The 57,671-nt window shown below is 33.5% G+C and carries 55 protein-coding genes, 1 tRNA gene and 1 riboswitch (2 of these 57 only partly in view); of the genes, 22 read left to right on the top strand and 34 right to left on the bottom strand.

The features are described 5' to 3' along the window. Nucleotides 1-130, top strand: partial view of a hypothetical protein gene (locus CA2559_RS12590; RefSeq protein ID WP_013188291.1) — the final stretch only. Its footprint begins 515 nt before the window's first position; 130 of the gene's 645 nt are visible here — the last part of the coding sequence; its start codon lies beyond the left edge, outside the window; its stop codon occupies nucleotides 128-130. On the opposite strand, the gene CA2559_RS12585 is transcribed toward CA2559_RS12590, so the two are convergent. Genes CA2559_RS12585 through dnaA form a run of 4 tightly spaced genes read right to left on the bottom strand, consistent with a single transcriptional unit; the run spans nucleotide 127 to nucleotide 4,192 of the window. Further along, complete coding sequence (locus tag CA2559_RS12585) at nucleotides 127-864, bottom strand: SAM-dependent methyltransferase (RefSeq protein ID WP_013188290.1); 738 nt, start codon at nucleotides 862-864, stop codon at nucleotides 127-129. The two genes, CA2559_RS12590 and CA2559_RS12585, sit on opposite strands and share 4 nt — an antisense overlap. An 11-nt stretch (nucleotides 865-875) precedes the next feature. Then, entirely contained in the window at nucleotides 876-2,261 is a 1,386-nt protein-coding gene (locus CA2559_RS12580) for a PQQ-dependent sugar dehydrogenase (protein ID WP_013188289.1), read from the bottom strand. A 44-nt stretch (nucleotides 2,262-2,305) separates the two neighbouring features. After that, nucleotides 2,306-2,758 carry a low molecular weight protein-tyrosine-phosphatase gene (locus tag CA2559_RS12575; protein WP_013188288.1) on the bottom strand — a complete coding sequence of 151 codons (453 nt, stop codon included), beginning with the start codon at nucleotides 2,756-2,758 and terminating at the stop codon, nucleotides 2,306-2,308. A gap of 6 nt (nucleotides 2,759-2,764) precedes the next feature. Beyond that, complete coding sequence (gene dnaA / locus CA2559_RS12570; RefSeq protein ID WP_013188287.1) at nucleotides 2,765-4,192, bottom strand: chromosomal replication initiator protein DnaA; 1,428 nt, start codon at nucleotides 4,190-4,192, stop codon at nucleotides 2,765-2,767. Nucleotides 4,193-4,401: 209 nt separating this feature from the next. Here dnaA and CA2559_RS12565 point away from each other — a divergent pair, with 209 nt between their 5' ends. After that, nucleotides 4,402-4,803, top strand: coding sequence for an acyl-CoA thioesterase (locus CA2559_RS12565; protein WP_013188286.1), 402 nt, complete (start codon nucleotides 4,402-4,404; stop codon nucleotides 4,801-4,803). On the opposite strand, the gene CA2559_RS12560 is transcribed toward CA2559_RS12565, so the two are convergent. From CA2559_RS12560 to ribD, 4 genes are read right to left on the bottom strand one after another with little or no spacing between them, the layout of a single operon-like run. Then, a complete protein-coding gene (locus tag CA2559_RS12560; protein WP_013188285.1) occupies nucleotides 4,800-5,411 on the bottom strand; it encodes an IMPACT family protein in 612 nt (203 codons plus the stop codon). The two genes, CA2559_RS12565 and CA2559_RS12560, sit on opposite strands and share 4 nt — an antisense overlap. Nucleotides 5,412-5,415: 4 nt before the next feature. After that, nucleotides 5,416-6,285 (bottom strand): DMT family transporter, encoded by an 870-nt coding sequence (locus CA2559_RS12555; RefSeq protein ID WP_041241027.1) that lies wholly within the window; start codon nucleotides 6,283-6,285, stop codon nucleotides 5,416-5,418. Next, nucleotides 6,282-6,893, bottom strand: a complete 612-nt coding sequence (locus tag CA2559_RS12550; RefSeq protein WP_013188283.1) for an HAD family hydrolase — start codon at nucleotides 6,891-6,893, stop codon at nucleotides 6,282-6,284. The genes CA2559_RS12555 and CA2559_RS12550 overlap by 4 nt, the downstream gene beginning before the upstream one ends. Beyond that, nucleotides 6,890-7,891, bottom strand: coding sequence for a bifunctional diaminohydroxyphosphoribosylaminopyrimidine deaminase/5-amino-6-(5-phosphoribosylamino)uracil reductase RibD (gene ribD, locus CA2559_RS12545; RefSeq protein WP_013188282.1), 1,002 nt, complete (start codon nucleotides 7,889-7,891; stop codon nucleotides 6,890-6,892). Before ribD ends, CA2559_RS12550 begins: the two co-directional genes overlap by 4 nt. Nucleotides 7,892-7,941: 50 nt before the next feature. On the opposite strand from ribD, the gene CA2559_RS12540 reads away from it, so the two are divergent. After that, nucleotides 7,942-8,433, top strand: coding sequence for a GNAT family N-acetyltransferase (locus tag CA2559_RS12540; protein WP_013188281.1), 492 nt, complete (start codon nucleotides 7,942-7,944; stop codon nucleotides 8,431-8,433). Here CA2559_RS12540 and trmD read toward each other — a convergent pair. From trmD to CA2559_RS12505, 7 genes are all read right to left on the bottom strand, one after another. Beyond that, nucleotides 8,430-9,107: a tRNA (guanosine(37)-N1)-methyltransferase TrmD gene (gene trmD / locus CA2559_RS12535; protein ID WP_013188280.1), complete on the bottom strand. Its 678-nt coding sequence runs from the start codon at nucleotides 9,105-9,107 to the stop codon at nucleotides 8,430-8,432. The two genes, CA2559_RS12540 and trmD, sit on opposite strands and share 4 nt — an antisense overlap. Nucleotides 9,108-9,148: 41 nt before the next feature. Further along, nucleotides 9,149-10,366, bottom strand: a complete 1,218-nt coding sequence (locus CA2559_RS12530; RefSeq protein WP_013188279.1) for a bifunctional alpha/beta hydrolase/OsmC family protein — start codon at nucleotides 10,364-10,366, stop codon at nucleotides 9,149-9,151. 94 nt (nucleotides 10,367-10,460) lie between these two features. After that, nucleotides 10,461-11,078: a hypothetical protein gene (locus CA2559_RS12525; protein ID WP_013188278.1), complete on the bottom strand. Its 618-nt coding sequence runs from the start codon at nucleotides 11,076-11,078 to the stop codon at nucleotides 10,461-10,463. Then, nucleotides 11,078-14,305: a VPS10 domain-containing protein gene (locus CA2559_RS12520; protein WP_013188277.1), complete on the bottom strand. Its 3,228-nt coding sequence runs from the start codon at nucleotides 14,303-14,305 to the stop codon at nucleotides 11,078-11,080. The genes CA2559_RS12525 and CA2559_RS12520 overlap by 1 nt, the downstream gene beginning before the upstream one ends. Before the next feature lie 27 nt (nucleotides 14,306-14,332). Beyond that, nucleotides 14,333-15,640 (bottom strand): amidohydrolase family protein, encoded by a 1,308-nt coding sequence (locus CA2559_RS12515; protein WP_041241234.1) that lies wholly within the window; start codon nucleotides 15,638-15,640, stop codon nucleotides 14,333-14,335. Nucleotides 15,641-15,685: 45 nt separating this feature from the next. Further along, nucleotides 15,686-18,679: an amidohydrolase family protein gene (locus CA2559_RS12510; RefSeq protein ID WP_041241025.1), complete on the bottom strand. Its 2,994-nt coding sequence runs from the start codon at nucleotides 18,677-18,679 to the stop codon at nucleotides 15,686-15,688. 94 nt (nucleotides 18,680-18,773) lie between these two features. Continuing rightward, a complete protein-coding gene (locus CA2559_RS12505; protein ID WP_013188274.1) occupies nucleotides 18,774-19,847 on the bottom strand; it encodes a DUF3810 domain-containing protein in 1,074 nt (357 codons plus the stop codon). Nucleotides 19,848-19,991: 144 nt separating this feature from the next. Here CA2559_RS12505 and CA2559_RS12500 point away from each other — a divergent pair, with 144 nt between their 5' ends. The 6 genes from CA2559_RS12500 (at nucleotide 19,992) to CA2559_RS12475 (ending at nucleotide 29,073) form a co-directional block, all read left to right on the top strand. Beyond that, nucleotides 19,992-21,455: an aminoacyl-histidine dipeptidase gene (locus CA2559_RS12500; RefSeq protein WP_013188273.1), complete on the top strand. Its 1,464-nt coding sequence runs from the start codon at nucleotides 19,992-19,994 to the stop codon at nucleotides 21,453-21,455. Nucleotides 21,456-21,730: 275 nt separating this feature from the next. Further along, on the top strand, nucleotides 21,731-22,531 hold the full coding sequence (proC, locus tag CA2559_RS12495; RefSeq protein ID WP_013188272.1) for a pyrroline-5-carboxylate reductase: 801 nt from the start codon (nucleotides 21,731-21,733) through the stop codon (nucleotides 22,529-22,531). A 2-nt stretch (nucleotides 22,532-22,533) separates the two neighbouring features. After that, nucleotides 22,534-23,325, top strand: a complete 792-nt coding sequence (proB, locus tag CA2559_RS12490; protein ID WP_013188271.1) for a glutamate 5-kinase — start codon at nucleotides 22,534-22,536, stop codon at nucleotides 23,323-23,325. A 30-nt stretch (nucleotides 23,326-23,355) separates the two neighbouring features. After that, complete coding sequence (locus tag CA2559_RS12485; protein WP_013188270.1) at nucleotides 23,356-24,555, top strand: glutamate-5-semialdehyde dehydrogenase; 1,200 nt, start codon at nucleotides 23,356-23,358, stop codon at nucleotides 24,553-24,555. A gap of 231 nt (nucleotides 24,556-24,786) precedes the next feature. After that, a complete protein-coding gene (locus tag CA2559_RS12480; RefSeq protein WP_013188269.1) occupies nucleotides 24,787-28,389 on the top strand; it encodes a chemotaxis protein CheB in 3,603 nt (1,200 codons plus the stop codon). A gap of 33 nt (nucleotides 28,390-28,422) precedes the next feature. Beyond that, nucleotides 28,423-29,073: an HAD family hydrolase gene (locus CA2559_RS12475; RefSeq protein ID WP_013188268.1), complete on the top strand. Its 651-nt coding sequence runs from the start codon at nucleotides 28,423-28,425 to the stop codon at nucleotides 29,071-29,073. Here CA2559_RS12475 and CA2559_RS12470 read toward each other — a convergent pair. The 5 genes from CA2559_RS12470 to CA2559_RS12450 all read right to left on the bottom strand — a co-directional run bounded on the left by CA2559_RS12470 (nucleotide 29,062) and on the right by CA2559_RS12450 (nucleotide 32,964). Then, a complete protein-coding gene (locus CA2559_RS12470) occupies nucleotides 29,062-29,475 on the bottom strand; it encodes a DUF6691 family protein (RefSeq protein WP_013188267.1) in 414 nt (137 codons plus the stop codon). The genes CA2559_RS12475 and CA2559_RS12470 overlap by 12 nt on opposite strands. 3 nt (nucleotides 29,476-29,478) lie before the next feature. Further along, complete coding sequence (locus CA2559_RS12465) at nucleotides 29,479-30,036, bottom strand: YeeE/YedE family protein (RefSeq protein WP_013188266.1); 558 nt, start codon at nucleotides 30,034-30,036, stop codon at nucleotides 29,479-29,481. A gap of 1 nt (nucleotide 30,037) precedes the next feature. Beyond that, a complete protein-coding gene (locus tag CA2559_RS12460; RefSeq protein WP_013188265.1) occupies nucleotides 30,038-31,384 on the bottom strand; it encodes an MBL fold metallo-hydrolase in 1,347 nt (448 codons plus the stop codon). 72 nt (nucleotides 31,385-31,456) lie between these two features. Continuing rightward, entirely contained in the window at nucleotides 31,457-32,260 is an 804-nt protein-coding gene (locus CA2559_RS12455) for a sulfite exporter TauE/SafE family protein (protein WP_013188264.1), read from the bottom strand. A 71-nt stretch (nucleotides 32,261-32,331) separates the two neighbouring features. Beyond that, entirely contained in the window at nucleotides 32,332-32,964 is a 633-nt protein-coding gene (locus CA2559_RS12450) for a Crp/Fnr family transcriptional regulator (RefSeq protein WP_013188263.1), read from the bottom strand. Nucleotides 32,965-33,100: 136 nt separating this feature from the next. Here CA2559_RS12450 and CA2559_RS12445 point away from each other — a divergent pair, with 136 nt between their 5' ends. The 5 genes from CA2559_RS12445 to CA2559_RS12425 all read left to right on the top strand — a co-directional run bounded on the left by CA2559_RS12445 (nucleotide 33,101) and on the right by CA2559_RS12425 (nucleotide 36,010). Further along, entirely contained in the window at nucleotides 33,101-34,657 is a 1,557-nt protein-coding gene (locus CA2559_RS12445) for an NAD(P)/FAD-dependent oxidoreductase (protein WP_013188262.1), read from the top strand. Between the two features lie 61 nt (nucleotides 34,658-34,718). Beyond that, nucleotides 34,719-34,883 carry a Lacal_2735 family protein gene (locus CA2559_RS13780; protein ID WP_013188261.1) on the top strand — a complete coding sequence of 55 codons (165 nt, stop codon included), beginning with the start codon at nucleotides 34,719-34,721 and terminating at the stop codon, nucleotides 34,881-34,883. Between the two features lie 8 nt (nucleotides 34,884-34,891). Beyond that, a complete protein-coding gene (locus CA2559_RS12435) occupies nucleotides 34,892-35,311 on the top strand; it encodes a DUF2452 domain-containing protein (RefSeq protein WP_013188260.1) in 420 nt (139 codons plus the stop codon). Nucleotides 35,312-35,370: 59 nt separating this feature from the next. Continuing rightward, a complete protein-coding gene (locus CA2559_RS12430) occupies nucleotides 35,371-35,817 on the top strand; it encodes a hypothetical protein (protein WP_013188259.1) in 447 nt (148 codons plus the stop codon). Beyond that, on the top strand, nucleotides 35,807-36,010 hold the full coding sequence (locus CA2559_RS12425) for a helix-turn-helix transcriptional regulator (RefSeq protein ID WP_013188258.1): 204 nt from the start codon (nucleotides 35,807-35,809) through the stop codon (nucleotides 36,008-36,010). The genes CA2559_RS12430 and CA2559_RS12425 overlap by 11 nt, the downstream gene beginning before the upstream one ends. Nucleotides 36,011-36,039: 29 nt before the next feature. Here CA2559_RS12425 and CA2559_RS13900 read toward each other — a convergent pair whose 3' ends face one another. From CA2559_RS13900 to mnmE, 3 genes are all read right to left on the bottom strand, one after another. Continuing rightward, nucleotides 36,040-36,186 carry a hypothetical protein gene (locus tag CA2559_RS13900; RefSeq protein WP_013188257.1) on the bottom strand — a complete coding sequence of 49 codons (147 nt, stop codon included), beginning with the start codon at nucleotides 36,184-36,186 and terminating at the stop codon, nucleotides 36,040-36,042. Nucleotides 36,187-36,281: 95 nt separating this feature from the next. Beyond that, the gene (locus tag CA2559_RS12420; RefSeq protein ID WP_013188256.1) at nucleotides 36,282-36,710 is read right to left on the bottom strand and encodes an FKBP-type peptidyl-prolyl cis-trans isomerase; all 429 of its coding nucleotides are present in this window, start codon (nucleotides 36,708-36,710) and stop codon (nucleotides 36,282-36,284) included. 170 nt (nucleotides 36,711-36,880) lie between these two features. Continuing rightward, nucleotides 36,881-38,290 (bottom strand): tRNA uridine-5-carboxymethylaminomethyl(34) synthesis GTPase MnmE, encoded by a 1,410-nt coding sequence (mnmE, locus tag CA2559_RS12415; RefSeq protein ID WP_013188255.1) that lies wholly within the window; start codon nucleotides 38,288-38,290, stop codon nucleotides 36,881-36,883. Between the two features lie 95 nt (nucleotides 38,291-38,385). On the opposite strand from mnmE, the gene CA2559_RS12410 reads away from it, so the two are divergent. Continuing rightward, the gene (locus tag CA2559_RS12410) at nucleotides 38,386-38,724 is read left to right on the top strand and encodes a DUF4870 domain-containing protein (RefSeq protein ID WP_013188254.1); all 339 of its coding nucleotides are present in this window, start codon (nucleotides 38,386-38,388) and stop codon (nucleotides 38,722-38,724) included. Nucleotide 38,725: 1 nt separating this feature from the next. Here CA2559_RS12410 and CA2559_RS12405 read toward each other — a convergent pair whose 3' ends face one another. The 3 genes from CA2559_RS12405 to CA2559_RS12395 all read right to left on the bottom strand — a co-directional run bounded on the left by CA2559_RS12405 (nucleotide 38,726) and on the right by CA2559_RS12395 (nucleotide 42,814). Further along, nucleotides 38,726-41,014 carry a TonB-dependent receptor family protein gene (locus CA2559_RS12405; protein ID WP_013188253.1) on the bottom strand — a complete coding sequence of 763 codons (2,289 nt, stop codon included), beginning with the start codon at nucleotides 41,012-41,014 and terminating at the stop codon, nucleotides 38,726-38,728. 87 nt (nucleotides 41,015-41,101) lie between these two features. Then, a complete protein-coding gene (gene dnaN / locus CA2559_RS12400; protein WP_041241024.1) occupies nucleotides 41,102-42,220 on the bottom strand; it encodes a DNA polymerase III subunit beta in 1,119 nt (372 codons plus the stop codon). A 132-nt stretch (nucleotides 42,221-42,352) separates the two neighbouring features. After that, nucleotides 42,353-42,814 (bottom strand): Lrp/AsnC family transcriptional regulator, encoded by a 462-nt coding sequence (locus CA2559_RS12395; protein WP_013188251.1) that lies wholly within the window; start codon nucleotides 42,812-42,814, stop codon nucleotides 42,353-42,355. Nucleotides 42,815-42,977: 163 nt separating this feature from the next. On the opposite strand from CA2559_RS12395, the gene CA2559_RS12390 reads away from it, so the two are divergent. Together CA2559_RS12390 and nhaC are read left to right on the top strand one after the other, a co-directional pair. Beyond that, nucleotides 42,978-44,177, top strand: a complete 1,200-nt coding sequence (locus tag CA2559_RS12390; protein WP_013188250.1) for an aminotransferase class I/II-fold pyridoxal phosphate-dependent enzyme — start codon at nucleotides 42,978-42,980, stop codon at nucleotides 44,175-44,177. Nucleotides 44,178-44,236: 59 nt separating this feature from the next. Then, a complete protein-coding gene (gene nhaC / locus CA2559_RS12385) occupies nucleotides 44,237-45,742 on the top strand; it encodes a Na+/H+ antiporter NhaC (protein ID WP_013188249.1) in 1,506 nt (501 codons plus the stop codon). A 157-nt stretch (nucleotides 45,743-45,899) separates the two neighbouring features. Here the strand turns inward: nhaC and CA2559_RS12380 are convergent, their stop codons facing one another. From CA2559_RS12380 to CA2559_RS12370, 3 genes are read right to left on the bottom strand one after another with little or no spacing between them, the layout of a single operon-like run. After that, on the bottom strand, nucleotides 45,900-46,523 hold the full coding sequence (locus CA2559_RS12380) for a response regulator transcription factor (RefSeq protein WP_013188248.1): 624 nt from the start codon (nucleotides 46,521-46,523) through the stop codon (nucleotides 45,900-45,902). Beyond that, nucleotides 46,520-48,376, bottom strand: a complete 1,857-nt coding sequence (locus tag CA2559_RS12375; protein WP_148232818.1) for a sensor histidine kinase — start codon at nucleotides 48,374-48,376, stop codon at nucleotides 46,520-46,522. Before CA2559_RS12375 ends, CA2559_RS12380 begins: the two co-directional genes overlap by 4 nt. Before the next feature lie 5 nt (nucleotides 48,377-48,381). Beyond that, complete coding sequence (locus tag CA2559_RS12370; protein WP_013188246.1) at nucleotides 48,382-48,909, bottom strand: hypothetical protein; 528 nt, start codon at nucleotides 48,907-48,909, stop codon at nucleotides 48,382-48,384. 251 nt (nucleotides 48,910-49,160) lie between these two features. On the opposite strand from CA2559_RS12370, the gene bshB1 reads away from it, so the two are divergent. Next, nucleotides 49,161-49,877 (top strand): bacillithiol biosynthesis deacetylase BshB1, encoded by a 717-nt coding sequence (gene bshB1, locus CA2559_RS12365; RefSeq protein ID WP_013188245.1) that lies wholly within the window; start codon nucleotides 49,161-49,163, stop codon nucleotides 49,875-49,877. Nucleotides 49,878-49,932: 55 nt separating this feature from the next. Beyond that, nucleotides 49,933-50,008: transfer RNA gene (locus tag CA2559_RS12360), tRNA-His, on the top strand. 140 nt (nucleotides 50,009-50,148) lie between these two features. On the opposite strand, the gene CA2559_RS12355 is transcribed toward CA2559_RS12360, so the two are convergent. The 3 genes from CA2559_RS12355 to CA2559_RS12345 form a co-directional block, all read right to left on the bottom strand. Continuing rightward, entirely contained in the window at nucleotides 50,149-50,895 is a 747-nt protein-coding gene (locus CA2559_RS12355) for a YebC/PmpR family DNA-binding transcriptional regulator (RefSeq protein WP_013188244.1), read from the bottom strand. Between the two features lie 85 nt (nucleotides 50,896-50,980). Then, on the bottom strand, nucleotides 50,981-52,003 hold the full coding sequence (locus CA2559_RS12350; RefSeq protein WP_013188243.1) for a FecCD family ABC transporter permease: 1,023 nt from the start codon (nucleotides 52,001-52,003) through the stop codon (nucleotides 50,981-50,983). After that, a complete protein-coding gene (locus CA2559_RS12345) occupies nucleotides 52,004-53,140 on the bottom strand; it encodes an ABC transporter substrate-binding protein (protein ID WP_013188242.1) in 1,137 nt (378 codons plus the stop codon). Between the two features lie 95 nt (nucleotides 53,141-53,235). Continuing rightward, a riboswitch (cobalamin riboswitch) is annotated at nucleotides 53,236-53,438 on the top strand. A 31-nt stretch (nucleotides 53,439-53,469) separates the two neighbouring features. On the opposite strand from CA2559_RS12345, the gene CA2559_RS12340 reads away from it, so the two are divergent. Together CA2559_RS12340 and CA2559_RS12335 are read left to right on the top strand one after the other, a co-directional pair. Then, complete coding sequence (locus CA2559_RS12340) at nucleotides 53,470-55,335, top strand: TonB-dependent receptor domain-containing protein (protein ID WP_041241022.1); 1,866 nt, start codon at nucleotides 53,470-53,472, stop codon at nucleotides 55,333-55,335. A 10-nt stretch (nucleotides 55,336-55,345) separates the two neighbouring features. After that, nucleotides 55,346-56,743 (top strand): DUF5074 domain-containing protein, encoded by a 1,398-nt coding sequence (locus CA2559_RS12335; protein ID WP_013188240.1) that lies wholly within the window; start codon nucleotides 55,346-55,348, stop codon nucleotides 56,741-56,743. 80 nt (nucleotides 56,744-56,823) lie between these two features. On the opposite strand, the gene CA2559_RS12330 is transcribed toward CA2559_RS12335, so the two are convergent. Next, nucleotides 56,824-57,096, bottom strand: coding sequence for a hypothetical protein (locus tag CA2559_RS12330; RefSeq protein WP_013188239.1), 273 nt, complete (start codon nucleotides 57,094-57,096; stop codon nucleotides 56,824-56,826). 128 nt (nucleotides 57,097-57,224) lie between these two features. Continuing rightward, nucleotides 57,225-57,485 (bottom strand): hypothetical protein, encoded by a 261-nt coding sequence (locus CA2559_RS12325; protein WP_013188238.1) that lies wholly within the window; start codon nucleotides 57,483-57,485, stop codon nucleotides 57,225-57,227. 119 nt (nucleotides 57,486-57,604) lie between these two features. Here CA2559_RS12325 and CA2559_RS12320 point away from each other — a divergent pair, with 119 nt between their 5' ends. After that, on the top strand, nucleotides 57,605-57,671 hold the 5' end (the start) of the coding sequence (locus tag CA2559_RS12320; protein WP_013188237.1) for a zinc-dependent peptidase. The gene runs 740 nt beyond the window's last position; 67 of the gene's 807 nt are visible here — the first part of the coding sequence; the start codon lies at nucleotides 57,605-57,607; its stop codon lies beyond the right edge, outside the window.

Here is a 57,671-nt window from a genome sequence, read left to right as displayed (position 1 = left end):
ATACTTACGTAGTGGTGGTGCAACAGGATTTAGTGATGCATTTGGAACTACGATAGATTATTATATGAAGAAATTTGGTGGTTATGATATGTCTTTTGTCAAGCAAGACAAAATGGCCAAAGTTAACTAGTACATACCATCTTTTTGAACAATAAAAATAGTCGGTCTCTTATGGAGATCGACTTTTGTGTTTTTCCACTCTGCTGCTGTCTTCGTCAATATCATCTCTGTGGTTAATGTAATATCACAAGCCACACAAATTCTTGTATTTGGATGTAATGAATTCACCAAAGTTTCAAGCATTTTATTATTTCTATAAGGTGTTTCAATAAAAATTTGAGCTTGATCTTTTAAGGCACTCATACGTTCCAGAGCTTTTATAGCACTTTGTCGCTCTTTATCATCTATTGGTAAATATCCGTTAAAAGTAAAGTTTTGCCCATTCATACCACTACTCATCATAGCGAGTAGGATAGAAGAAGGTCCTACTAAAGGCACAACTTTTACGCCTATCTGGTGTGCTATTTTTACAACCTCTGCGCCAGGATCTGCTATACCAGGACAACCAGCTTCACTTAAAAGCCCAATGTTATGTCCTTCTTTACACGGATTTAAAAAGCTAGGTATGTCTTCAGCATTTGTAAACTTGTTTATAAGCTCAAACTTTAATGAAGGTTGAGATTTTTTTGGAGCAATAGCCTTTATGAACCTACGAGCAGTTTTCTCATTTTCAGCAATAAAATAATCTAAAGTTCCGACTGTTCTTTTAATTGACATAGGTAAAACTTCTAGATGTGGTTGGTCCATTCCTAAACGCGTAGGAATTAAGTAAATAATACCAGGATATTTATAGGTATGGGACATTAAAATATGTTTTAATATTTGATTAGTTTTTTTACTGAATGTTTACCAGTTGGCGATATAATCCTTACAATATACAAACCTTCTGCTAAGTTTGAAACCTGAATCTCTTCATCTTTATTAACGCGTTTTTGAAAAACCTGTTGTCCACTTATATTGAAAATTTCAACTTGTGCATAATCTTCTAATAGAGAAATATTAAACGAGGATTGCGTTGGGTTAGGAGTAATAGTTATAGCAGGTGTATCATTTTGAGAATGAACACCTAAGGCTATGTTGTCTACAATTTTATATATTGATCCTCCAATGTCTGCCACAAATAACATATTGGTGTCATTTGTGCCAAAACCTACAAAAGAACTACCATTTGTAGGAGTTGTGAAGTTGACATTTTGTGATGAGTCTATACTTGCTAATTCACCACTACAAAAATCTGCAAAAATGTATACACCAGTTAGATTTGAAAAATCTGGACCTCTGTAAACTCTTCCTCCAGTTACAGAACAACGCCCATTTGTTTGTGTATAATCTATTATTGGTGGTGTGTGAGGAGAGAAACTGTTTAAACAGTCTGAAGTATCATCATAAGTTGAGTTACCTTCAAAACAACGCCAACCATAATTCACTGCTGCAGGATTTTGTGTTACTTTATTAATCTCTTCAATTTCATTTTGCCCAACATCACCAATCCAAAAGTCACCGTTTGCACTATCAAACGAAATTCTAAACGGGTTTCTTAAGCCGTAAGCCCAAATTTCACCTAATGTTTGGTTATCGCCATCGTTTACAAAAGGGTTGTTGTTTGGAATATAAGGAGCAGCAATATCTACATTTAATCTTAAAATTTTTCCTAATAGCGTATTTAAACTTTGTGCTCGTTCACCAGGATCACCGCCACTTCCGCCATCACCGCTAGCAATATAGAGCATACCATCTGGACCAAAGGTAAGATCACCTCCGTTATGATTAGCAAATGGCTGATTATAGGTTAGTAGTTGTAATTCTGTATTTTCATCTGCTAAATTTGGATTATCTGCACTTACACTAAATCTAGAAATTACTGTATTGCCAGACGTATTGGTATAGTTTACATAAAAGTAACCATTGGTAGTATAATTAGGATGAAAAGCTAACCCAAGTAAGCCTCTTTCACCATTAGTTGTTACTAAGTTTGTAATGTCTAAAAAAGGTGTGGGTTCTACAGAACCATTTGCATTAACTATAGATATTGTTCCGGGTTTCTCTGGAATAAATAAACGCGAGTCTCCAACATTTTCTATACCTAAAGGTTGGTTTAATCCTGAAGCAAATAATTGTGTGTCGATTTCAAAATTTTGCGCTTGCAGAATAAAGAAAGAATGTAGGATAAATACTAATGTGATAGGTAGGTGTGTTTTCATAGCATATGTATTTACTACTAATATACTATAAATGCACTAAAATTTTAAGTAAGCTTCTTTGCAATTACCTCGCAAGCTTCGTCTAACATATTGTAAACGTGGTCAAAACCTTGGTCACCTCCATAGTAAGGATCTGGAACATCAACATTTTCACCAGGAAAAATTGAATTTAAAATAAGATGAACTTTGTCTTTATCAGCTTCATTTCTAGCCAGTGCTATAATATTATTATAGTTTGAGTTATCCATGGCATAGATATAATCATAGGTGTCAAAGTCTGAAGTTTTAAATTGCCTACCGCGTTGGTCTGTAATGTCTAAACCGTTTTTCTTAGCTACTTCTATAGAGCGTTTATCTGGTAAACTGCCTATATGGTAATCGCTTGTTCCTGCAGATTCAACTGTTACGTCTTTACCTTGAGTTTTATGCTTTAAAATGCCTTCTGCCAATGGTGAACGGCAAATATTACCAAGGCATACCATGATAACTTTAGTCATAATAACTTAAACTGCTAATTTCTTATCTAAATCTTCGACAAATTTTCTAAACTGCTTGTCTGTAGCTGCAAGGTTATTAACAGTTTTGCAAGCGTGTAAGACAGTGGCGTGATCTCTTTTTCCAATTTGTGATCCAATACTGGCTAAAGATGCTTTTGTAAGTTTTTTAGCAAAAAACATGGCCAATTGTCTAGCTTGTACAATATGACGTTTACGTGTCTTAGATCGTAAGGTTTCAACATCCATTTGGAAATAATCACCAACAACTTTTTGTATGTAGTCTATTGAAACTTCTCGCTTGGTATTCTTAACATAATTGTCAACTATACTTTTTGCTAGCTCTAAGGTAATATCTTTCTTGTTAAAAGAAGAATGTGCAATAAGAGAAATAATTGCGCCTTCCAGTTCTCTAATATTAGTTTTAATATTGTTTGCTAAAAACTCAACGATATCTTCTGGCATCTCTACACCATCACGATAAAGTTTACTTTTAATTATAGCAATGCGAGTTTCAAAATCTGGGTGCTGCAACTCTGCAGATAGTCCCCATTTAAAACGAGATAGTAAGCGTTGCTCAATATCTTGCATGTCCACAGGAGCTTTATCACTTGTTAAGATAACCTGCTTACCATTTTGGTGTAGGTGATTAAAGATGTGGAAGAATACATCTTGCGTACCTGCTTTACCAGATAATAATTGGATATCATCAACAATTAATACATCTATGATCTGATAGAAATGGATAAAATCATTTCTATTATTTTTCTTTACAGATTCAATATACTGCTGTGTAAATTTTTCAGCAGAAATATAAAGTACTGTTTTTTCTGGATATTTATCTTTAATCTCAACACCAATGGCGTGTGCCAAGTGTGTTTTTCCTAATCCAACACCACCAAAAATAAGTAATGGGTTAAAAGATGTGCCACCAGGCTTGTTGGCTACAGCCATACCGGCAGAACGTGCCAACCTGTTAGAATCTCCTTCTAGGAAGCTCTCAAAATTATAGTTAGGGTTAAGTTGAGACTCTATCTTTACATTACGAATACCAGGAATTATAAACGGATTTTTTAATTCTGGACTTTTCGATTTTGTAGGAACATCAACTTGTTGGGATTGCATCTGTGCTCTTTGAGAACTAGGAATACTTTCTGTAAACGGTTGTTTATTGCCGTAAGTGTTTTCCATACGTATAACGTACACCAACTTAGCGGTATCACCTAATTCTTTATTAAGTGCAACTTTTAAAAGTTTTACGTAATGTTCTTCAAGCCATTCATAGAAAAATTTTGACGGAACTTGGATGCTCAAAGCATTGTCTGTCAACTTTACTGCCTTAATTGGCTCGAACCATGTCTTGTAAGCTTGAGGTGTAATGTTATCCTTTATGAAGGACAAGCAATTTCCCCAGATGGTTTCGGCAGTTTTCTGCATAGTTAGATTAATCGTTTTTTAACAAAATATTAAGAGGCTATTCTTGAAGAAAAAATAAACTGTGTGGTTCACAGTTTGCTTTTTTCGAGCAACAAATATGTGAACAAAAAAGAGAATAAAAAAATTGAATAAGGGTTGATTGCTAACTATTTTTTTCTCATATTCTGTTACTTTGCAAAGTACAAATTATAATCAAAAAGATTACCCAATTGACTCAAAAAAAACACGTTTCAAAAGTTAAAGTTAGGTATGCAGAAACAGATCAAATGGGAGTTGTTCACCACTCTAACTATCCTATTTACTGTGAATTAGCGCGTACTGAGTGGCTTGAAACCTTTGGTGTATCTTATAGAGAAATGGAAGAAAATGGTATCATGTTACCTTTATCTAATCTCAATGTAGACTATAAGAAACCAGCAAAGTATAATGATGAATTGTTCATTATCACCTCATTAAAAAAATTGGTAGGTGCACGTATAGAATTTGCTTATAGAGTTGAAGATTCTAATAAGCAGTTGGTAGCTCAAGTTTTTACAACTTTAGTATTTGTTGATATGAAATCTGGACGACCAACAAGATGCCCTGAAGATCTTTTTAAATTATTGAGTTAATCTTCTAGCTCTTTAATTTTTACTCCATAAATACCATCGAAAACAGTATGAATGGTTTCTGCTTCTTTTTCTCGAACAGAAATTGTTATAGCACAACGCATTTCCATTACTTGATTGGTAACGTTTAAGTTTCGTTCTTTAATAACCCGCATAACTTTGTTTAGATCTGCATATTCACAACTTACCTCATAATCTATGTTAATAGTTTTGGTCACTATTGTGCATGCTTCTAAAGCCATTTGCGCTCCAGTTCGATATGCATTTATTAAACCGCCTACGCCTAATTTAGTACCTCCAAAATACCTAACTACAACAACTAAACAATTGGTAACTTCAAAAGATTGTAATTGGCCATAAATTGGCATTCCTGCAGAGTTGCTTGGTTCCCCATCATCATTGGCGCGCCAGTGTTTATAAGTTTTCCCTAACTGGTAAGCATAACACCAATGTCTTGCTTTATGATGTTCTTGCTTTAGGTTTTGAATAGCTTCTTGTACTTGCTCTTCAGTTTTTACAGGGATGGCATACCCATAAAACTTACTGTTTCTATCCTTAAATAAAACAGGCTCATTACCTTTTAATATGGTTTTATAAACATCTTCTTCCATAGCATTAAATTGTTGAAGCTACTAAGATGATACTTATTATAGCCAATGCAACACCTAGCCAATTTTTAGGGATAAGTTTTTCTTTAAATATGACTATTCCTAATATGGTTGAAAACATTACAATAGCTACATTATTTATTGTAAATACTGTAGAGCTTTCTAAACCGTTTCCTCTTAAAGCTTGTATGAGAAAATATATAGAAAAATAATTTGGTACGCCAAGTGCAACACCTGCAATGATATTTTTAAAAGTAATTTTAAGCGTTCCTTTTAAGGCTTGAAACCCTAAAACAAAAAGGCCTGTAATAAATGCCATGAAAAATAACACGCTTGAAAATAAAGGCACATCATCTTGTGCAACATATTCGTTTTCTAAGAATTTTATTGATGTATCTATAATACCACTTCCTAAAAAAACTAGCACTGGAAATACTAGGTTTTTTGCTTTAATGGAAATACCATCCTTAGATTTTATAGACGAGAAGTAAACAGCAGAAAGTGCTAGTAAAATACCGAGTATTTTTAAAACACTTGTGCCTTCATTATAATACAGAATGCCAAATATTATTGGCGCAATTACACTCATCTTACTGGCAACAGAGACTACAGAAAGGCCACTTTTTTGAGTGGTAACTGCCATTAAATTAAAGACAATTATAAACAGAACCCCTAATCCTATAGCACCATAAAACCAATCGTATTCTGGGATTTTAGAAATTGAAACCTTACCACTATAGCCAATTAAACCACAAGAGCCAGCAACAATGTAGTTCATAACAATAGCTTGTACGGTATTTACTTTGTAAACATCAAATAGTTTGAAAATGACATACAGTAAGCTGCTTGCCAGGATGCTAAGAAAAAGGTAAATCAAAATAAATTCTCGTTAATGGTAAACAAATCTACAACATCTTCTGTCTTAGGGTTTATGTTCCAAACCTTAAAACCTAAAGCTTTTGCAGCGTCTGTATTTTCCTTGGTATCATCAATAAATAAAGTTTCTTCAGCTATAATATCTTCTTCTTTTAAAATATGCTTAAAACAAGAAGCGTCTGGCTTTCTTAGATGAAGTTCTTGTGAAAGATAAAAAGCATCAAAACACATCTTGAAATCTAAATAATGTGGAACTTTAGCTTTAATCCAATCTATGTGAAGATCATTAGTATTACTAAGTAATATTAATTTGAAGTTTTTTACACTTGCTAGCTCCTTTATGAAGTTTAGCCTATGTTGTGGAAAATCTAACAACATACTATTCCACGCTTGTTTTACGTCTTGAGGCTTAATAGTTGTTGGTGAATTTTCAACATAAAAGCTTGTGAATTCTTTAGTGGTAACAGCACCAATTTCATAGTCTTTATTAAATTGTAGCATTTTTGCTGTAGGCTCACCATACCCCAATTTCTTAAACTTATCATAGGGCTTAAGCTTGTCTAAATTTATAAAGACATCTCCAAAATCGAAGAGTAGGTTTTTAATCATGAATTAGTATAAATTGTTAGCGTGTCGTTTTGTAGTGTTTCTTTATGAATAATACTTCCGGTAATTAAAGGTGCTTTTGTTCCTTCGTAAAACATTACATCTCCTTTAAATACTCTGGCTTCATCCCAAAGATTCGCGTTTATAAAATGCTGTAGCGTTTGTGCGCCTCCTTCAACAATTATACTTTGCAAATTATTAGTATGGCAGTACTCACAGATATGTTGTGGTAGGTTGTTAAAATTACTAGTGTTCTCTGAAAATACTACTGTTTCAGCTTTATCATTAAGTACAGAAAGTGATTTGTCTAGAACATTTTTTCTATCGATAACCAATCGAGTAGGATTAGGGCCATTCCAATCTCTAGTGGTTAAACTAGGGTTATCATCTTTTACAGTTTTTGTTCCCACAAGTATAGCTTGTTCTTCTGCGCGCCATTTATGAACAAGTTGCCTAGATACCAAGTTTGTTATCCATACTGGTTGTTGTTTATGTTTTGTTTTAGGGGCTAAAAATGCATCATTACTTTCTGCCCATTTTAAAATTATATATGGTCTTTTAGAATTGTGAAACGTAAAGAAGCGTTTGTTTAATTCCTGGCATTCATCCTCTAAAACGCCAACAGTAATTTTACAGCCAGCATCTAATAGTTTTTTTATGCCTTGCCCTTTTACTTTTGCAAAGGGATCTACAGTTCCAATTACAACATTAGGAATATTATTGGCAATAATTAAATCTGCACAAGGTGGTGTTTTGCCATAATGAGAGCAAGGTTCTAAACTAACATAAATGGTAGATTTTTTTAAAAGCGATTTGTCTTTTACGGCATTTATTGCATTAACCTCTGCATGCGCAAGGCCAGCTATTTGATGCCATCCTTCTCCAATAATCTTATTATCATATACTATAACACTACCAACCATTGGGTTAGGATAGGTAGTGCCTAATCCTTTTTTTGCAAGTTGTAAACAACGTTTTATATAGGTTTTATGAGAATTCAAAATAGGTATTTAAGTATCTTTGGTCACACAAATTTAAGATTAATAACGCTATGCCAACTCCTACTATAAGAGAAATAAATATTGAAGATAATCCTCATGTTGCTAAGTGTGTAAGAGATGTTCTTATTGAATTTGGAGTTCCAAAAGTTGGTACTGCGTATGAAGATGCTTCTTTAGATTGTATGTATGAAACCTATAATCATCCAAAAATGGTTTACCTGGTTTTAGAGGAAAATTCTCAAATTATTGGAAGCGCAGGTATTGCTAAACTTGATAATCACAATGGAAATATATGCGAATTGCAAAAAATGTATTTTGCTCCAGAAGCTAGAGGAAGAGGTTTAGGTACCAAAATGATCGCAAAGTGCTTAGAGTATGCGAAAGACTTTGGTTTTGAAGCCTGTTATTTAGAAACAATGCCATATATGGATGCTGCCAGAGCTCTCTATGCCAAAAACGGATTTGAGATTATAGACAAACCTTTAGGAAATACAGGTCATTATTCTTGTACGGTATATATGCTTAAAAACCTAAAAAACTAATCTTCTAATAAATCTGGTCTTAATTCTTGAGTGCGTTTTACTGCTTGGTCTTCTCGCCACTCTTCAATTTTTGGTGTATTGCCACTGGTAAGTAATTCTGGGACCTTCCATCCTTTATAGTCTGCTGGTCTTGTGTAAATTGGAGGCGCTAACAATCCATCTTGAAAGCTATCTGTAAGAGCACTGGTTTCATTACCTAATACACCAGGTAAAAGTCTTATTACAGCATCACATAGTATTAGCGCACCAAGCTCTCCACCGCTTAATACATAATCTCCAATAGAAATTTCCCTAGTTATAAAGTGATCTCTAACGCGTTGGTCTACTCCTTTATAGTGACCACAAAGAATGATAATATTTTTTTGAAGTGATATTTGGTTAGCCATACCTTGTTTAAGTGTTTCACCATCTGGAGTCATATAAATAACTTCATCATAATCACGTTCAGATTTTAAATGTGTAATGCATTTATCTATAGGCTCAATCATCATAACCATACCAGCACCACCACCAAATTGGTAATCGTCTATTTGCCTGTAATTATCTGTTACATAATCACGTAAATCGTGAAAATGTATTTCTACATGACCTTTTTCGATAGCGCGTTTTAGGATTGAAGCTTCAAACGGACTTTTTAAAACATCTGGAACAACACTTATAATATCAATTCGCATAACAAGATTCTCTTTGTTTAAAGTGCAAATTTACAGCTTTATTACTCTATTAAGGTTGTTATCACTTGAGTTTTGGAATGCAAAGTTTTATGTACGGGACATTTGTCTGCAATTTGAAGTAGCCTTTTAATTTGTTTGTCGTCTAATTCTCCTTCAAGCTTAATTTCTCTTTTAAAAGTATCTATCTTCATATCGTCCGCTTCACAGGTTTCACAATCTATAGCGTGATCTCTACTGTAACTTGTATGAACCTCTACGTTGCTTACATGCCATTTCTTTCTCTTGGCATACATTTGAATAGTCATAGCTGTGCAAGCAGAAAGTCCGCCAGAAACTAAATCATATGGTGTTGGTCCTAAATCTTTACCGCCTACAGTCTTTGGTTCGTCTGCTTGAGAGTAATGATTGCCTAGTTTTAATTGTGTTGTAAATCCAGACTCTGCATCTAATGAGGCTACTACTTGGTGTGTAGAGTTAACTACAAAGGTTTCCTGTTTAATATCTAAATACCTGCTAGACCAACCTGCAATAACTTTCCCGATGTAAGTAGATTCTTCTTTCTCCATTAACAAATGGTTGGCACCATCTAATGTGATAAAACTTTTTGGGTGTTTGGCAGATTTGTATATTTCTTCAGCATTTATAATACCTACAGTTGTATCTTGAGGAGAATGTAAAACTAATAGTGCCGCGTTTAATTTACTAACTATTTGTGGTAAAGACTTAGTTTCTAAATCATCTAAAAACTGTTTTTTTATTTTAAAATCTCGTCCTGCAAGATTTACTGTTGCTTCACCTTGTTCTTCAATTTCTTCAATATTACTTTTTAAAAGATTTTTTACGTGAGTTGGGTTAGAAGGTGCCGCAATTGTAACAACTGCTTTTACATTTGGCAATTGCTCTTTTGCAAAAATTACAGCTGCGCCACCTAAGCTATGACCAACCAATAGAGTAGGAGCTTGTTTATGGTCTCTTAACCAATTGGCTGCGCATACTAAATCTTCTACATTCCCTGAGAAGTTTGTGTTTTCAAAATCGCCTTCACTATCTCCTAAGCCTGTGAAATCGAATCGTAAAACTCCAAAACCTTCATTAGTTAATGCTCTGGAGATATTCTTGGTTGCAGAAAAATTCTTTGTACACGTAAAACAGTGCGCAAATAAAACGTAGTTATGAGGCTGTTTATTTACAGGCAACTCTAACCTTCCTGATAACTCTTGACCATCTGCGTTTATAAACGTAATCTTTTCGAAATCCATAGTTGGGTAGTTTAAAGATGAGTCGATTTTATGGTGTAGTAATTACACTACCATAGGTATTAGGATATAGTTTCTATTTTTACTTCGTAATGTGTTATTCTATAACAACTAATTCTTTAATTATATAAATGTTTCTGTAAGTTTCTATCCTAGGATCATAAAATTGAGATGTCGTATAAGAAACCTCCACAGTTTTAGATTTTAAACTATTATAGTCTGCCTCTAAATCGTAATTTGAATTTATATAAGACATCCAATAAAAACGATTTGTTTTACCTGAGTCGTCTTTTAAAGAAAATGTGATAAAATCTGAGGTGTTTATTTCAGTAATTTCACCCACAATGTATCTCATTTCTGGCTCATCAGCTTCATCAGACATTAGGTTTGTTAATTTTAAAAGTGCGTCTGGGCATTGAGTTGCCATTCTTAAACCAACAACTTCACCTAATTTTTCGCCAGCCGAATCGAGATTATCAAAATCGATATCAAAATCTCTTTTTAGCTTTTTCATGTAAGGGTTAGATGCCTTAAGCATACACACACCAAGCTCTAGAGTTATTGCGTCTTCGCTCTTATCATCTGTATCTAGAGAGGTCATACAATTACAAGTTTCTAATGCAATGGTATCTAAATAATCTTGAGCTTTACTTTGCATAGAAAAGCAAACTAACAGACTTAGTAAAGCAAAGGTTTTAAATGAGTTCTTGAGCATTAATTTACTGTTTTAAAGGTAGTTGTGGTTTTAAAAGGATTTAGTTCTAAAGTTTCTAATTTAGATTTAAAATCACTCCATTCTTCAGAGAAAAACTTATTAGTCTCTAATAAAGCTTCATTTAACTGTGCTTTTGCTTGAGAAATTAATTGCTCTTCTGTAGCCGTTAATCCTTGTTGGCTACCACTAACATATTGATTGGCTAAGCCTATGCGTTGCATAACTGTAACTTCAGGATTTCTGGTAATTCCTTGTCTTTTATCAACCTTACCTAAATAGAGCGCGACAAGACTGTCTATCTTTTTATTAATATCAGAAATTTCCTTAAGTGTTTCTTTGTACTTGTCCTTATCTAAATCTTTAAGTCGTTTCTGAAAGTCTTTTGCTGTATTCTTACTTTCAACCAATTGTCTTACAGCATTTGCTGCAGTTTCTGTATAACCTTCTAATTTTTTTGAAGCATTGTACACCTCATTTATATTAGCTTCTGAAACTTTTAATCTAGGGTCTGACTTTACTGATATAGTTTGAGTTGATTTAGAATCACCATAAACCATCTCTAAAGTATAATTCCCAGGTTTCACAGTGGTGCCACTAGGTTCTCTTTTGGACTCTCTTATAGAACGAGAAGGTCTATCTACACCTTTTTCATCCATAAACCAGCGCATTTTATGTAAACCAGTTGAGTCTGGAGCTTTTTGCTTTAATGTTCTTATAAGCTTGTCTCCGTTATAAACATTTAAAATGATAGAATCCCAAACTATTTCTGGTTGTTCTTCTATATCTGAAGTTTCTTCTTGTTCTTCATCACCTTCAGAGTCCTTGTCTTTGTCATCTTTTTTAGACGCTTTATCTTCTTCTTTTTTAGTAATGTAATAAGATAAACGTGCTCCAAATGCTCTGTTGTCTCCGCTAAACATAGCATCTGCACCAAAGCGGCTTCCTGTAGCCTGCTGGTAAGCAGATTGGTAAGCAGTAGGTGGCTCAAATAATACCACACGCTCTTTAGTAAGATTGTTGTTTTTTGCCATTGCTCTTAATGGTCTAATATCATCTAAAATCCAGAAAGAACGTCCAAAGGTTCCTAATACCAAATCGTGTTCTCTAGGATGAATAACCATATCTTTTACAGGAACTGTAGGGAAACCATTTGTATATTTTGCCCAGTTGTTTCCAGCATCTATGCTTACATAAAGACCGTCATCTGTTCCTAAAAACAATAGGTTTCTTTCAATAGGATCTTCAACTATACTAAGAGTGTAGCTTTGTACATCTTCTGCATCTACAATACGCTTCCAAGTTTTACCATAGTTTGTTGTTCTAAACGCGTATGGTTCATAATTAAACCTTCTGTAGTCATTAACAACCAATAAAGCTTCTCCTTTATTTTTATTACTTGCTTTAATTTGAACTATCCAAGAGTTTTCTGGAACGCCAGGAAGATTAGAAACTTCTGTCCAGTTATTACCTCCATCTTTGGTATAATGAATCCTGCCATCATCTGTACCAGCCCAAAGCATATCTTTTTCGATAGGCGATGGCTCTATTACTAAAATTGTAGTATGGTTTTCTGCACCAGTGGCATCTAATGTTAAACCACCACTTTCGCTTTGTTTTTGTTTTTCTGGATTGTTAGTAGTTAGGTCTGGTGATATAACTTTCCACGTTTCACCTTTGTCTGTAGATTTGTGTACAAATTGGCTACCAAAATAAACCACATTACTATCAAAAGGATCTATGTTTATTGCAGAATTCCAATTAAAACGAAGTTGTACATCTGGATCTGGATGTGTTGGTCTTACACCATAATTATTTCCTGTTTTCCAGTCGTAACGGCTTACATAACCTTGTTGGCTCATTGTCCAGCCATATTGGCTATTGTCTGGGTCTGGAATAACATCAAAACCATCTCCAAATGAAATTTCTTGCCAGTATGAGTTACGTATACCTTGAGAACGCCACGTGTATGCAGGACCTCTCCAACTGCCATTGTCTTGCATACCTCCATATACGTTGTAAGGAAACTCATTATCTACATTTACGTGATAAAATTGTCCGACAGGAATATTATCTACAAATCGCCAAGTTTTACCGCCATCTTTGGTAATATTTAAGCCACCATCGTTACCATCTATCATAAAATTCCCATCTTCTGGATGAATCCACCAAGCGTGATGATCTGGATGCACACCATTACTCACACCATAAGCAGGCATGAGTTGCTCAAAATTTCTTCCGCCATCTTCAGATACATTTACATAAGTAAATACAGAATAAACACGATTTTCATTTTGAGGATCTACATAAATTTCTGAATAGTAAAATGGACGATTTCCTATGTCACTCTTATCATTAATTTTTCTCCATTTAAAACCACCATCTTCAGATTTATAAAGGGCATTTTTTTTAGCTTCAACTAAAGCATATACAATATTTGGTTTATTAGGTGCAATAGCTACACCAATACGACCTAAGTCGCCTTTTGGAAAGCCATCTTCTTCGGTTACCTTTTTCCAGTTGTCTCCACCATCATATGTTATATAAAGTCCAGAGCCTTCACCGCCAGATTTAAAAAACCAAGGATCGCGTTTGTGTTCCCACATTGCAGCCATAAGTTTATTTGGATTGCTAGGATCCATAATTAAATCTGCAGCTCCAGTTTTATTATTTACAAAAAGAACTTTTTTCCAAGTCTTACCGCCATCTGTAGTTTTAAATACACCACGTTCAGGATGTTCTCCCCAAGGTGAACCTATAGCACCAGCATAAACTATATTAGGATTTGTAGGGTCTATAACCACACGATGAATGTGGCGTGTGTTTTCTAATCCCATAGACTGCCAAGACTTTCCGCCATCTAAAGATTTATAGATGCCATAACCGCCATTTAAACTATTACGTGGATTACCTTCTCCAGTACCAACCCATATAACACTAGGATTAGACTGTTGTATTGCAACTGCACCAATTGATGCTGTTGGCTGGTCTTCGAAAATTGGTTCCCATTTAACGCCTCCAGAAGTTGATTTCCAAAGACCTCCAGATGCAGAACCTGCATACATAATATCTGGATTGCTAGTAACAACATCTATAGCTGTAATACGACCAGACATACCACTCGGGCCAATCTCTCGAGGCTCTAAGTTTTTAACTAGTGATAAGTCTAGTTTTTGGGCGTTAATTTGAATTGTTAGTAATAGTATAAAACTGGTGATAAGGTATTTCATGAGGTAGAAATAGTTTTTTAATTTTAATTACTTCTTCGCTTTGTTAGCATCAACTTTATTTTGATAGCGTTTCCAAAGTTCAGTTTGATGGGTCTCTAAACTAATATCACGACCATTTATAAAAGCTTTAGTAAGAATGTTAGTTCTCATATCTAGAGCGTCACCTTCAGAAATAAATAGGGTAGCGCTTTTGCCAACTTCTAGGGTGCCATAAGTGTCATCTATTCCTAAAATTTTAGCAGCATTTAGCGTAATTAGTTTAAGAGCATCTTCTTTATCTAAGCCAAATTGTGCCACTTGTCCTGCTTGAAACGGTAAATTTCTTGCATTGGCACGCTCCATAGATCCTGCATTCTGTATCGCTACTAATACACCAGCATCCATTAATAATTTAGGTAGTTTGTATGGCATATCATAATCATCATCTGCGGCATCTGGTAGACTATGTGTGCGTCCTGTTAAAACAGCGATATTATTTGTTTTTAACTCTTTAGCAAGGTTATGACTTTGGTAGCCTCCAACCAATACCATTTTTTCGATATTGAATTTATTCTTGAATGAAATTGCATCTATAATTTGTTTTTCATCATTTGCATGAACATATAATGTTTGGCTACCATCAAAAAGACCACGCATAGCTTTAAAAGGTAAATTTACTTGCGTATCCTTACCGTTATAGGCTTTGGCATTTGAAACAAATGTCTCCAACGTTGTAATATCGCTTTCGTAATTTTTATTGGGTTTTGCTGCTGGATCTTCACCTAACCACCAACGGCCAGTAGAAAATGGGTTTGGCCAATTTAAATGAATACCATCATCTGTCTTTACACTGGCATCTTCCCAGTTCCAAGCATCAAATTGTACAATAGACGATGTTCCTGAAATACGACCTCCACGAGGTGTGATTTGTCCTAAAAGTACACCGTTAGGTCTCATACTTTCGACAATTTTACTTTCTGCATTATAAGCTATAAGACTTCTTATGTGAGGCAACATTGTACCAATGTCATCTTCATCATCTGTAGCTCTTACAGCATCTATCTCTACAAGACCTAATGAAGTATTTGGTGCAATAAAACCTGGATAGATATGTTTTCCGGAAGCATCTATAACGGTACCTTCTTGTGCTAGTTTTACAACCTTAGCATCTGCCACAACAGATAGTTTACCATCTTTAATAACAATAGCACTATTTTTAATAACCTCGCCATTTCCTAAATGGGCTGTACCATTCATAATCATTATGGTTTCAGTTTGTTTAGGTGCTGGTGTTTGTTGTGCAAAACTTGCAACACTTATACAGGTGGCAAGTATTAAATTTATATATGTTTTCATGTAATTAGTTTTAACTGTAATAAAAGATTTAGGCATTAGATTACATTAATCTTCAAATACTTCAAGAGTATCACAATGCATATGTTGTTCTTCTTTTTTCTTTACAGGTTGTGTTTTAAGGCCCTTGTTTTTAGCTTGAAGCATTTGTGTGGTAATAACATTACGCAAACGTTGGTTTTCTTTACGTAAGGCTTTATCTTCTTCAATATCAAAGTAAACTTTACCTTCTATAATTGTTTTTTCAGCTTTAGAATAAATAGACATTGGGTGTCCAGACCAAAGAACTACGTCTGCATCTTTACCCACTTTAATACTTCCGACACGATCATCTATATGAAGCATTTTAGCAGGATTTAAAGTCACAAATTTCCACGCTTCTTCTTCACTCATGCCACCATATTTTACAGTTTTGGCAGCCTCTTGATTTAAACGACGGCTCATTTCGCCATCATCACTATTAATAGCTACAAGCACACCAGCATTATGCATAATAGATGCATTGTAAGGAATAGCATCATTTACTTCATATTTATATGCCCACCAATCACTAAATGTAGAACCAGCAACACCATGTTCTGCCATTTTATCTGCTACTTTATAACCTTCTAGAATGTGTGTGAACGTATTAATGTTAAAGTCAAACTGCTCTGCTACTTTCATAAGCATATTTATTTCACTCTGTACATAAGAGTGACAGCTAATAAAACGCTCTCCATTTAAGATCTCTAAAATGGTTTCCATCTCTAAATCTTTTCTGTAATTTCCAGATGCTTTATCTTTTTCGTATTGTTTAGCTCTTGTAAAATAATCTATAAACACTTGCTCAACACCCATACGTGTTTGTGGAAAACGAGAACGGCTACCCCAATTACTTTGCTTAACATTTTCTCCTAAGGCAAATTTTATGAATTTTGGAGAATTGTCATAAATCATTGCATCTGGAGTTTCTCCCCATTTTAATTTTAAAATTGCAGAACGCCCACCAATTGGGTTTGCAGAACCGTGTAGCAACTGTATTGAGGTTACACCACCAGCAAGATTTCTGTAAATATCTATATCGCTTGGGTCTACAACATCTTCCATGTTAACCTCTGCTGTAGAGTTATGTCCAGCTTCATTTATAGCAGTTCCTGCAATATGCGAGTGCTCATCTATAATCCCAGATGTAAGGTGTTTACCAGTACCATCTACCTCAATAGCTCTACCTGCTGATAGGTTATTTCCTATTTTGGCAATTTTTCCATCTTTAATTAAAACATCGGTTTTTTCTAAAATGCCTTGATCTTCATTTGTCCAAACAGTGACATTCTTAAATAAGATATCCTGTTGCTTTGGCTGTTCACTAAACCCATATGCAGTGTTAGGATAGGTAAGTGGCATAACTGCAAACTCTTCATCTTTAGCGTCGTCTTCATCATCTTTGTCATCTTCCTTTTCATCTTGAGATGTAGTAGCTGTTTTAGTAGCTGTAAATCGTGCTTCGCTACCGTTATACAATATTGCTTTACCACTAATTGAATTCGGATTTCTTGGAACAGATGCAATTAGGCGCGTGTATTCTTTTTTGTTTTCATCTGGAGATGTTAATACAAGTGTCATCCAATCATTTGCAAATGTAAGTTTGGCACCTAGTTTTTTGTCTCCTGTTGTTACTTTAGCTTTTGGTTTTTCTGAAGTTCCACTAATAGTAAGTTTATAAGAAGTATTATCAATAGTTAAATTATAATCGCCATTAATATCATTAACCTGCATCTTGTTAACTACGTGTTTTTGTCCTTGCACCCAGTTTTCAAATATTTTTGTGTCTTCTTCAAATAATTCACCAGATGTAATTATAAAATTAGCGTGTGCACCTTGTTTAAGCTCACCTAATTTCCCTGATTGTCCCAACATTTGAGCTGGTATTGTCGTTAAAGCTTCTAGAGCTTTTTCTTTAGAAAGGCCTCTTTTAATAGCCATCATTAAGTTTTTATGAAACTCTTTAGGCGATTTTAAATCGTGCGTTGTGAAGGCAAACATCACGTTATTTTCTGCCAACCATTTTGGATTGCTTGGTTGTTGGTTCCATTCTTTCATAGACTCCAAATCTACCATTCCAGCTAAATAAGGATCTTCTACATCGTAAGCATCTTTAAAGTTAATAGGTAAGATATATTTAGCATTGGTGTTTTTAATAGCTTCAATACTTTTATATTCATCGCCGCCACCAACTATAATGTAGTTAACGCCAGATTCGTCACCAACTTTATCTGCTCTTAAATCATTTAAATAACCTTCTGCCAAGAAAATTTGTGGAAGATTTTTGTTGTTATTTAATGCTTCTAAAGCTAAATCTTTAGTAGTAGCATTTCCATTTTGATACCATTGTGCATCTAAATATACTTGGCGTAGTAGTGCCATAGCTCCCATAATAGATGTTGGGTAAGATTGTCTTGAGGTTACGCTTTTGTCAAAAGATAAGAACTGAGCAGATTTATCTACTAGCAATCTATCGTTTTGAGTACCTTCATCATTTAAAGCTACCAGCATACCTGTACCTCTAATAATTGCATCTGGTACGTGAGTATTTACAACTCCAAATCCTGCATCCTGCAATTCTTTAGCGTCTTTAGTATTATACTTAAAATGCTCTACTGCATTAGTTTCAGGTCTTATATGATCATTCCAATAGTAGCCTTCTCTTGAGGCATCATATTGGGGTTGGCTAGAGTTATTGCTTCCTCTTTTTGGCTTGTCTATACCAAAACTAGAATACGCATCTATAAATGACGCATAGATATGGTTACCTTCTGCATCAACCTGCACAGCATTTTGAGGAATGTTTACAGATTTGCCAACAGAAACAATTTTGCCATCTTTAAGGAGTAGCATTCCGTTTTTAAGTGTTGTTGAAGGATTTGTGTGAATAACTGCATTTTTAATAACAGTATAATTGGTGTTCTTGTCAGATTTTACACCGTCATTTTTTGGGAAATAATCTTGTGCTGAGATGGTTACAGATACTAACAGCATAAGACTACAAAGGAAAGGTAGCTTCATTAGGTAATTTAATTTAGTTGAATTGCAATAAAGATAGAAGATACACTTTCGATTATCGAAACGTTAAGATTTTTTTAACAAGCGTTAAGAAGTTCTATAAAAGATTTTTTTCGTCAGAATAATAGTTCACCAATAATGCAACAACGTAGCTATAGCTAGCCATACCTCTTGGTTGGTTATTTGCTTTTAGATATCCGTCATAAAATAGAGCAAAAAGTGGCTCTAATTGATTTTCGTAGGACAGCCAAAAATTTCTAACCTCATTATAATTAGCCATAATCCCACAATTTACTTTAAACAGCAAGTCTACACCAACAGCAGGATCTCTCCTAAAAATTTCATTTAAACAATATCTTAGAGCAAATGTATACCCAGAATACCGCATATAAATATCATTGTGGTTTAAAGTATTTAGACAGGCAATGAAATTGGCTTCATTTTCTTTAGCATACCCTAATTGGTGTCCTATTTCATGGCTTATTGTAGTAGGTAGTTTATAGGGTAAAACATTGCTGTTTATTTGAGACTCATTTGTAAGTGGATTTAAATATCCATTAAAGCCCATGTAACTTAACGGTACACTAAATAGTGAAGTTTTTACACTTGGCGCATTATACTTAAGCTCTGGATAACTCTCTTTTAAGTCTGAATATCCAGAAATTGCCAAATCGTATATTGTATCTTTTGAATAGTTAAAAGCTACGGCTGTCGAATCGTTTTTAGCAAGTTTTAGCTGAAGCTCATTAGAGCGTTCAATTAAAATATTGGTAAGTGTAATAAGCTGTTCGTCTGTATAATTATCCTCAATACCTAAGCTAATATGTAAGGGTTCTCTGTAGTAATTAAATCCCCAAAACAATTGAAACATAAAGTAAATAACAGAAAGTGTAGCTACAGCATCTATAAACCACACTTTTATATGTTTAAACTTTGTCTTAATTCTCAGAAAAAACCAGCGTAGTAATAGTATTATAAAAAGAGCATAAATAAGATCTCCAAAAGAAAACGGAAGAAGACCAAAAACACTACGCTCTAAATACGACAAGTACTGATAAAGACCTAAACTATACCATTGCTCTACACTGTTAGGAAACTTACTAAGTATAAATATACCTAGTATTTGTATAGGTAAGAATAGGGCTAATATTAATTTGGGATGACGTTTCATAACTTTTCAAAGTAACGTAATATTAACCGAATTCTTATAAAGTAACTTGTACTTTAAAAGACCAAGCTACCCTTAATTTTAAAGTGAGTATGATCTCTTTTATCTTATAACCTATACCTTTGCAAAAAATTAAGACAGAAAACCATGAGTGATATTATAAGAAACTTAGATCCTAAGCCAGTTTGGAAAAACTTTGCAGACCTAAATGCTGTTCCAAGACCTTCTAAAAAGGAGGAACGCGTTATTAAATTTATGAAGGATTTTGGAGAACGCTTAGGCTTAGAAACCTTAGAAGATGAAGTGGGAAATGTAATAATTAGAAAGCCAGCTTCTAAAGGAATGGAAGATCGTAAAATGGTAGTGATGCAAAGCCACTTAGATATGGTGCATCAAAAAAATAATGATACAGACTTCAATTTCGATACTCAAGGTATCGAGATGTATGTAGATGGAGATTGGGTAAGAGCGAAGGGCACAACATTAGGCGCAGATAATGGTTTAGGAGTTGCTACAATTATGGCGATCTTAGAAAGTGAAACAATTGTACATCCACCAATTGAAGCATTGTTTACTATAGATGAAGAAACAGGAATGACAGGTGCACAAGGATTAAAGCCAGGTGTATTGCAAGGTGAAATACTGTTAAACTTAGATACTGAAGAAGATGATGAAATAGGCGTAGGTTGTGCTGGTGGTGTAGATGTTACAGCAACACGCACTTATAATGAAGAACAAACTCCAGAGCATATGTCTGGATTTAAGATTACTGTAAAAGGATTACAAGGTGGCCATAGCGGTATGGACATTATAAAAGGGCTTGGAAATGCTAATAAGTTCATGAACAGACTCCTGTTTGATGCTTATGAAAATGTAGGCTTGAGAATACATAGTATTAATGGCGGTAGTCTTAGAAATGCTATACCAAGAGAAAGCGTTGCAGAAGTAGCTGTTGAGAATATACATAAAGATGCGTTTGAACTTGAACTAAATGTTTTAGCAACCACCATAAAAACTGAGTATAAAACTCTTGAGCCAGAATTAGAAGTTGTTATCGAAGCTATTGAAACTCCTGAGACAATTATGGATCTAGGTGTGCAAGAAGGATTTTTAAGAAGTATCTACACCGCACATAATGGTGTTTATAGAATGAGTCCAGATATTGAAAACCTTGTTGAAACTTCTAATAATATAGCAAGGATAACCTTAGGAAACGGTGAGGTAGAAGTGCTTTGCCTTACAAGATCTTCTGTGGAGTCATCAAAAACTGATTTGGCTAATGCACTAAGAGCATCATTCGAGCTATCAGGATTTGTAGTTGAGTTTTCTGGAGAATATCCAGGATGGCAACCAAATATGGATTCAGATATCTTAAAAGTGCTTGATAAAACATACAAGTCTTTAAATAATGGAGAGCAAGCACATATTGCAGCTTGTCACGCTGGATTAGAATGTGGTATTTTAGGACAGCACTATCCAGAGATGGAAATGATTTCTTTTGGGCCTACCATTAGAGGTGCACACAGTCCAGATGAACGCGCTAGTATTTCTTCAACAAAGAAATATTGGGAATTGGTATTACAAGTTTTAAAAGAAATACCTATAAAATAAGTTCTTGAGACATTATAGGTTAAGCCCGATACTAAGTTTATAAATATAGTATCGGGCTTTTTTCTGCCATAATTTCAGCTAAATATGGCACTTAATTAATTATGTGCCATTATAGCAATTCTGCAATATAATTTAACACTTCTTTATCATTTGTCCTTAGCAGTAGCTATATGTAGTCTAAGCGTGAATCATAATTTGATAACCTCCTATTAATGGTGGTTTTGGCATCCTCGCACAGTCATTGCACCCTATGTACTGAACTTTTAAAAATAGATATGAAAGTATTAGTAATAGGCGCAGGAAATATGGGACTAACCTACGCAGAGGGCATGGCAAAATCGCCATACCTTAACCGAAGAAATTTAATGATTCATGATGTTTCAACAGAAAAAATGTTAGAGCTAAGTGAATTTCCACATTTTGACACCTATAACAACCTAGAAGATTGCCTACCACAAGCAGATGCAGTATTTATTGCCGTAAAGCCTTACCATAGTGAAGAGCTTTTTGAGAAAATGAAAGACAAGGTGAATAATGACCAAATCTTTATCTCTCTAATGGCAGGTATTACTATTGATAGTATACAAGAAAACTTAGGTATAAAGAAAGTAGTAAGAGCTATGCCTAACCTGCCAGCTAAAGTTGGTTTGGGTATGACCTCTTTTACAGAAGCCAAAGAGATAAGTAGAATTGAGTTGCTAATGGTAAGAAACCTTTTAGATACAACTGGTGAAGCTATACATGTAGAAAATGAACGTTTCATAAATGCTTCAACAGGTATTTCTGGTAGTGGTCCAGCATATGTATTTTATTTTATGCAATCTATGATGGAAGCTGCTCTAAAAATGGGCTTTACCACAAACGATTCTAAAGTATTAGTAGCACAAACTTTTGAAGGCGCTGTAAAATTATTTAATGAATCAGATCTTTCTCCAAATTCTTGGATGGAACGCGTAGCATCTAAAGGCGGTACAACACGTGCAGCTTTAGACTCAATGGAAGATAATAACGTAAAAGAATTAATTAAGGAAGCTGCTTATGCAGCATTCGATCGAGCAACAGAACTCGGAAAATAAACATGAAAACTCAAAAAAACACCATGGACAATAAGAGAGTAGTTATAAAAGTAGGAACTAACGTGATGACCAATAAAGACAATCGCATATTAGGTCCTGTATTGAACGAACTCGTAAGACAAATAGCAGAATTATATGAGAATAATATTTCACCAATATTAGTATCATCTGGATCTGCCATTGCAGGAATGGAAGTGTTAGGAGATTGTAAAGCAACAGACCCATCAACAAGAAGACAAATATTTTCTTCTGTTGGTCAACCTCGTATGATGCGCCATTACTATAGTTTATTTCATGATTACGGTATGCGCTGTGCACAAGTATTAGCTACCAAGCGAGATTTTGCACCAGGTAAGCATAGAGAAAATATGATAAACTGTTACGAAGGATTAATTAATGAAGGTATTGTTCCTATAGCAAATGAAGATGACGCAGTATCACTTAAAATGTCAATGTTTAGTGATAATGATGAATTGGCAAGTTTAGTAGCAGAGCTTACAAATGCAGATGCCTTAATCTTATTAACAGATACAGACGGACTTTATACAGGTCATCCAGATGATGATGATTCTGAAAAGTTAGATAAAGTAAATGTGGAAGAAAATGTAGAACAATATGTGCAAGCTTCAGAAAAATCTGAAGGCGAAGGACGTGGTGGAATGAAGTCTAAGCTAAAGATTGCTAAGGCTACTGCTAAGAAAAACATTCCAACATTTATAGCAAACGGAAAGCGTAAAAATGTAATAGTAGAGCTGTTGGAAGGAAAAGATATCGGAACCAAGTTTTACGCATAAACAAGGAAAATTTAATTAGAAAGAACGACTATGAAATTGATAAACACAGAATTAAAGAATAACGTTTTAGGATCTATGATGAGAATCTTAGATGAAAGACGCGAGGATATACTAACTGCAAATAAGAAAGATCTTGATGCTTTTAATAAAGACAATCAAGCCTTATATGACAGGTTAGTTGTTAATGACAAAAAGATTGATGGGATGATACAGGCAATAGCCGAAGTAAAGTCTCAAGATGATCCTGTGAGTAATGAGATCTCTAATACAACGTTAGACAATGGTTTAAACATTGTAAATAAAACAGCACCATTTGGTACCATCATGATTATTTATGAATCTAGGCCAGATGTAACTATAGAGGCTGCAGTACTTGCATTTAAAGCCAATAATAAGATATTACTTAAAGGTGGTAAAGAAGCACATGAAAGTAATGTTGTCTTGGTTGAGTGCTGGCACCAAGCATTACAAGAAAACAAATTACCAAAAGATTGGATTAAAATGTTGGTAATGAACCGCACAGAAACTCAGGAGTTCTTGAAAAATCCAACAGAACCATTAGACCTTATAGTACCACGAGGTGGTGAACGCCTTATTGCATTTGTAAAAGAACATGCTAAATGTGCTGTATTGGTAAGTGGTAGAGGTAACAACTTCTTATATGTAGATAAAGATGCAGACTGGAAAAAAACTCTGGAAGTTATTATTAATGCTAAGACAGATAAAATTTCAGGATGTAATGCTTTAGACAAAGTTTTAGTAGATAAGAATATTGAAGACTACGAGTCTAAATTAAAAGATTTAGATAAAACATTATCTAGCTTAGGTGTTGAGATAATTGTAGATAAAAATGTAAACGCTATCTTATCTGAGCGCGATTTAATCTCTAAAGATGAGGTGTGGTTTGAAGAGTTTTTAGCTATGAAAATTGCTATAGGAGAAGCAGATGGAATTGAAGATGCAATTTCAAAAATAAATACCTATAGTGGTGGACACTCAAGTGCAATACTAACTGAAGATAAAGCCGTTGCTACGCACTTTATGGAAAATATTGATACCGCTGCAGTATACCATAACGCGTCAACCAGATTTACAGATGGCGGCCAAATGGGTGTAGGAGCAGAGCTCGCAATAAGTACAGACAAGTTGCACCACAGAGGACCATTAGGTCTTAAACAATTGGTAGCCAATAAATACTATGTATTTGGAGATGGACAAGTAAGAGTTTAATCTCATTTAAAATTATGTATAAAAAGGCATCAAGATATTCTTGATGCCTTTTATTCTTTACAGTTATATTAAATGCCTTTTTTCTCGAAAAATGAATTAATCATTTACATTTGTTAAAAAAATTGTAAATTGAATTTATTAGTGTTAAAAATTTCACATTAATTATTTTAATGTATTGATTTTTAATTCGTTAAAATTTAAGTTGTTTTAACTATTAACCAAAGTCTTCCATTGAATAGTATTTCAGATAATCATATCCTTGTTGCTTTAGGTGCAAGTGCAGGTGGCTTAGAAGCTTTAAATAGTTTTTTTTATAATGTCCCAGAAGATAGTGACTATACATACTTAATAGTCCAACACTTATCTTCAGACCATAAAAGTCTTATGGCAGAGTTGTTAGCTAAAAAGACTAAAATACCTGTTACAGAAATACAGCAAAATACAGAGATAGAGCGAAATCATATTTATGTTATTCCGCCATCTAAGAATCTTGTAATTGAAAATAAACACCTTAAATTATTAGACAAACCAAAAGGACAACAGCTTAACTTACCTATTGATATACTTTTTGAATCTTTAGCTAAAGAATATAGGCAAAATGCTGTAGGTGTAATATTAAGTGGTACTGGTAGTGATGGCTCTAGAGGAATACGCTATATAAAGGAAGAAGGTGGCTTAGTCTTGGTACAGCATCCAGAAGATTCAAAATTTGGAGGTATGCCTCAAAGCGCAATAAATACTGGCTTTCCAGACTTTGTAGTACCTGTGGAGGATATGAGTAATGAAATTACAAGTTACTTTGACAGTAGTAACATTTTAAGCATTACACAAGATTTTACTAATATAGATGACTCTGCACTAAGAGATATATTAAGCTTACTTAAAAGCAAGACAGAAATAGACTTCAATCTGTATAAAAGACCAACATTATTACGCCGTATTATTAGGCGAATGAGAATTCATCAATTAGAATCATTAAGAGAATACTATAAGCATTTAAAGAACAGTAAAGATGAGGTAGATATTATTTACAAAGAATTTTTAATTGGAGTTACAAAGTTTTTCAGAGATGAAGAAATGTGGCGCCTTCTTGAAAATAATGTGATACCTAAATTAGTAGCAGATAAACAAGAAAATGATATTCTCAAAATTTGGGATGTAGCTTGTAGCACTGGAGAAGAAACTTATTCTTTAGCAATCTTGTTTTTAGAAGAAATAGCTAAACAGAAAAAAAACATAGAGCTTAAAATATTTGCTACAGATATATCTCAATTTCATTTAGATATTGCCAGTAAAGGCGAATACAGCAAAAGCACTTTGGTAAATGTAGATCCAAAATATCTAGCCAGATATTTTAAAAAGGATGATGATACTTTTAAAATTGCAGAAACTGTAAGACGCACCGCAATATTTTCAAATCATAACATTCTAAAAGATCCACCTTTTAATAAGGTAGATATGGTAATGTGCAGAAACCTATTAATTTATTTTCAGAATGATGTACAGCAAAAAGTATTTAATGTCTTGCACTTTAGCTTAAAACTAGAAGGTTATTTAGTTTTAGGATCTAGCGAAAGTCTAGGAGATGAACGTGATAACTTTGATACCATTAGTAGAAAGTGGAAAATTTTCAAAAACATAAAAGCTTCCAGAGGCTTAAGAACAGAAACTTTACATGCTTCTAGTGACAGAAAGTTTAGAAACAAAAGAAGAACAAACCCAGATATCGTTGCTAATTCTAATATGAAGCAACGAAAAATAGAAGAACTATTAAGCTCATCTATCTTAAAACAGTTTAATGCTACGAGTATTTATATAGATGAAGATTATAATATCTTAGAAGCACGTGGTAACTTTAGGAAATTTGCAAATCTACCTAACTCAGGTTTTACAACTAACCTGCTTAAAATGCTACCTGAAGAATTTAAAATACCACTAACAACTAGTATAAAACGATCTAAACGCCTTAAGGATACGCAAGTCATTTCAGAGCGAATCATTTTTGTAAATGATGATGGTCAAACAGCTGTAGATCTAAGAGTGCTTCCAATTTTAGATGATAACTCAAATAAAGTAACAGAGTTTGTGGTATCACTAATGGATCAAAACATTGAGAGTATAAATGAAACTGTTATTGAGCGCACAAGTATTAGTGAAAGTGCCACTTTACGAATAAAAGATCTCGAGGAAGAAATAGACCTTGTTCAAGATGAATTAAATAAAGCTATAGAGGATACGGAAATAAGTAATGATAAGTTACTAGCTACAAATGAAGAGTTGTTGGCAAGTAATGAAGAGTTGCAATGTACAAATGAAGAACTACAAAGTGTAAATGAGGAGCTAAATACTATAAATACAGACCATATTCAAAAACTTGATGAATTGAGTGCTTTAAATGAGGATATTAATAACTTACTTACAAGTACCAATCTAGGTGTGATATTCTTAGACGCTAAGTTAAGAGTGCGAAAGTTTACGCCAGCTATTAAAGAACATTTTGATTTATACCAAGCAGATTTAGGTAGGCATATAGATAATTTTGTTGTTAGTTTTGGAGAAAACAATACCAACAATATTGTCACTAATGCAGAACGTGTTATTAATACAGGAAAAGTTTTTGAAAAGAAAATTATAAGCAAAAACAATCGTCACTTTTTACAACGCATATCTCCGTATATAACAACTGCTGGAGAAATTAATGGTGCTGTAGTTACATTTATAGATATAGAGCGTATTCATAAATCTCAAGAAGAGCTAAGAAGAAACCAGGCTAAGTTTAAAGATTTTTATGAAAATGACCCTGTAATGCATGCTAGCATAAGTCCAGATAGCGGAAACATTGTGGATTGCAATAAAATATTTTATAAAACTTTAGGGTTTAAAAACAAAAAAGAGATTTTAAATAAATCTATTTTTCATTTTTATAATGATCAATCTAAAATAAAGGCAAGCGATTTAATTAATGAAATAAAAAATACAGGTCAGATTCAAAACGAAGACATGACCTTGGTTGCTATAGATGGCAGAGAAATACATGTATTGCTAAACTCCAAGCTTACAAAAAATATACACGGAGAAACAATAACTATGGGAACGCTCATAGATATTACAGCTCTTAAAGAAACAGCAGACAAGTTAGCCAAGAGACAATTAGATTTAGAGATGGCTAACAATGATTTGGAGCAATTTGTGTCTATTTGTTCACACGATTTAAAAGAACCACTAGCAACTATTCGATTTGGAAGTGAAATGCTAGACAAAAACTTTAGCCACCAACTCGAATCAAAAGGTAAAGAATACATAAGGTATATTCATGAAGCTGCCGGACGTTTGGCAAATCAAATAAATGCCCTACTTGAGCATAGTAGAATAGGGCAAAACAGTGAAAAGCAAGATGTAGATTTAAAACAAGTGTTAGATACTGTTGTTATGGATCTTGCTAAAAGTATAAATGATTGCAAAGCAAAAATTTCTATTGCTAAACTGCCAACTATTAAAGGGTATGAGGTAGAGTTGAGGTTACTATTCCAAAACTTACTTTCTAATGCTTTAAAGTATTGTAAAAAAGGTGTTACTCCAGATATTAGAATATCTTATTTTAAAGATAATGATCATTATATCTTTTCTGTGAATGATAATGGTATTGGTATTGAAGAAATAGATCTAGAAAACATATTTAAAATTTTCAATAAAATACATAGAAACGATAATATTGAAGGTACAGGAATAGGCTTAGCCCATTGTGACAAGATTGTAAAACTGCACGATGGTAAAATTTGGGTAGATTCTCAACCTGGCGTAGGAAGTACTTTCCATTTTAAGCTTAAGGCTTAATAAATAATCTTAGTTTTGCGTAAAACTTAAGCAATGATCAAGGCAATTTTATTTGATATGGATGGTGTTATTGTAGATACTGAACCTCTACATAAAAAAGCCTATTACAAGATGTTTGAAGATTTTAGCCTACCCGTTTCTAAACCACTTTATGAGTCGTTTACAGGGCAATCTACCCTAAATATCTGTAAGCGATTGGTAGATGAATTTAAAGTAGATCACGCTCCAGAAGAGTTAGTAGCTAAAAAACGCCATCATTTTAAGTATCTATTTGAAAATGATGAGAGCCTTCAGCTTATTTCTGGTGTGGAAGACTTAATTAAAGATTATTACGCTAACGGTCTTACCTTAGTATTAGCTTCTTCAGCATCTATGCCTAATATTAACAGGATTTTCGAAAGGTTCAATTTAAATCAATATTTTGTAGCCAAGTTAAGTGGTGCAGACCTTAAAGAGTCTAAACCCAATCCTGAGATATTTGTAAAGGCAGCCGAGGCATCTGGACAACCCAAAGAAAATTGCTTAGTAATCGAAGACTCAACTAACGGTATTAAAGCAGCAAAAGGTGCTGGTATTTATTGCGTAGGTTACGATAGCAAACACTCTACAAACCAAGACTACAGTTTAGCAGACAAAGTGATTTCAGATTATAAAGAAATTTCTTTTGCCAACTTAATGAGGTAACTTAGTCCTTAATACACCATAAAGAAGAGTTCCCAATAACGCCCCAATAATTACAATTAGAATAGGCCAATATCCTGCGCCTATAAGAACATACATTGGTCCTGGACACGCGCCAACCAAAGCCCAACCTAAACCAAAAAAGATACCGCCAACTAAATATCTTGTAATGCTAAATTCTTTAGGCGTTGGGTTTATTGCTGCTCCATTAAGAGCTTTAATTTCTTTCTTCTTTATTAAATAAAGGCCAGCAACACCAAGTATAACTGCCGATGCAATTATGCCATACATATGAAATGATCCTAATTGAAACATTTCATAGATTCTAAACCAAGACGCAGCTTCAGACTTGTAAAGAACTATTCCAAAAAGAATGCCTATACCTAAAAATGAAATAAACCTCATAACTTAAAATATTAATGGAAATAGTAAATGAATCATAAGTAAACCACCAATAAAAAACCCTATTACAGCTATTAGAGATGGTGTTTGTAAGTTACTTAACCCAGAGATAGCATGTCCAGAAGTACAACCACCAGCATACCTTGCGCCAAACCCAACCAATAAACCACCAATTAATAAAATTAGGATGTTAAATGGATTGTCTAAGGCTTCAGCAGAAAAAATCTCTTTTGGTAAGTAAGAACTGTTTACACTATTAAAGTTGTAATCTTCTTGCAGTTGTGTAGCAATTACAGGGTTTATGGTAACTACATTATTCGAGAAAAATGTTGACGCCAAAAAACCACCAATTACAACTCCTAGGACGACAGTAAGATTCCAAATATTTGCTTTCCAATCAAACTTAAAAAAGTCAGCAAATTTTTCGGCACCCATAGCAGAACACATTGTTCTTAAATTAGAAGACATCCCAAAAGATTTACCGGCAAATAGTAATAAAAACATCACCAATGCTATAAGTGGCCCAGAAACATACCAAGGCCAAGTGTCATATATAAAATCCATATTAACTAAAATCTTTTACTGCATCACTAAGATCATACACAGCTATTTCATCTGTATCTAACTCAGCTAAAATGATGCTACTTCCTGCAGCGCTACGATAACCACCAGCACAATGAACTATAATTGGACTTATAGTTGGAATAGCCTTAATATTCTCTCTTAATTCATGTAATGGAATATTAATAGCCTGAGGAAATAATTTTTGATTTGCGACTTCGCTTTTATTTCTAATATCAACAATAGTATACGTGTCTGGATATTTTTTAAAATGCTTTAAATCTAATTTTTTAGACGTAGAGAAGTCCTCTTTAGCTAGGGTTATAAAGCCTTTAATTTGCTTTTCATATCCAATTTTGGTTACACGTTCGTAAATTGAAGCTGCTTGATTAGAATTTTCTAAAACAATATAAAACTCTTCATCAGGATTAACTATGGACCCTAACCAAGTTTCAAATTTAGAAGTAGGTGACATAGCCATGATGTTATAACTTCCCTTTAAATGGTTGTCTTTAAAGTTTTTCTCATCGCGTATATCTATTATTAGAGCATCTGTTGGAGCAACTTTAGTTTTATAATACTCTATAACACCCTTAAAGTTTTCATCATAATTTGATGCACCATCTTTATTAATAGAAACCGCCTTATTAAAATACTTTGGTATAAATGGTTGGTCGTCTAATAATTCAGACATAAATTCACCTTCGTTTTTTACATTAAAGGCCCAGTTGCTTAACCTTTCGTTTCCTAATGTAGAAGAAGTAGAGTTGGAGCTCATCCCTTTTCCGCAAAGTGAACCTGCACCATGAGCAGGATATACTAAGGCGTGATCTGGCAGTTCTGCATATACCTTGTTAATAGTCTTGTACATGCTTTTAGCCATTGCTTTTCGTGTAGCTTTTAAATGGCCAGAACCTTCTCGAAGATCTGGTCTCCCAACATCGCCTACAAAAAGAGTGTCTCCTGTAAATAAAGCAACATCTTCACCTTGTGTAGCAATTACTGTAATACTATCTGGAGAATGGCCAGGAGAGTTTACTGCAGAAAATTCAATATCACCTATTGTTACAGTATCTCCACTATCAAAAGTCTTATGTGGGTAATCTGCGTTTACCTTTTCACTGGTATAAATTGTAGCGCCAGTTTCTTTATGAATTTGCAAATGAGAGCTCACAAAATCTGCATGTGGATGAGTTTCAAAAACAGCCACAATTTTAGCATTATGCTTTTTTGCTAAGGCGTAATATTGGTATGGGTTTCTTTCTGGATCTACAATGGCAATTTCATCATTGCTTATAATTGCGTAGGAAAAATGAGAAAGCGGTTTGTATGTAAATTGTATAATATTCATGCAAGAGATTTTATGCAAAAATACAGTTCATATCTTGACATTTTTGTAACTTTTGTTACAGAGAACTTAGATTTATTTGAATATAGATTCTTTTAGAATTATATATATTCCCATAACTAGAACAAACCAACCAAATCCCTTTTTTAATTTTTTGCCATCTATAAAGTTATTTAGCCAAATGCCTATAAAAATACCAGCGACAGATAAGCTTGAAAATATGATAAGGAAACTCCATTCGATATCTAAATTTTGAATGTCTCCAATAAATCCTATTAAAGACTTTATGGCTATTATGAGTAATGAGGTAGCTACGGCCTTCTTCATTGGCAATTTAGCAAATAACACTAATGCTGGAATAATTAAAAAACCGCCACCAGCACCAACTATTCCTGTAAGCACTCCAACTACAGCACCTTCAATTAAAATAAGAGGATAATTAAATTTAATTTTTTCTTCTTTCGTTGTTGTTTTCTTTTTATCCCTAATCATAGTAATTGCCGCAATGAGCATGATTAGAGCAAAAAATATCATTATAGCTATATTCTTAGTCACTATAAAATCACCTAAACTAAATAATGTGTCTGGAATTGCTGGTACTAAATACTTTCTAGTTAAATACACTGCTATAAAAGCAGGAATAGAAAAGACAATAGCTGTTTTAATATCTATTAACCCTTTTTTCAAGTTTTTAATAGCGCCAACTAATGCTGTTGTACCCACAACAAATAAAGAGTAAGCAGTAGCTGTTATAGGGTTAATATAAAGTAAATAAACAAGTATAGGAACAGTTAAAATTGAGCCACCACCACCAATAAGACCTAATACAATACCTATAAGCAATGCACTTAAGTAACCTAATATCTGTAATACATCCATAGTAGCAATTTAAAGTTGCAAAACTAAAGGTTTAATTTAAAGATGTAAGTAACATTAGTTACTTAGGTGAATTATTTACTTAAAATATAAATTTTATTGCGTTCTAACTTAATTTCACCTTCTTGCTCCAGTGTTTTTAAAAGTCTAGAAATCACAACTCTAGAGGTGTTAAGATCAAAAGCAATTTCTTGATGAGTAATTTTAATGGTGTTAGATTTATTTACTTTCGCCTTGTTGCTCAAGTAATGTAGCAATCTTTCGCTTGTATTAGAAAATGCAATAGTGTCAATGGTATCTAATAGTTCAATAAATCTTTCGTGATAGTTTTCAAATACAAACTTTCGCCAAGATTTATACTTTGAGATCCAAATTTCAATTTGATCTACTGGTAATAATACCATTGAGGTTTCAGTTTCGGAAACCGCCTTAATTTCACTCTTATGATGCCCAATAAAATAAGACAATGTCATAGCGCAACTTTGACCTCGTTTTAAAAAATAAAGAAACAACTCATCATTATTTTTATCTATACGTGAGATTTTTATTGCACCATCAATTATTAAAGGCATATGGCGCATATATTCGCCAAAGTCCATAAGTAACGTATCTTTAGGATAGGTTTTAATTTCACCTATTTTTATAATTTCCTCGAGAAGGTCGGCTTCAAATATAGTTTGATAATGTTTGGTAATTATGTCTCTCATATATTGTAAAGATACTCCTACAAACGCACAAATGTTAAATTTTTATTTAAAAGATATCAAGAGAATTGAAAATTTAAAGTCTATGCTCTGTGCTCAAAATGTTTCAATAGCTATTTAATTTATATTTGCAGTAATTATGAGCAGACTCGTACAAATTCAATTAGCTCCAGAAAAGCAAGACGATCATAACTATATTTTAGAATTAGCTCTAGAAAAAGCTAAGCTACAAATGAGTAAAGTTAGTGATTGGCGTATAAGAAAACGATCCATAGATGCAAGAAGAGCACCTGTAAAGTTAAATCTTCAGATAGAATTCTGGCTAAAAGGTGAAGTTAAAGAAAAGATTACTTCATTTACTCCTAAAGCAGTTTCAGATGCTGTTGAGGTTATTATAATAGGCGCTGGCCCTGCAGGGTTGTATGCTGGTCTTAGAGCTGTTGAAGCAGGTTTAAAACCAATTATCTTCGAACGAGGAAAAGATGTAAGAGAGCGCAGACGCGACCTTGCTAAAATCAACAAAGAACACTTTGTAAACCCAGAAAGTAATTACTGTTTTGGAGAAGGTGGTGCAGGAACCTATTCAGATGGTAAATTGTACACGCGCTCAAAAAAACGTGGTAATGTTCTTAAGGCATTAGAGTGGTTTGTATATTTTGGAGCAGATGAAGATATTTTGGTAGATGCGCACCCACATATAGGAACAAATAAGCTTCCAAAGATTATCACAGCTATGCGAGAAGCTATTGTAGATGCTGGAGGTGAAGTTCATTTTAACTCTAAACTAACTGATGTCTTAATTGAAGATAAAGCAATAAAATCTGTCGAGATTAATAATGATACTTGGTTTAATGCAGCTCATGTTATACTTGCAACTGGACATTCAGCCAGAGACATTTTCTACTTACTACACGATAAACAAATAACTATTGAAGCAAAACCGTTTGCTATAGGTGTACGTGTAGAGCATCAACAGGAATTAATAGATACGATACAATATCATGGAGATCAAGATAACCCGTATTTACCACCAGCATCTTACGCCTTAGTAGAGCAAGTAGATGGTATGGGCGTTTACTCATTTTGTATGTGTCCTGGTGGAATTATAGCGCCTTGCGCAACAGAACCTGGTGAAGTTGTGACTAATGGTTGGAGTCCTAGCAAGCGTAATAATCCCTATGCAAATTCTGGTATCGTTGTAAGTGTTACGCCTAAAGATCTTCCAAACTATTCCAAAGACAACCCGTTTGTATGTTTGGAGTTTCAACAAGAGGTTGAAAAAGCTTGTTGGGAAGCTGCAGGAAAAACACAGCAAGTACCTGCACAACGTATGGTAGATTTTGTTGAAGGTAGAGTGTCTAAAGACTTACCTAAGACCTCTTACCAACCTGGATTAACATCTTTAGATCTTAATACAGTATTGCCAGATTTATTATCTGTACGACTACAAAAAGCGTTTAAGGCATTTGGCAAAAAGATGAAAGGATATTATACAAATACAGCTGTATTACACGCACCAGAAAGTAGAACATCTTCACCGGTTTCAATTCCTCGAGATACGGAAACGTTGGAGCATATTGAAATAAGCGGTTTATATCCTTGTGGCGAAGGAGCAGGATATGCAGGTGGCATTATTTCTGCAGCTATTGATGGAATTAATTGTGTTGATGCAATTGCAAAACTCTATAAACTATAATATTGTTTAGTCTTTTTAGATAATAACTAAACAAAACTGTATCTTTACTAAAAGATACGTTATGTTTGGATTATTTAAGAAATCGACTGAGAAAGAGAAGCTTCAAGCTAAATATGCAAAGCTAATGGAGCAAGCACACAAGCTATCTAAATCTAATAGAAGGGCAAGTGATGCAAAAGTTGCTGAAGCTGAAGAACTTTTAAATAAAATGGAAAATTTAGAATAAGCTAAAGGATGTCTAAAAAAAAGAAACCAGATAACGTTGTATTTAATGAAGCAGATCAAAAATATGATGCTAGCTTAAAAACCTATGCAACAAATCTTGGTGCTCCGCAAATAACTTCACTCGATACCACAGCTTGGAAAAACAGGAGCATAAATAAAGTTAACCATAAGATTAAGACAAAATTCTCTGAGTTGCAGAGTGCTTACGAAGCTATGCTCAAGGAATATGAGTACAATCAATTAATTTACCAATCTAAGTTTTCTTTTGAACCTGTAGTTGGCGAAACGTACCACTTATACAGACGTAAAAACTCAGAAACTTTTTTATCTATCATTGCGCCACACCAATGTAATTTTGATTTTGTGGGAAGTTTTAAATTAAATGCAGACTCAATCTGGGAACGTGTTGAAAATAAAGATGATAAATAGTTGTAATATATAAAATGTTAAGTTAGCTTTACGTAAAGTAAACTTTACAAAATATTACTATGTTCAAATTGTTATCACACCGCTATAAAAAGATTGGTTTAATAGTAGCGCCTATTGGTTTATGCCTTTGGGTTTTTATGCAATTGGGGTTTGTTTCAAAACTTTCACAGTTATTAGGAATAACAGACGCCACTATTTTAAATATGAGTGTTGCTATTCTTGGTTTTTTTACCTTCTTATTTGGAACTTATGCTTTAGCATTTTCAAAAGAAAAAGTAGAAGATGAAATGATTAAGAATGTAAGGTTAGAGTCTTTTCAGTTTGCTGCCTTACTACAAATGATAGCTTTAGTATTGGGTATTATGGTTATTGGTTTTATGAACAACCCACCAAAAGATGCTGGTGTAATGCTATTTCTTAGTATTGCAATCCTCTTTTTTTGGATTACTTATATACTTCGTTTTAACTACATTATTCATTTTAGAATCTTTAGGTATGAAAAATAATGTAAAGGAGGTAAGAAAAACAAAAAAGGTAACTCAAGTAGATTTGGCTGAGTATCTTAGTGTTTCACGACAAACTATTATTTCAATAGAGTCTGGTCGTTATGTGCCTTCAACTGTTTTATCACTTAAAATTGCCAAGTGTTTTGAGACTACGGTCGAATCGTTATTTGTATTAGAAGCCAGTGATTTTTAAATGAAGTTTGGTACTATTATTATGTTGTGCTATTCTTCTTTAGCGCTTTTAATTATTGCTTTTAAACGTGCTTTACGAGCATCTTCCTTCTCACGTTTCTTATCCTTTTTCTGCTTTAGGAGTTTGGTGTGGAGAGCTTTATTTTTCCCGTTCTTAATTTTACCTTTTTTAGACATGTTGTAAAATTAACTCTTTTAATGTTGAGATTATAAATAAACTAAAAAAGCCCAGATAAAATATCTGAGCTTTCTAATATAATTGTAAAGGTAAATTACTTAATCTCTACTAATTCAAGATCAAATACTAAATCTTTACCAGCAAGTGGGTGATTTGCATCAACAACGATATGATCATCGTTTACTTCTGCAACTCTTAGTTGTCTTTCAGAACCATCAGGGTTCTTAGAAACTAATCCCATTCCTACTTCTGGCTTAATTTCCTGTGGAAGTTGGTCTTTAGGAACTGCCTGAAATAATTCTTTCTGAACATCTCCATAAGCTTCATCCTTAGGAATATTTATTGTCTTTTTTTCTTCAACCTTCATGTCAATGATTCCTTTTTCAAAACCAGGAATAAGCATACCTTGACCTAAAGTGAATTCTAAAGGCTCTCTGTCTACAGAGCTATCAAAAACTTGTCCGTCTTGAAGCTTTCCTGTGTAATGTACTTTTACAGTATCATTTTCTTTTACTTGACTCATGTCGTTTGTTTTATCGTTTATAAGTTGTGCAAAGCTAAGGGCTTAATTTCTAATAGAAAGTATTTAGCCAATAATCTTGAGGAATTGGGTAAAACTTAACTAATTAAAGTCCTTTTTTTAACAAGTAAGTAATAAATGAAGGTGAAAACTATCTTTTATACAATAATAGCCTACTTTCCGATACAGAAATTTGCAAATATATTACCTAGCAATTCGTCATTGGTTACTTGTCCTGTAATTTCTCCAAAGTGAAATAATGCTTGACGAATATCAATAGCCATAAGATCACTTGGTAAATTGGCATTTAAGCCATCTTGAACCTTGTTTATTTCTTCTAAAGCTTTTAATAAAGCATCGTAATGGCGTGAATTGGTTATTATGGTATCATTGTTTTTTAATGCTCCAGTATTCACAAAATCTAGCAGTGTTGTTTGTAGCTCTTCAATACCTAGTCCTGTTTTAGCAGATATAGTAAGTAGGTGCGTAGTATGCGGTTTTAAATTGTCTATTAAATTTTGAATTTCGCTATCTAGTAAAGCATCAATTTTATTGGCAATGACTAAAAGTGGTTTCTGCGGAAATCTATTTTTTATCTTTTCAACTTCAACTTTAAGATTTTTAATCCTTATAGCGTCATTTTTAATTAAACTCGCATCGAACAAATAGACGGTTACTTGACTTTTTTCAATTTTCTCGAAGGTTTTTTTAATACCTAAACCTTCAATCACATCTTTTGTTTCACGTATACCAGCAGTATCAATAAACCTGAAACCAATACCACCAATGCTTATTTCATCTTCAATAGTATCTCTGGTCGTTCCAGCGATATCACTAACAATAGCGCGTTCTTCATTTAAAAGTGCATTAAGTAATGTAGATTTTCCTACGTTTGGTTCTCCAACAATTGCGATAGGAATCCCGTTTTTTATAACGTTTCCAGTTGCAAAAGAGTCTATAAGACGTTTTAAAACGGTCTGTATTCTTGTTACCAAATTTTGAAATTCGTCTCGATTAGCAAACTCTACATCTTCTTCAGCAAAATCTAATTCAAGTTCTATTAATGAGGCAAAATTTAATAATTCTTCTCTTAGCTTAGCAATTTCGGTTGAAAAGCCACCTCGCATTTGTTGTAATGCCAATTGGTGAGACGCTTCATTATCACTTGCAATAAGATCTGCTACAGCTTCTGCTTGGCTAAGATCCATCTTGCCATTAATAAATGCACGCAAGGTAAACTCACCAGGATTAGCTGCACGACAACCTTTTCTTAATAACAGTTGAATAATTTCCTGTTGAATATAATGACTACCATGACAAGAAATTTCAACAGTAGGTTCTCCAGTATAAGATTTGGTTCCTTTAAAGACAGAAACCAAGGCTTCATCAATAATTTTTGCGTTGTCTTTAACATCACCTAAATGTATTGTATGAGAGTTTACATCTTTTAGTTGCTTCCCACTTTTAGCAGAAAATAACGGGTTTACAATTTCTATGGCATCTTTACCTGAAACTCTTATAATGGCAATTGCACCTGCGCCAGATGCTGTTGCTAATGCTACAATGGTGTCATTAATTTTCATCTTGCAAAAGTACTAAATTAGAAGTCAAGATAAAGTGTAACAAAATAGAGATTAGCACGTCATATAAGTACATCAATCAATTAAAATCAACTATCATGAGAGAAGACAAATCATTACTCGTTATTACACATTTAAGTCAATTATTAACCTATATTACTGGTATTGGCGGTTTAATTGTACCACTTATTATCTGGGCTTTTAAGAAAGATGAAGTATTTGCTTTAGACCAACAGGGAAAAGACATAGTAAACTTTCAAATAAGTATTATAATTTACAGTATTATATGTATTCCACTTATTCTGTTATTTGGTTTAGGTATTTTAGGTCTTATAGGAATAGGTTTAATCGCCCTAATTTTCCCTATACTTAATGCAATTAGGGTTAGTAATGGCGAAGAGGTAAAGTACCCATTAACTATACAAATTCTTAAATAAGTTAAAAATTATAGTTTAAAGATAAACTAGCAAAATAATGGCGAGGCAAACCTGGATAGTAGTATCTAGGTAGGCTATTTCCAAAAGAAGAGGCGTTAATTAATATGGAAGATGCATAAGCTATATCTGTCACGTTATTAACGCCTCCTTTTACTTCTAGACTTAATTTTTCATTAAAAGACTGATTGTAACCACCACTTAATCTTAGTGTTGTATAATCTTCAGCATAAAGCGTATTAGCATCTGTTATTGGTTGTTCTCCAATATATTGTAACTGTGAAGAGAAGAAAAAACCACTTGTATGTTGTAAAGAAATACCAGCATTTATTTTCTCTGATGGTACTCCTGTTAAATCGTTTCCAGAAAAGTCTGAGTCTCCATCTACAAAGTCTATAAATTTATGGGCGTTAAACTCCGCATTTAAAAAGGTTTTAAATTGAAGCTGTTCAACTATATTTTGCTTGTAGTCTATTGATATTTCTATGCCTTTATGGTCTGTTTGTCCTGCATTTCTGCCAATAAATTGATCGTTACCCACACGTTCTGCAACCAGTAAGTCGTTTACAGATAGGAGGTAAGCAGCAGCATTAATTTGTAAGCGTTGTTTAAGTAAAGACAATGTTGTGCCTACTTCATAATTCCAGCCAATTTCCGGACCTATATCTGTATTTATAATACCATCTGGTGTAAGAGTTTCCTCCAAACTTGGGTAATTAAATCCTCTACTAATGTTTAAATACGTAGTTACAGTATTATTAAGCTTGTAAAGCAAACTAAGATTTGGAGCAACAATAATATCAAATTCTCTGTCTGCACTTGTGTTAGCTTCAGCTTCATTAAAATTGTCATCTAAGTTGTAAGAAGTTTTATTTAAATGCAAACCTATTTCTGCCGTTAGTTTTTCTGTAATTGGTAAAGTACTTGTTCCAAACAGTTGAAGCTGTGATCTAATCTCTGTATTATCACTTAATAAACTACCTTCTAAGCTTCCATTACCATTATTGTCTTCATATAAATTTTCAGTTGTAGTCACTACATAGTGGTCTTGGTTAAACTCTACTCCAAAACTTAAATTTGCACTTTTCATGTTAAGGTTAAATGTATTTGCAAAAACTGTTCGAACGCCATAAGTATTTGTAATTTCTGCAAGTATATTAAAAGGTCTAGGCTCATAGTGGTCTAAATAACTATAATATACATTAGTGGCATTACTCCAAGAATCTGAAATATTAGAGGAAAGGCCAAGTCCTACTAATGTTTGCCTATTGTCTTCAAAACCTTGAGATTGTGCCCATGTAAATGCAGCTTGCGTCGGGTCTTCATTAAAATCTGTAAGATTTAGAGAACTAGGAATTTGGGCAAAGTTATTTATATGTTGCACCAAACCATTTATGGTAAATGTTTTATTTAAAGTGTAGGACGTGTTTATAAATAATGCATTTCTATTATAACGATTGTTTTCTCTATAACCTTCATGTTCTTGGTGATCTGCATTTAGATGTAATGAAAGTTTGTCTTCCTTCAAGTTTAAGGATAAACTCTCTTTAAACAACTCGAATGAGCCAATGGTTACCGTATTTTTTAAAACTAAACCTTCCTTTTTGGGGTCTTTAGAGTTTAACAATAATGTACCTCCAAGATTAGCACCATATTGGGTAGCTTTTGGCCCTTTAATAATTTCTATACTAGCAATATCTTGCGTGTTAAAAATATCGATAGCTGTTTCGCCTATACCATTAGTAATGGGAAACCCATTAAAGTAGGCTCTAATCTTATTGGTGCCAAATAATGTTCTGGAACCAATACCACGAATAGTGATTCTATTTGTGTTAATTGCTCCGCGTTGTATATAAACACCACTTGTTTCGTTTATGGCATCTACTAAATCTATTGGTGAGCCTTCGGCAATACTTTCTGCGGTAACAGATGTTGTAGGTATTAAAACCTTACTTTCTTTTTGATAGGTAGATGCGAGAATTACTGTATTAAGCTCCTCTTCAGCTTTTGAAAGAACTACAGTATATTTAAATGTATTGGGTGAAATTTTAAGGCTTACAGGTTTAAAGTCTTTTAAAGTTAATCTTAAAATAAACTCTTCAGTAGACGGATTTTTAAAAGAAAGAATGCCTTTATCGTTGGAGGTGGCAATTACATTAGAAGATTTATAGGCTATTACATCTTCGAGAGGTATGTTATCTTCAGAAACTATAAGAATTTCAGTATTGTTGGTTTGGGCGTAAGTGGTAGCTATAGCAAAAAAGCTAAACACTACTAAAAGGTGGCGCATCATTAAGCAGTTTTTTTAATAAAGATAAGGTCTTAAACCAAAAGAATCTGCTAAAAGCAGATTCTTTATACTATGATAATGTGAGTTAGGTTAGCTGTTAAGCATAACAGGCATAACAAGCATTGTAACTAATTCGCCTTCATCTAATCCATCAACTGGAGTTAGGATACCTGCGCGATTAGGTAAGCTCATTTCTAACTGAACTTCGTTAGCATTAAGATTGTTTAGCATTTCACTTAAGAAACGGCTATTAAAACCAATTTGCATATCATCTCCTTGATAAGCACAAGTTAAACGCTCTTCTGCTTTATTAGAGTAATCTATATCTTCTGCAGAAATATTTAACTCGCTACCAGCAATTTTTAAACGTACTTGGTGAGTGGTCTTGTTAGAGAAAATAGACACACGTTTTACAGAGTTTAAAAATTGAGATCGGTCTATAGTTAATTTGTTTGGGTTCTCTTTTGGTATTACAGCTTCGTAATTTGGGTACTTACCGTCTATTAAACGACAGATAAGCTCTACATTATCAAAAGTGAAGCGTGCATTACTTTCATTATACTCAACAGTAACATCACTATCACTTCCTGCTAAAATTCCTTTTAATAAAGTTAAAGGTTTTTTAGGCATAATGAATTCAGCTTCATTTGTAGCAGAAACATCTGTGCGAGAATATTTAACAAGCTTGTGGGCATCTGTAGCTACAAAAGTTAAGCCGTCTTTAGCAAATTGAAAAAAGACACCGCTCATTACTGGTCTTAAATCGTCATTACCAGATGCAAAGATAGTTTTGCTTATTGCTGTTGCTAGTACATCTCCATTTAGTACTGTTTGGCTAGGGTCTTCTAAAGCAACTGCATTAGGAAACTCTTCACCATCTGCATAGGCAACCGCGTATTTACCGTGGTTAGAGCTTATTTCAATAGTATTATTATCTTCTTTAACGAAGGTAAGTGGCTGTTCTGGAAACGTTTTTAATGTATCTAAAAGTAAACGAGCAGGAACGGCAATACTTCCTTGACTATCACTTTCTACATCTATAGTAGAAACCATGGTGGTCTCAAGGTCTGATGCAGATATCTTTAATGAGTTATTGTCTAACTCAAAAAGAAAGTTATCTAGGATAGGTAAAGTATTACTAGTATTAATAACGCCGCCTAAAACTTGAAGTTGTTTCAATAAATAGGTACTGGAAACGATAAATTTCATGTGCTTAATGTAGAAAATTAAATGTTAACAAATATATCTTTTCTGTATGTAAAACAGAATGTAATCAACATAGAGTTATTAACACAAAATAACAGCATTTGTTACTAAATACCATAGGTAATTATAAGGCTTTTAAGTAATAGGAATTGCAGTAGAATCTTTTACAGTGTTCATAACAAAACTACTTTTAGTACTTCCTAAATATTTAAGAGATGTTAATTTCTTAACCATGAACTGTCTAAAGGCTTTCATATTGGGAACTAAAACCTTAATTAAGTAATCATTATCACCACTAACGTGAAAGCAAGATACCACTTCATGAAATTTAAGGATATCTGTTTCAAAAGCTTTTACAATATCTTCTGTATGTTGCACTAAACTCACTTGGCAAAATACTGTAAGCTTTGCATTTAATAATTCTGGATCTACTAATGCTACATAGTCTGTAATAATTCCTTCTCTTTCCAGTTTTTTAATTCGCTCATAAATTGCAGTTACCGACAGATTTAGTTTAAGAGACAAGGCTTTTGTAGTTTGTTTACTATCCTCTTGTAAAAGTTGTAGTATTTTTTTATCTGTAGCATCTAACGTCATAATGTAATTTTTATTGAAAAGTAATCGTATTTAGTAGTAAAATTAGATTAAAAGTTTGTTTATTAATATATATGTAGTAAAAAAATCTATAATTAATTGATATGATTGACTTATATTCATAAGCCATTTAGATTTGAAGCTTATTTTTTAATTTATTATAGTTATGGATTTCAACCCAGCAGACCGCATACAAGATTTACAATATTTTGGAGAATTTGGAGGAGTTAACCCTTCAATTTCAGATTCATCTACTTACACCTTTCTATCAGCAAAGACGATGTTCGATACTTTTGAAGGCAATGCAGAAGGCTGTTATTTATATTCTCGACACTCAACACCATCTAATTTATATTTAGGTGAAGCTCTTGCGGCTATGGAAGGAACAGAGACTGCTAATGTTGCTGCTACTGGAATGGGAGCAATAACACCTGTGTTACTTCAGCTTTGTAAACAAGGTGATCACGTGGTTTCAAGTAGAACTATATATGGAGGTACATATGCATTTTTAAAAAACTTTACACCTAGGTTGGGTATTGAAACGTCTTTTGTAGACATTACAAAACTAGATGTTGTAGAAGCTGCAATTACAGAAGACACCAAAGTGTTATATTGCGAATCTGTAAGTAATCCTTTACTTGAAGTGGCAGACATAAAAGGATTGGCAGCATTAGCTAAAAAATACAATTTAAAACTTGTGGTGGATAATACATTTTCACCTTTAAATATTTCTCCAGCCAAACTAGGTGCAGATTATGTTATACATAGTCTTACTAAATTTATAAATGGAAGTAGCGATACTATGGGTGGCGTAGTTTGCGGAGACCTTGAGTTTATAAATACACTAAGAAATGTAAATGATGGCGCGAGTATGCTTTTAGGAGCGGCTATGGACAGTTTAAGAGCGTCTTCTATTTTAAAGAATTTAAGAACACTTCATATTAGAGTGAAACAACATAGTAAAAATGCATTGTATCTAGCTCAAAAGTTTGAAAATGATGGCCTAAAAACTGTATATCCAGGATTGCAATCTCATCCTAGTCATGATTTGTTTAAAAGTATGATGAATGAAGAGTATGGTTACGGAGGAATGCTAACCGTTGATGCTGGAACCTTAGATAAAGCAAATACATTGATGGAGCTTATGCAGGAGAAAAATTTAGGCTATCTAGCGGTTTCATTAGGCTTTTATAAAACATTATTTAGCGCACCAGGAAGTTCAACCTCTTCTGAGATTCCAGAAGAAGAGCAAAAGGAAATGGGACTAAGTGATGGCTTAATTCGTTTTTCAATAGGTTTAGATAATAATATTGAAAGAACTTATGAGATGATGGTGAGCTGTATGAAGCAAGTAGGCGTTTTGTAAATCTACCTTGCATACCTCTTAACAAAATCGTAACATTGGTTGCTTAAAAATCTAACGCTATGGACAGCCAATCTAAAGACGCAAATAATCAAAATATTGTAGATAATAATCAATTAAATATATGGGAAGCTTTAATTCCTGTATTTGCATTAGTTGGAATGTTATTTTATAATGTATTATTTGCTTTTGGAGACGATGCTTTAAGTGGTTCTAATCAATTTATTCTTTTATTAGGTGCTGCTGTTGCTGCAATTGTAGGATACTTTAATAAAGTGGGCTACGAGACTATGGTCGAAGAAGTGGCACAGAATATTAAATCTACAACAGGAGCTTTGCTTATTTTACTAATGGTAGGTTCTTTGGCTGGTACTTGGATGATTAGTGGTATTATTCCCACTATGATTTATTATGGTATGCAGATTTTAAATCCTACAATTTTCTTGGCAGCTTGTGTAATTATCTGTGCAATTATATCAATTGCAACGGGAAGTAGTTGGACAACGTCTGCAACAGTTGGTATAGCGTTAATTGGTATTGCAGAAGCACTAGGAATATCTTTAGGAATGACAGCAGGTGCAGTGTTATCTGGAGCCTATTTTGGTGATAAACTATCGCCTTTAAGTGATACCACAAATTTAGCACCTGCTATGGCTGGTACAGATTTGTTCACGCACATACGATATATGACGCTTACTACAGTGCCAACGATTATTGTAACACTTATTGTTTTTATAATTATAGGATTAAATTTAGAGACTACAGGTACAACAGATACAGAAGGCATATTAACTTCTATTGATGCCGCCTTCAACATTTCACCTTGGTTATTTGCAGTGCCAATTATAGTTATTGCCTTAATTATAAAGAAAACCTCTCCGTTAATTGCATTGCTGTTGGGAACACTTTTAGGAGGTGCAGCAGCGTTAATCTTCCAGCCAGAAATTGTAACAGCTGTTGGTGGTGGCGATAGTCTAACTTTTGAAACCGCTTATAAAGGCGTTATGAATGCTATAACAGTAGATACTGCTGTTGCTACAGATAATGAAGCTTTAAATGAGTTATTCTCTGCTGGAGGTATGAGTGGAATGCTAGGTACTATTTGGTTAATAATTTGCGCAATGGTATTTGGAGGTGTTATGGATGCAATTGGAGCACTTGCAACAATTAGTAAGGCATTATTAAAATTATTCCACACAACTTTTGGTTTGTTTGCTAGTACTGTAGCAAGTTGTCTAGCTATAAATGTAACAGCGAGTGACCAATATTTAGCTATAGTTGTTCCAGGAAAAATGTATAGTAAAGCCTTTGCAGATAAAGGTTTAGCTCCTGAAAATTTATCAAGAACATTGGAGGATAGTGGTACTGTAACGTCTGTTTTAATTCCTTGGAATACTTGTGGAGCCTATCAAAGTGGTGTTTTAGGGGTTTCTGTGGCAGACTACTTTGTATATGCAATATTTAACTGGTTAAGTCCATTTATGACATTGTTATTTGCAGCTTTTAATATTAAGATTAGACAATTAACAGGAAAAGATAAAACAGGAAAGAAGACTGTAAGTATCTAATAATTTTTTTCTAAATAAAGAACACAAAAAAAGGGATCTAATTAAAGATCCCTTTTTGTCTTAAGACTAGCCTAAAGCCCCAATTTTCGACTAACTTAATTATATGTAAACTTAAAAGTTATGTTTATGCCAAAACATACCCATTAACGGGTATATTTTAAAAATCATACTTTTTTTCCAATGCATATCTCAACAATTCACCTTTTCCACTTAAGTTAAGTTTTCTAATCATATTCTTTCTGTGTTTCTCAACAGTAGAAACAGATGTAAACCTAAGCTGTGCAATCTCTAAAGATGACTTTCCTTGACCTACCATTTTAAGAATTTGTCGTTCACTTTTAGAGAGTAATAGTTTTTTGTTTGAAGATTCTGCATCTTTTATGCTTTCTAAGTTAATAGAGTTATCGTAAAAATCCTTACCGCTAGCTACAGTTCTAATTGCATTTAAAATTTCTTCTAAAGGAGAATGTTTTAAGATGTATCCAGAAGCTCCAGCGTTTATCATTTGTTTTACAGCATCTTCTTGGTCAAACATGGTAAATGCAATTACCTTTATATGCGGAAACTCTTTTTTAATTACTCTTGTAGCTTCAATGCCATCTAGTTTTGGCATCCTAATATCCATAATGATAACTTTAGGTTGTTTTAAGCGAACAATCTTTAAAAGCTCTTCACCATTATTGGCCGAACCTACAAGTGAAATATCTTCTTCTGCCTTAATTAACAACTCAATACCGTCAATTAAAGATTGGTGATCTTCAGCTATTGCTATTGTTATCATGATGCATTAGTTTTTAGTGGAATATCTATAATTATAGTGGTTCCTTTTCCTACTGTGGAATCTATGTTAATGTCACCGTGAAGAAAATTAACACGTTTCTCAATGCTAGATAATCCCAAGCCTTGCTTGTCTATAGCACTAAGGTTAAACCCTTTTCCATTATCTTCAACTATAATATTTAAATCATCATCATGTTGCGTTAATGTAATTGATGCTTCAGATGCATTGGCGTGTTTGATAATATTAGTGACTAGCTCTTGTATGATTCTAAAAATACTTATCTCTAAGTTATTGTCTAAACGATCTTCTAACCCATAATGGTTTACTTCTACTTGTAAACTCGTAGAAACAGATGCATTTTTTGCTAAGTTTTCAATAGCTGGGACAAGACTTTTCTTAGCTAAGACACCACTGTTTTTAAGATGAGACATATTTCTTATCTCGTGGTAGGCTTGTGATAGTAACTCTTCTGTGTTACTAAATATATCATCTAAATTATCAAGACTATTTTTATGCTTTTTAAGATGGCTAAATTGTAGCCTAGCAGTAGCAAGTGTTGCACCAACACTATCGTGAAGATCTCCCGCAAGCTTTTGTCGTTCTTTTTCCTGACCTTCTATTATAGCATCAATTGTTGTTAGTTCCTGCTCTTTTAAGAAAGTTTGTAATTTTTGCTTCTCAAGTTCACTTTGTTGTTCTGCAATTTTTTTCTTTCTATTGGTGTTTTTGTAAACTAATAATCCAATAATAGAAACGGCAATTAAAAATCCACCAAATATTATGGCTAAGTTTTTATTTTTTGTTTTTTGCTGTTGCTCTAAAAGAATTTGTTTGTCTTTCTGTACAGTTTGGTATTTGGTAAGGTTTACAAATTGATCTGCTATATTAACACTGTCTCTATAATTAATGTGTTTTTTAAGGTACTCTAAAGACGTTTTGTAATTTTCTTGATCTTCATAATCATTAGCTAATAAGCTGTACAAAAACTTTAAGTTACTCTTTTTGTATAGGTTATGTTTTAGAGTTTCTGCTTGCTTTAAAAGGTTTATAGTTTCCTTATAGTTACCTCTTAACCGTGTAATTGCTGCCTTATTAATTAATGTATAGTAAGTTTTATAAGGAATATTAAAACGCTTTTCTATAACATCTGCTTTCTCTATATAATAATCTGCAGAATCTAATTCCTGAGTTATTTGTGCATAATACACACTCTTTATTGCAAAAATTCTTGCACGTTCTAGTGCATAGTTATCGTCTTTTAAATACTCGAGAGCAAGGTCAAGATTTTGCATGACCTCTTTTTTATTGTCGTAATTAAAGTTGAGTAATGCAATTTGAATATAATAATCTGCAACTTGATCATTCCATTCATTCTCTATAGCTTGTTCTCCAAAAAGTTCAAGAAGTTGGTCTGGTTCATAGTTATAGTATTCCTGATCTGCAAAGAGATTATAAAGTGTAAGGTTAAAAGCATTTGCATCATAAAGCTCTTTTACTTTTAAATACTGTTCTTTTGCTCTTATACTATATAGGTAACCTTTATCTATATCATCATCTGCTATATGTGTTTTACCCAAGTAATCTAAATACCTAGCCTTATTAATTGGTGATAGTGAGAGTGTATCTACATTAAATAAATTAATGAAAGCAGAATCTAATTGATTGGTAAACACATAATATTGTGCATTATCTAATAATTTCTCAGAAGAATCTTTATAAGATGTTTTTGAAATTATAGCTCTTGCTCCGTCTATGTTATAGTCGTTTAACAAACTATCTATAACCTTATACTGTTGTGCTTTAATAGTAAAGCACAACAGTAATCCTAGTAGTAATGGTAATTTTTTAATCAATGGAATTAGCAGCTTACTTTTGGAGGAATTACACCAGTTCCAACTGTTCTTGGTTGTGTTAAAGATGATTTAGAGCTTAAATGCTGATCTAAAATTTCTTCAACCTCTTCAATAGTTAAGGGTTGGCTATTGCTTAATTCTGTTATAATATTTTGAATGGTAGCAGGACTTAAACTTAAAAAATCTTCATCGTGAACCGTAAAAACTGTAACGTCATTTTCGTCACTAGGCTTAAAGTTTGAAATAACCTGATTTAGATCATTGTTTGGTGGATTTATTAAATTGTAATCATTACTAATAACAGGTCCAACATAATCCTCATTATGTGTTACAATTTGTAACATTGAAGATATATTGTTTCCAGAGATATCATAACTGGCAGCAACTTTAAAAGTTAATTCCACTGGCTTGCCATTAATGGTAACAGTTTTTTTAGGTACAGCTATATCTTGCTTAAACAATCCCGTTGAAGGACTGTAACACGTATTATAAGAATTAAAGGGAGCATATTGAGTTGTAGAGTTTTCTTGCATGAGTTGTGTTTTGAGTTAATTAGAGTTGAGTTAGTTTATTATTAGGAGCAAACAACTGTAAATGCATAGAAAACACATAACAGTAGTAGGTTTGTTTTATAGATCATTAAGTAGATTTGGTTTTAATTTAATCAAAATAAGAGGATTTTACCTTACTAAGATATACCCATTAGTGGGTATTTTAAAACTATTCAATTATTTATTTGCAATTGTGTTGATGTATTGTTGATTATCTTTGAAAAAAATAAAAAATGAAGTTAGACATATTAGCAATAGGAGCACACCCAGATGATGTAGAATTAAGTTGTTCTGGAACTCTTGCTAAGGAAATAGCTAAAGGAAAAATTGTAGGCATCTTAGACCTCACACGAGGTGAATTAGGTACTAGAGGATCAGCTGAAATTAGAGATGTTGAAGCTGCAAATGCTGCTCGTATTTTAGGAGTTGCAGTAAGAGAGAACCTAAAGTTTAAAGATGGGTTCTTTAAAAATGATGAAGCACACCAAAAAGCGATAATAAAAATCATTAGAAAATATAAACCAGAAGTTGTGCTTTGCAATGCTGTTGATGATAGGCATATTGATCATGGTAAAGGTAGCAAGCTAGCTAGTGACGCTTGTTTTCTTAGTGGTTTAAGGCGAATTGAAACCACATTGGAGGATGAGCCTCAAGAAGCTTGGAGACCTAAACACGTGTATCATTACATACAATGGAAAAATTTAACACCAGATGTCGTGGTAGATATTTCAGGGTATTTAGATAAAAAGATAGCTTCTGTAAAGGCGTATGAAAGTCAGTTTTTTAATTTAAAGAGTGATGAGCCACAAACACCAATTTCTTCAAATAATTTTCTTCAAAGTATTACATACAGAGCTCAAGATTTAGGAAGATTAATAAATGTAGAGCACGCAGAAGGTTTTACCTCAGAACGTTATGTAGCTGTAGATTCAATTTTTGATTTAATTTAAAAATTATCTTGCTCAAAATAAGACAATATCTTATCTTTGCCGTCCGATTACAAATGGTGGTTGTAGCTCAGCTGGTTAGAGCGCTGGTTTGTGGTACCAGAAGTCGCCGGTTCGAACCCGGTCTTCCACCCAAAATAAAAGCCTTATCTTATGATGAGGCTTTTTTTGTGGATTAAATTCAACGGAACAATACTTTTCAAATAAACTATATTTATAAAAAAACCTCCAAAGTTAATTTGGAGGTTTTTTTTATATGAATTGGATGGAACTGTTAGTCTTCACTTTCATCCATAGTATGATATACATTTTGTACATCATCATCGTCGTCTAATTTCTCTAAAAGCTTCTCAACATCTTCTTGTTGTTCTGGAGTTAGCTTTTTAGTAACTTGTGGTATACGCTCAAAGCCAGAAGAAATAATCTCAATATTATTAGCTTCTAAATATCCTTGAATGTTTCCGAAACTTTCAAAAGGGGCATAAATCATTATCACTTTTTGAGTTTCGCCTTGCTCATTTTCATCTGTGTCTTCAAAAATTTCTTCAACACCAAAATCAATTAATTCTAATTCAAGTTCTTCAAGGTCTAAGTTATCACCTTTAATTTTAAAGTTACAGGTATGATCAAACATAAAGACAACAGAGCCAGAAGTACCTAAATTTCCGTCTGTTTTATTAAAAGCAGCTCTTACATTGGCAACAGTTCTTGTATTGTTATCTGTAGCAGTTTCAATTAAAACAGCGATACCATGTTGAGCATAGCCTTCAAAGATTACTTCTTTATAATCACCTTGAGACTTATCACTCGCACGTTTAATGGCACGTTCTACATTGTCTTTAGGCATATTTACAGACTTGGCATTCTGTATGACAGCACGTAGCCTAGAGTTTGAGTCTGGATCTGGTCCACCTTCTTTAACAGCCATTACAATATCTTTACCAATACGCGTAAAGGCTTTAGACATTGCAGACCATCGCTTCATCTTACGCGCTTTCCTAAATTCAAATGCTCTTCCCATAAATTATTTTTGTTAAAGCGTAAAAATAGGAATTTCACCTATAATTATCAATGTGTAAAATTATGAAGTTTAATTGTTTTGTTAGCTAAAACATGAGTTTACGTTTACGCACCAATAGCCAAATTACAACAGGTGCTCCTACTAATGAGGTGATAGCATTAATTGGTAATGTAAATTCACTATTTGGTAATTGTGCAATAGCATCGCAGATAAGCATTAAAATGGCACCAAAGCAAAGTACCGCAGGCATTAATATGAGATGATTAGTTGTTTTTATTACCAATCTTACCAAATGAGGTACGGCTAAACCTATAAACGCTATTGGTCCTGCAAAAGCTGTAATACTTCCAGCTAATAAACTAGTTGCTACAATTATTAAAAACCTATTTTTTTTAATATTTACACCAAGGCTTTTAGCATAATGTTCACCCAAAAGCAAGGCATTTAAATTTTTTAAACAGAAAATGCTAACTATAACTCCTATACCAACTGTGACACCTAAAATACTAAGCTCTTGCCACCCTAAATTACCTAAACTACCAAAAGACCAAAACATATATTGTTGCAATTGTGCAGCAGAGCTAAAGTAAGCTAATACACTAACAACAGAAGCTGTTAAACTAGCAAACATTAACCCTATAATGAGAATTGCCATGGTGTCTCTTAATCTTGCCGAAGCTACTACTACAGCTAATAATACTAAAAAACTACCCAAACTTGACGCAATGGCTATGCTGTAACCAGAATTTAAATAGCTTGCAAATACACCACCAAACAAACTTGCTCCCATAATAATTATAGCAACACCTAAACTGGCTCCGCTACTAATACCTAAAACGTATGGACCAGCTAACGGATTCCTAAATAATGTTTGCATTAATAAACCACTTAACGCTAATCCACTACCAACAAAAATGGCAGTTAATGCTTTCGGTAACCTGTAATCTGTTATTATATAGCGCCAAGATTCTTTGTCTACATCTCCACCAAAAAGTGCGGCAAGCACATTGTCTAAAGGAATGCTTACAGAACCTAAACTAATATTAGTTAGAAAAGCTATTAATAGCAATACTATCCCTAGTAGAAGATATGTGCTTTGCTTAACCATTTAATTTAGTGGTTTAAAGAATGTAGGCGTATAGTCTTTAAGTAATTCTGGATGTAAAATAGATACCATATCTTTTAGTACTAAGTCTGGTCTGTTAGGACCAAGTTCATAGTATAATACGCCACCAGTTTCTCCAGTAGTACTTGCAAAACTAAATATGGTCTTGTCTTGAAAAGCTTTAAATTGATTGTAGTGAGAAGAGGCTTCTAACATAGCATCGTAAGAAGAAAAACTTCCAGGTGCTAACCAATATTCTGAGTTTTCAGCTTTATCTAATACTTTTTCAAAAGCTAAAGAAATACTGCCTTTACCGTTGGTGTATCCGTACACATATTTCGCATTAGCATCACTAATAAACTTTGCCTGCCAACTATTGCCATAAGGAAGATACCAAACATCTTTATACATAGCACCACACAAAACGGTAGGCTTTTCATTTACAGACTTGGCAAGTTTTTTGGTTTCTTCATAAGAGGTTGCTATCTCGTTAAATAATTGAGTTGCTTTATCGGTTTTATTAAAAAGTACTCCAAAGAATTTTAACCATTCTGCTTTTCCTAATGGATGTGTTTCAAGCCAATCTGCATTAAAAATAACTGGAGTACCATTCTTTTGAATGGTATTAAAAGTTTTGTTTTCGTTATCTATAGCAAAACCTATTACTACATCTGGCTGTAGCTCTAATAGGATTTCTGTATTTATAGATTCGTTGGCTCCTAACTCTTTAACTTTATTGTTGTTAATGAGTTGTCGGGTTTTTTTAGAAGAGATATAATCTAAATTTGGAAACCCAACCAATGCATGCTCTTCACCTAAAGCTTCTAAAGATGGTATGTGAGTGGTAGAAGTTACGACAAGTTGCTCTATAGGTAAATTTACTTTTTGATCGTACTCTAGTCCTTCAGGAAGTGTATTGTCCTCATTAACTAAGGCATAAATAAAATCTTTTTCTGCATCTGGCCAAGGGCTTTTAACAGTCATAAGTTTAAAACCGTCATAAGAAACCACTTCAAAACCTTTGGCATATTCAATCTTAAGCGTATCACCTTTGCTTAATAAAGATTTTAGCTCTTTGTCATGATTCTTGCAAGACGTAAATAGTATAGATAAGAGTAAAAGTGAAGCTAAATATTTCAAAAGATAGTTATGTATTAGTAGATTAATTAAAAAGCGTAAGAATATTCAAAACTAAGTATTTTTTAAAACTCATTGTGCGGTTATTTAAAAAAGCTACTTTTGCACTGAATTTTGGTGGAAATACGTATTACAAACGTATGACCTTAAAATGGGAATGCCGTTAAAATCGGCAACTGTACCCGCAACTGTAAGTCACTCATTTATTTGAGCTTGTACAATCTTAAAACCACTGTAGCAATATGGGAAGGTATGTACATTAAAGACAAGTCAGGAGACCTGCCAAGTTCTTAATCATCTTAATGATGCTCGGGAAAAGCATCTCAAGACTTATGAGATATATCGTTTTCATCTTATTGATGTGGATTTTTTCTACAAATGCACACTCGCAATTGGATAGCCTCCAACAATTGCCTGAGGTTATCATTAGTGATGTAAGCTTGACAGATTTTTCTACTGGTACTACAACCACAACATTAAGAGATAGTGTTTTTTACAATCAAGCAACACCTTTACAGCAAATTTTACTATATAACAGTTTAATATATTTTAAGGAAAATGGTCCTGGTGGTGTGTCTTCTCCATCATTTAGAGGAACAAATGCCTCTCAAACTGCTGTGCTGTGGAATGGTATTTCAATAAATTCTCAGTTAAATGGGCAAACCGATTTTAATACCATAAGTACTCGAAACTATGATAATCTTGTAGTAAGACATGGTGGCGGAAGCATTCCTTACGGCAGTGGAGCTGTTGGTGGTAGTATACATTTAAATAACACCACTAAATACAACACTGGTTTTAAAACAAAATTGTTAGAAAGCTACGGAAGCTTTGAAACCTATGAAGCCCAAGCTAAATTAAGTTATGGTACTAAAAAGTTTTATATAGAAACGGCATTAGATGGTTTGCAAAGTGAAAACGATTTTAAATATTTAAATACTAACCTTAGGAATGATAATGGTGCTTATAAAACTATAAATGGAAATTTAAATTTTGGATTTAAATTGAATAAGGACCATCAATTAAATGTTTATCATAATACATTTTTAAGTGATAGAGAATTTAGTAGAACACTAACGGCTGTTACTTTTGATGGTTATGAAGATGAAAATACAAGAACCCTATTAGCTTGGACAGCAAAAGGAAAAGCATTTGAAAGTGTAACCAGGTTAGCTCATGTCTTTGAGTCTTATAAATACTTTCCAGACAAAAATGTAGACGATTTTTATTTTTATGGGAAAGCGATTAGGTATGTTTTTAACAACGAGTTTAAATATCAATTTAATACTAAGACAAGTTTAAAAACTATTGCAGACCTTAATACTACAAGTGCAGAAGGATCTAACATAGAAGAAAGTAATAGAGATGTAATTTCTGGCGCTGCATTGTTAGAGCATAAGTTGAGTAAATTTATTACTGGTACACTTCAACTAAAACAGGAGTTTTCTAATGATTATGAAAGCCCATTGTTATATGGTATTTCTGCAGACTATCTTTCGGCTTTTCAAAAGGATAACACTATTCGCCAATTTGGTATTGGCTTTAATGCATCCAAAAATTTTAGAGCACCAACGTTTAACGACTTAAATTGGAACGGTGCCGGCGCTATCGGAAATCCAGATTTATTGCCAGAAATAACATATCAAGGAGAACTAAACCAAACATTAAAATTTTCTTTCGGAACATTTAAGCTAGCTGAATTTATTAGTTACTCAGAAAATTTGATTCAATGGTTACCCAACCAACAAGGGTTGTTTATGCCTAACAATATTAAGGATTCTAGAAACTACGGTATAGAGGCGCAATTTCAGGCTTATTATAATTTTGGCTCACATAAGTTTACTACTACAACAGGTTACACGTATGTTGAGGCCAAAGATTTATCAACCAATGCACAATTTATATATGTGCCTAAACATAAATTTATTGGAAGTTTAGGTTACAACTATAAATCATTACACCTTCTGTATCAGTTTTTATACAATGGTGAGGTCTTTACAAAGACAGACAATTCTGAAACTCTTGGAGGTTATGCAGTATCTAATGTTAACCTTTCATTTAAGCCAAAATCTAAAGGATTAAACTGGTTTACAATACAATTATCTGTAAATAATATCTTCAATAAAAATTATCAAAATATAGCGTTTAGGCCAAATCCTGGACGCCACTATTCAATTTTACTAACTCAATCCTTCTAAATTTTAAATAATGAAGACACTTAAATTATTAATGCTTTTGGTTTTAACTGCTGTTTTTACGGTTAGTTGTGAATCTGATGATGACGGTATGAATACCGATAACAGCAATGGTAGCATAACTATCTCTGCAAATGCCACAACAGTATCTGAAGATGCTGGTGAGCTATTGTTTACAGTTACAACTACAGATGCTGTACTGGTTGATACTACTTATGAAATTGCCCTTATGGGTACAGCTTTAGAAACGGAAGACTATACCGTAAACATTACAAATTTCACAATAAGTGAAGGTGAAACTACAGCAGTTATAACGGTTAATATTATAGATGATACAACTGTTGAAGAGGCTGAAACAATCGAGATTTCTGTAATTTCTGAAAATGGTGAGTCGCTAACAAATCCAATTTCTGAAACTGTGACCATTACAGATAATGATAGTTTTGCTTTTGAAGCAGGAATATTAATTTCTAATGAAGGACCATTTGGAAGTGGTTTTGGGACAGTATCTTATATTGATGCAAATTTCACTGCGGTAGATAATGATATTTATCAAGATGTAAACAATGACAACTTAGGTAACATAGTACAGTCAATCGGGTTTTCTGAAACAAATGCCTATGTAGTAGCAAACGTTGGTAATAAAATAACTGTAGTAAATCGTTTTTCTTTTGAAGAAATTACGAAAATAGAAACAGGCTTAATGAATCCTCGTTTTATGATTACTGCTAACAACAAAGGTTATGTTACCAATTGGGGTAGTGGTAGTGATGCTACAGATGATTATATTGCAGTTATAGATTTAGATACAAATACTATTACAACAACAATACCAGTAAGCGAAGGTCCAGAAGAGCTGTTATTTGATGGTACAAATATTTATGTAGCACATCAAGGTGGTTTTGGTGTAAATAATGAAATAAGTGTTATAAGTCCTGTAACAGATGCTGTTACTAATACAATAACAGTTGGTAAGGCACCAAACAGTTTGCAGTTAGATGCCAGCGGTAATCTTTGGGTTTTAAGTTCTGGACAATTTTCTTATCAAGGAGATGAAGAAGGTGGAAGTATTTCTGTAATTAATACTTCTAGCAATACAGTTACTACTACATATACATTTAATCAAACAGAGCACCCAAGTTATTTAAATATAGATAATAGTGCAGTTTACTATGGCTTAAACGGGAATGTTTATAAAGGAGCAACGTCATCTTTTACAATTCCTACAGATGCGGAATTAACGGGTCTTAACTTATATGGAATGGTTGTAAATGATAATACACTATACGCTTGTGATCCTAATGACTTTTCTAGTAATGGTTCGGTTCATATTTATGACTTAACCGATAATAGCTTAACAACTAGTTTTACAGTAGGCGTGTTACCAAATAATGTTTACTTTAATAACTAACACGTTTTAAGGAAACTGTTATATACTAAAAAAGGCTTCCATAAATTGGAAGCCTTTTTCTATTCTATAAAAGAAAAAGATTAGTTAGCAGCGTTATCGTCTGTTGCATCTTCTTTCATCTCTTCGTTCATTTCTTCATTCATTTCAGCTTCAACTTCTTCGCCAGCTTCGTTCATTTCAGCTTCAACTTCTTCAGCACCAGCTTCAATAGCATCACCAGCTTCTTCAGCGTTAGCTTCGATATCTTCACCCATTGCTTCGATAGCATCTTCAGTTTTCTCTTCAGTAGTTTCTCTACAAGAAGTTCCTAAAAGAAGACCTAAAGCCATTACAGATAATATTACTTTTTTCATTTTAATAAATTTTATAAGGTTAGTAAGGCACAAATATAATAATATCTTGAAGTTGTAAGAATATTTAAGACTTAAAAGGCTCCTAAAATTAGGAGCCTTTGTTTTATAAGTGTTAATAGTGTAACTAATTAGTTGTCATCTGTTTCACCATCAAACTCTTCTTTTACATCTTTAGCAGCGCCTTCTATTTCTTCGCCTGCTCTTTTAATTCCGTCTTCAGTTTCATCTGCAGCTCTCTCTAATGTGCTCTCAGCTTCATCCATATCATCGCTAACATCATCACTCACATCTTCCATAGCATCTTCTGCTTTGTCTTCTGTAGTTTCTCTACAAGATGTAGTAGCCATTAACATACCTACAGCCATAATTGATAAAAATACCTTTTTCATAATTTATTTTTTTAAATGATTAGTTACACAAATGTATTAAAATAACAGAACTACTTCTTATTATTGAAAATTATAGGTTGTACTATCTATACATTTATTTTTATCTCTACTTTTATTATATGGTTTTTGGAAAATTTCTTGCAATAGCAATCATTCTTATTATTATTTACTACTTAGTAAAATCTG

Origin of the sequence: Croceibacter atlanticus HTCC2559 (assembly GCF_000196315.1) — a bacterium.
Classification (GTDB): domain Bacteria; phylum Bacteroidota; class Bacteroidia; order Flavobacteriales; family Flavobacteriaceae; genus Croceibacter; species Croceibacter atlanticus.
The sequence above is the reverse complement of the archived record's forward strand: the minus strand, read 5'-3'. Positions and strand labels throughout refer to the sequence as shown.

Bases quoted from the DNA above. Each gene is read 5' to 3' on its own strand.
- CA2559_RS12330 (WP_013188239.1), bottom strand. From the start codon at position 57,096: ATGAAAAAAGTAATATTATCTGTAATGGCTTTAGGTCTTCTTTTAGGA.
- CA2559_RS12455 (WP_013188264.1), bottom strand. From the start codon at position 32,260: ATGGATGTATTACAGATATTAGGTTACTTAAGTGCATTGCTTATAGGT.
- CA2559_RS12370 (WP_013188246.1), bottom strand. From the start codon at position 48,909: ATGCAAGAAAACTCTACAACTCAATATGCTCCCTTTAATTCTTATAAT.
- CA2559_RS12485 (WP_013188270.1), top strand. From the start codon at position 23,356: ATGAAATTGATAAACACAGAATTAAAGAATAACGTTTTAGGATCTATG.
- CA2559_RS12475 (WP_013188268.1), top strand. From the start codon at position 28,423: ATGATCAAGGCAATTTTATTTGATATGGATGGTGTTATTGTAGATACT.
- CA2559_RS12560 (WP_013188285.1), bottom strand. From the start codon at position 5,411: ATGGAAGAAGATGTTTATAAAACCATATTAAAAGGTAATGAGCCTGTT.
- CA2559_RS12425 (WP_013188258.1), top strand. From the start codon at position 35,807: ATGAAAAATAATGTAAAGGAGGTAAGAAAAACAAAAAAGGTAACTCAA.
- CA2559_RS12445 (WP_013188262.1), top strand. From the start codon at position 33,101: ATGAGCAGACTCGTACAAATTCAATTAGCTCCAGAAAAGCAAGACGAT.
- CA2559_RS12580 (WP_013188289.1), bottom strand. From the start codon at position 2,261: ATGAAAACACACCTACCTATCACATTAGTATTTATCCTACATTCTTTC.
- CA2559_RS12395 (WP_013188251.1), bottom strand. From the start codon at position 42,814: ATGACGTTAGATGCTACAGATAAAAAAATACTACAACTTTTACAAGAG.
- CA2559_RS12585 (WP_013188290.1), bottom strand. From the start codon at position 864: ATGTCCCATACCTATAAATATCCTGGTATTATTTACTTAATTCCTACG.
- nhaC (WP_013188249.1), top strand. From the start codon at position 44,237: ATGGACAGCCAATCTAAAGACGCAAATAATCAAAATATTGTAGATAAT.
- dnaN (WP_041241024.1), bottom strand. From the start codon at position 42,220: ATGAAATTTATCGTTTCCAGTACCTATTTATTGAAACAACTTCAAGTT.
- CA2559_RS12505 (WP_013188274.1), bottom strand. From the start codon at position 19,847: ATGAAACGTCATCCCAAATTAATATTAGCCCTATTCTTACCTATACAA.
- mnmE (WP_013188255.1), bottom strand. From the start codon at position 38,290: ATGAAAATTAATGACACCATTGTAGCATTAGCAACAGCATCTGGCGCA.
- bshB1 (WP_013188245.1), top strand. From the start codon at position 49,161: ATGAAGTTAGACATATTAGCAATAGGAGCACACCCAGATGATGTAGAA.
- CA2559_RS12410 (WP_013188254.1), top strand. From the start codon at position 38,386: ATGAGAGAAGACAAATCATTACTCGTTATTACACATTTAAGTCAATTA.
- proB (WP_013188271.1), top strand. From the start codon at position 22,534: ATGAAAACTCAAAAAAACACCATGGACAATAAGAGAGTAGTTATAAAA.
- CA2559_RS12465 (WP_013188266.1), bottom strand. From the start codon at position 30,036: ATGGATTTTATATATGACACTTGGCCTTGGTATGTTTCTGGGCCACTT.
- CA2559_RS12335 (WP_013188240.1), top strand. From the start codon at position 55,346: ATGAAGACACTTAAATTATTAATGCTTTTGGTTTTAACTGCTGTTTTT.
- CA2559_RS13900 (WP_013188257.1), bottom strand. From the start codon at position 36,186: ATGTCTAAAAAAGGTAAAATTAAGAACGGGAAAAATAAAGCTCTCCAC.
- CA2559_RS12540 (WP_013188281.1), top strand. From the start codon at position 7,942: ATGCCAACTCCTACTATAAGAGAAATAAATATTGAAGATAATCCTCAT.
- CA2559_RS12325 (WP_013188238.1), bottom strand. From the start codon at position 57,485: ATGAAAAAGGTATTTTTATCAATTATGGCTGTAGGTATGTTAATGGCT.
- CA2559_RS12510 (WP_041241025.1), bottom strand. From the start codon at position 18,679: ATGAAGCTACCTTTCCTTTGTAGTCTTATGCTGTTAGTATCTGTAACC.
- CA2559_RS12470 (WP_013188267.1), bottom strand. From the start codon at position 29,475: ATGAGGTTTATTTCATTTTTAGGTATAGGCATTCTTTTTGGAATAGTT.
- CA2559_RS12430 (WP_013188259.1), top strand. From the start codon at position 35,371: ATGTTCAAATTGTTATCACACCGCTATAAAAAGATTGGTTTAATAGTA.
- CA2559_RS12515 (WP_041241234.1), bottom strand. From the start codon at position 15,640: ATGAAAACATATATAAATTTAATACTTGCCACCTGTATAAGTGTTGCA.
- CA2559_RS12500 (WP_013188273.1), top strand. From the start codon at position 19,992: ATGAGTGATATTATAAGAAACTTAGATCCTAAGCCAGTTTGGAAAAAC.
- CA2559_RS12420 (WP_013188256.1), bottom strand. From the start codon at position 36,710: ATGAGTCAAGTAAAAGAAAATGATACTGTAAAAGTACATTACACAGGA.
- CA2559_RS12530 (WP_013188279.1), bottom strand. From the start codon at position 10,366: ATGGATTTCGAAAAGATTACGTTTATAAACGCAGATGGTCAAGAGTTA.
- CA2559_RS12575 (WP_013188288.1), bottom strand. From the start codon at position 2,758: ATGACTAAAGTTATCATGGTATGCCTTGGTAATATTTGCCGTTCACCA.
- CA2559_RS12525 (WP_013188278.1), bottom strand. From the start codon at position 11,078: ATGCTCAAGAACTCATTTAAAACCTTTGCTTTACTAAGTCTGTTAGTT.
- CA2559_RS12405 (WP_013188253.1), bottom strand. From the start codon at position 41,014: ATGATGCGCCACCTTTTAGTAGTGTTTAGCTTTTTTGCTATAGCTACC.
- dnaA (WP_013188287.1), bottom strand. From the start codon at position 4,192: ATGCAGAAAACTGCCGAAACCATCTGGGGAAATTGCTTGTCCTTCATA.
- CA2559_RS12520 (WP_013188277.1), bottom strand. From the start codon at position 14,305: ATGAAATACCTTATCACCAGTTTTATACTATTACTAACAATTCAAATT.
- CA2559_RS12380 (WP_013188248.1), bottom strand. From the start codon at position 46,523: ATGATAACAATAGCAATAGCTGAAGATCACCAATCTTTAATTGACGGT.
- CA2559_RS12435 (WP_013188260.1), top strand. From the start codon at position 34,892: ATGTCTAAAAAAAAGAAACCAGATAACGTTGTATTTAATGAAGCAGAT.
- proC (WP_013188272.1), top strand. From the start codon at position 21,731: ATGAAAGTATTAGTAATAGGCGCAGGAAATATGGGACTAACCTACGCA.
- CA2559_RS13780 (WP_013188261.1), top strand. From the start codon at position 34,719: ATGTTTGGATTATTTAAGAAATCGACTGAGAAAGAGAAGCTTCAAGCT.
- CA2559_RS12450 (WP_013188263.1), bottom strand. From the start codon at position 32,964: ATGAGAGACATAATTACCAAACATTATCAAACTATATTTGAAGCCGAC.
- CA2559_RS12460 (WP_013188265.1), bottom strand. From the start codon at position 31,384: ATGAATATTATACAATTTACATACAAACCGCTTTCTCATTTTTCCTAC.
- CA2559_RS12550 (WP_013188283.1), bottom strand. From the start codon at position 6,893: ATGATTAAAAACCTACTCTTCGATTTTGGAGATGTCTTTATAAATTTA.
- CA2559_RS12350 (WP_013188243.1), bottom strand. From the start codon at position 52,003: ATGGTTAAGCAAAGCACATATCTTCTACTAGGGATAGTATTGCTATTA.
- CA2559_RS12355 (WP_013188244.1), bottom strand. From the start codon at position 50,895: ATGGGAAGAGCATTTGAATTTAGGAAAGCGCGTAAGATGAAGCGATGG.
- CA2559_RS12340 (WP_041241022.1), top strand. From the start codon at position 53,470: ATGAGATATATCGTTTTCATCTTATTGATGTGGATTTTTTCTACAAAT.
- CA2559_RS12390 (WP_013188250.1), top strand. From the start codon at position 42,978: ATGGATTTCAACCCAGCAGACCGCATACAAGATTTACAATATTTTGGA.
- trmD (WP_013188280.1), bottom strand. From the start codon at position 9,107: ATGCGAATTGATATTATAAGTGTTGTTCCAGATGTTTTAAAAAGTCCG.